The sequence below is a fragment of the Prosthecobacter sp. genome, from assembly GCF_044236155.1.
Lineage (GTDB): Bacteria > Verrucomicrobiota > Verrucomicrobiia > Verrucomicrobiales > Verrucomicrobiaceae > Prosthecobacter.
The window spans coordinates 1-57,671 of the sequence record NZ_JBIIHA010000029.1 but is presented as its reverse complement, the minus strand read 5'-3'; the positions used below and the strand labels follow the sequence as shown (position 1 = coordinate 57,671).

Sequence of the window (57,671 nt, the reverse complement as noted above, 5' to 3'; positions counted from 1 at the left end):
CAGGCGTCAAGAGGTCGGGAAACTTTGCCTCGATGTCCTGCAGCTCGCGCAGCAACATGTCGAACTCCTTGTCGGAGATGACCGGCTTCGCCTCGACGTAGTAAAGGCGGTTGTGACGGTGGAGTTCGGTGCTGAGAAAGGCGGCGCGGTTGGCGGCTTCTGCGTGGGTCATGGTTGCGACCTGATTAGCCGCAAAGGGGCGCAAGGAAATATAAAAATCGGTTCACTCCTTCATCGCCAACCACGGCGTGTCGCGCATGAGGTATTTCATCAGGAACGCGGCGCCGATCATGACCACGGCCTCGATAGCAAGAAAGGGCCAGAAATGACCGATGTGCCACATCCAGCTCGCCAGACCGCCGACGATGCCGGCGGCGGCCATGGTGCCGGCCATCATGAGGCAGCCGGTGGCGGTGTTTTTGACCTCCTCGGACGGTTTTGACAGCGGCAGCCACTGCTGGATGACACCGGTGACGAGTGAGAAGGCGGGCAGGAATAGCACCGCAGGCAGGCTGAGCGCCAGCGGCGCCAAGGAACGCTGCACGCTGCAAATGATGACCACCTGCAACAGCAGCACCGGGAAGGTCAGGCAGGCGAGTACGGCCTTGCGCGAGCCGTGAAACAGCGGCGTCCAGTGCGGCAGCGGCGCGGTGTGATAAAATGCGGAGGCGCGCCAGTGCTCGGAGCAGCCGAGAAACATCATCGCCTGCATGGGCACCATGCCGAGGAAGCAGGTGGCGAAGCCCTGGAGCATGATCGCAGCGTCTGCGGCCCCCTTTCCACCTCGGCCGCCGGTGAAAGTCATGAACAGCGGCATGATGATCAACGGGGCGATGCCAGGATAGAGCCGCAGTTTGACCTCGCGGTCACGCACGAGGTAGGCGGTGGTGAGCTTGAAGGCGTGGCGCTCCACGGGATCGCGCAGCCACCAGCTCAGGGGCGGGAGCTTCACGAGCGCGGCGAGCCAGCGGCCGCGGGGTTTTGAACTGCCTGCTTTTGGCGTGCCGGCCGACTCGTTGAGGTTCATGAGGCCCTGGCCGTAGGCGGAGCCGAGTTTTTCGAGTGCGAGCCAGCTCGTGATCGCGGTGACGAGGATGCCGAGCACCGCAGGCAGCCAGAGCGTGGCCGCATGGAATGAAGTGCCGCCGAGCAGGGCATCGAGCGCGCCAAACCACACGGGCGGCAGCGCCAGCATCCACCCGCCGGCGTTTTCGAGATGCTTGAAGGTGTCCAGCCCCATCATGCGCGGCATGATCTGACCACTGAGGATCATCAGGATGGCGAGCAGGGATTGCAGCGAGGCAAGCAGGTTGTCGAAACGCTCGCGGCCGAACCATTTGAGACAGAGGTTGTAAACGAGCACGATGCTGGCGGCGGAGAACAGCATCAGCAGCGACATGGAAAGCAGATGCGCGGGAATGAAGCGCCACGTCGCGCCCTTCGTCCACAAACCGGCGACCAATCCGGCCAGGTTCAGCGCCAGCGCGAGCAGGAGCGCGAACCCGGCGAGCACGGCGCACTTCGCGCGCAGCATCTGCTGCGGCGTGACAGGCCGGTGCAGCAGGATTTCCGCCTCCTCTTTCATGAAGAGCATCGTCCCGGCGTTCGAGGCCAGCGTGAGCGAGGCAAACATGAAGGTGAAGCCGTGCAACACGCTGGCGAAGATGAAGCTGTCCGCGTTGAGCGCAAAAGCGGCGGGCATGATGCCGACGAGCGCGTAGATGAGCAAGGTGACGCCGAGCCCGATCTGGCGCTTCGTTTTCTGCGCGCCCATCTGCTGCGCCACACGGCCGCGGAAGAGCAGCTTCCAGAACAGGGCATGCAGCACCTTGTCAGGCGGTGGAACGGCGGCGGCGCTCATGACAGAAGGTTTTTGGCAAAGGATTCAGCGCGCGCCTCCAGGCCGCTGAGGCCGGTCAAACGCGTGAAAAGCTGCTCCAGGGTATCCGCGCCATGCTCGCGCTGAAGATCCTCTGGAGCGCCTTCGACCAGGAGTTTGCCCTGCGCCATGATCGCCACGCGGTCGCACACGCGCTCGACGACATCGAGCACGTGGGAGCTGTAAACGATGGTCTTGCCCTCACGGGCGAGCGTTTCGAGCAGCGCCTTGAATCCAACAGCGGCGTTGGCGTCAAGACCGTCGAGCGGTTCGTCGAGCAGCACGACCTTCGGATTGTGCAGCAGGGCGGCGGTGATGACGACCTTCCGCCGCATACCTTTGGAATATGCGCCGAGCAGCTTCGAGGTGAGCGTCTCCTCATCCAGCTCGAAGAAGTCAAGAAACTGCCGGATGCGTGGCCGGGCCTCGTCCTCATGAATGCCGTAAAGCGCCCCAATCATGAGGAGGAACTCGAGCCCGGTCAGCGATTCATAGACCGCGCCCGAGTCCGGCACGAAGCCCATGAGGCGCTTGGCCTCCATCGGCTGCGTGACCACGTTCACCCCGCAGATCAGGGCGGTGCCGGCATCCGGCTGGAGCATGCCGGTGATCATTTTGAGGGTGGTGGTCTTCCCTGCCCCGTTCGGCCCCAGCAGGCCCACAATCATGCCCGGCGGGACTTCCAAAGTAAGGTGATCGACGGCGGTTTGGGCGCCAAAGCGCTTCGTGAGACCCTGGATGGAGATCATGCGGGCGGATGATTCCGTGGGCGGGCCTGAGTTGCAAGGCTGGCTTCAGGAAGGGAGCAACGGAGGCCGAATTTTAATAGAAGTTAAGTAAAACCTTGCCGAATCGAGTTAATTCAGTAAACTCAGTCCAATTTCCATAAAATGTCCTCCTTCCCTTCCCATTCAACGACGAGACTGCGTTTTGCGGTTTTGCTGGCCATTCTGCTGCTTGGCGCGCTGCATGCCACGAAAGCTCAACAGCCGGGGTTGGCCCCCACGGTCCCCGTTCCGGCAGGGCAGTCCAGTTCGAGCAGTTATGTTCCAGTCGGTGAAGGAGCGCAAATCACGGTCAACTTCCCCAGCGCCCCGATCCAGGCCATCATCCCGTTTTATACCCAACTAACGGGGAAAAAGCTCATCCTCGATTCCGCGCTGCAAGGGGAGCAGCTACGCATCATCTCACCGCAAAAACTCACCAAGAAGGACGCTATCGCCTTCATCGAGGCCACGCTGCTGCTCAACGGCTACGCCATCATCCACATCGACGCCACCACGGCCAAGCTCATCAACCACGCGGGCGGCAAGAGTCCAACCAACAACGGCCTGAAAGTCTATAATTCCGTGCGCGATCTGCCGCAGAACGAGGAAATCTGCCACTATGTGCTGCCGCTCCAGCACCTTTCGGCGGAGCAGGCGTCAAAGGCCTTCCAGCAGGTGATCAAGCTGAACACCTACGGCGCGATGACGGCTATCTCGAACGACTCGGCGCTCATCATCACGGAAAACAGCATCACCATCCGCAGCATCTGCGAGATAGCTCAGATCATCGACGTGCCGCCCGCCGAGATCGCCAATGAAATGATCAAACTCGAGCGCTCCGACGTGGAACTCGTGGCCGAGATCGTCACGGAAATTTTCGAGCAGGAGGAAAAGGCGCAATCGGGCGGCTCCGCGGCCCCTGTTCCTGCCGCCGTGCCGAATCCTGCCGCAAGGCCAGGAGTTCCTGCCGTGCCGGCTGCCGCCATGGCGGGTGCGAGCACCTCCTCGACCAATCCTGCCGCGTCCCGGGTGAAAATCTTCCCCTACCGCCGCACGAACGAACTGCTGGTCATCGGACGCCCCGTGGACATCACCTACATCCGTGGGTTGGTCGAAAAGCTCGACAAGCACGACGACGGCACCAATTTCCTCAAGCGCCGCCTCAAATACCTCGACGTGCTCGATTTCCTGCCCGTAGCCTACAACGCCCTGGCACGAGACACCGACATCCAGTCCAACGACGGTGGTGCGTCCGCCGGTGGCGGGCGTGGTGGCAGCCGTCGCACCGGCGCCAATTCAAACTCCCCCTCCACAGAAGCGCGCAACAGCAACCAGGGCGGCTTCAACTCCACGTTCGGTACGAACAACAACTTTGGCAACAGCACCGGCATGACCACCGGCTCGAATGCCAGCCGCAGCGTCCTGGACGCGCCCGAGGATGTCGGCGCGCCTGAATCCATGATCGTCGGCAAGACCCAGCTCATCGCCGATCCGCAATCGAACAGCCTCGTTGTCTCCGGCTCGCCAGAGCACATCGCCCGCATCGACCAGTTGCTACAGGAAATGGATGTGCGCCCGCAGCAGATCTACATCTCCGCTATCATCGGCCAGCTCACCCTTGGCAAGGACTACAACGTGGGCTTCGACTTCCTGAAGATGCTGGATGATTTCAGCATGAACCAGACCAGTGGCGGCACGACCTCGGCGGCCGGCACGGTTCAGTTTCCGGCGAACATGAACAACTTCTCCATCAATCAACTCAACTTCTACGGAACGCTGGGTTCCTTGAGCAAGTACATCAAGCTGGCGGACGGCAACCGCGACTTCAAGGTGCTCGCCACGCCGAGCGTGTATGCCAAAAACGCCGCAAAGTCCGTCATTTCCTCCGGTCAGCGTATCGCCGTGCCCGCGCAGATTCTCTCCAACGGCGGTTTCGCGGCCGGCGTGGCCAGCACAAGCGTCAGCGTCGAATATCGCGATGTCCTGCTCAAGCTGGAGGTCGTGCCTCTCATCAACTCGGACAACGAGGTCACGCTCAAAATCGCCCAGATCAACGACAACATCGTCGGCACACAGACCATCTCCAACAACACCGTTCCCACCATCGGCACGCAGGAACTCGTCACCGAGGTGGCCATCAAGGACGGGGCCACAGTCGTCCTCGGCGGCCTCATCACCGAACGCGTGACGAACGGTGAGCGCGGAGCCGTTCTCCTGCGCCGCATTCCCCTCATCAAGCACCTGTTTAGCACCACTAGCAGAGAGGCCGTGCGGGAGGAACTGCTCATCTTCATCCAACCGCACATCATCAAGTCCAGCGATCCCTTGGACGGCCCAAACCGCATCGAGGCCGGCCGTTCAGACCTTTTCCACGAATCCATGCAGTTCAGCAATCCGCCGCCGCTGGAGGACGTCCCACGGGCCCTGCCCTATCGGGAATGATCCAGCGACGGATAGGATCGGTAGAGGCAACTCTCCCGCCCGTCTCCATCCGCGGCAAGGGTTCACGACATGACTGTTAGATGCATCAACACCCCAGCGGGCCGTTGATAAATCTGGTCGAATGTTACTTCTTTGCCGCTTCGGCGCGATTTTGCACGTAGGTGCTGCGAGCAGAGAGGTATGGATCGACGGCGTCCTTGGTGGCGGCGTCGTAGTTCTCAAACTGGTCGGGCATCGAACGCAGGGTGTTCGCGGCGGGCGGGGCGATGTTCCAATCCCCGGTCTTGAAGTATAGATAGGGCCAGTTGACCGGATTCGCGGCATAATCACCCGCGAGGCCGACCGTGTCACGCACGCTGCTCGGGCCGAGCAAGGGCAGCACGATGTAAGGCCCGTGGCCGATGCCCCAGGTGGCAAAAGTCTGCGCCGTGTCCTCCGCCGGCACGTTGGCCAGGGACGGGATTTTTTCCGCAGGCTGGAAGATGCCTCCGACGCCGCCGATCGTGTTGACGAAGAATTTACCCGTCTCCTGGCCGGCACGCTTGAACTTGCCCTGCAAAGCGCAGTTCACGAAGCGCACGGGGTATTTCACGTTCTCAAACGCGTTGTCGATGCCTTTGCGCACCGGCTTCGGGAACAGGATCTGATAACCTTTGGAGATCGGCTTGAAGATGAAGGTGTATAGCTGGTCGTTCACCCAGAACATGCCGCGATTGACCGGCTCGAAAGGATCGGAAATCTCAGCGGTGGCGTATTCATCCTCCTCTTTTGGAGCCGCTGAGGCCGACTTGTCTGTCGCCTTCCCTTTTTCCACAGTTTTACCAACAGACGCCGTTTGCGTTGCAGCCGACTTTTGCATGGAAGTGCAGTCGGTCAGGAGCGGAGCCACAGCGAGCACCAGCAGGCGGATGAGAAGTGTGTTGGATTTCATAGAGGACGGGAGACGGATTGCGTAAGAGAGCTTATCACAGCATTTGCGCCACCTTTTTTAAACTGGGCGTCCAATTGACTGCGGTAATTGGCGATCAAGCTCACCCCTTCGATCACCACATCTGTGATTTTCCAGCCCTCCACCTGCTCCATCCGGTAGTTCACGCTGAACCGGCTCCCCTTGTAAACCGTGATCGTGGGCACATCCACGCGGCCGGCGGCGGGTGACACCGCCGTCTTGTAGTCGATGGCCGGATACTCGCCTGGAGTGAACTTGTTGCTGTAGGTGCGGATGATCAGCGTGGAAAAAAGCTGGGTGGCCTGCTGCTGCTGAGCGGGCGTGAACTGCCGCCAGCCGGGTCCTACCGCGCGCTTGGTCATCGTTTCAAAGCTGACATGCTTCCGCAATACCGGGCGCAGGCTCTCGGGCAGAGCGGCGCGATTGGCCGTTCGATCGGCGATGGCGAGCACTTCACTGACCGCTGATTTGAGGCGCGCCTGGGCTTCGGCGAGCTGTGCTGTGGCGCACAAAGGAGAAATGAACAAGGCTGCGATGAATAATGAGCGGAGGGTCATGGAACTGGAGCGGGAGCTTTTTCGTCTTTTCCTTCTTCTACACCACCAAAGGCCATTTTGCCTATCAGGGATTCAAGATCGACGGAGGATTCGGTCATGGTGATGAGATCGCCGGGAGCGAGGCTCGCCTCCTCGGCACCAGGGGCGAGCAGCACATACTTGTCACCAATAAGGCCTGTGGTTTTAATCGAGGCCATGGTGTCCGTCGGCAGTTTCAGACCGGACATCACCCGAAGGGTGGCAATCGCGCTGAAATCAGCGGGATCGACTCGGATCCCCTCCACGCGCCCGACCGACACTCCCGCCACAACGACGCTGCTGCCTGAATTCAAACCGCCCGCGTTCGTAAACCGCGCCTGAACGGTATAAGTGTCTCCGCCCAGCATCGAACCCGCTCCGAGCTTGATCGTCAAGTAAAGCACGGCAGCGAGGCCAAGCACCACAAAGGCGCCGACAAGGAGTTCCAGCTTTGATTGTTTCATGGGTATGCGGATGAGGTGGCTTCGCCCCGGCGGATAGAAGCAAGGGAACTGCCAAGAGCGGCGATACTATCACGGAAATCGCTCACGACACCATGATTGGAAGCAGAAAAATCCGCAGGAATGCCCTCGAAACACATCCGCCCCTTGTCCAGCAGCGCCACACGGTCGCTCGCCACCAGTGCCTCCGGCACATCATGCGTGACGACCACGGCGGTGAATCCAAACTGCCGCTGATACTTGGCGATCATCGCGAAAACGGCGTTGCGCCGCAGCGGATCGAGACCAGCGGTCGGCTCGTCAAAAAGCACCAGTTCCGGCCGCGTCACAATCGCCCTCGCCAGTGCGAGGCGCTTCTGCATGCCACCGGAAAGCTGGCCGGGATAACGATGGCAATGCGCGTCCAGTTCAAGCTGACGCAAGGCCTCCAGACTGCGCTCCATGATCTCCTTGTCGAAAAGATCCGTGGTTTGCTCCAGCGGCAGCGCCACGTTCTCCAAGGCAGTCAATGAGTCGAACAACGCATTGCTTTGAAACAAGAAACTGCAGCGCCGCCGGAAATCCGCGCGTGCCGCCGCATCCTCCGCGCCCAGCAGCCTCCCATCAAAGCGGATGCTCCCCGCGTCAGGCTGCAAAACATCCGCAAGACACTTGAGAAAGACGGATTTGCCCGCGCCGCTACGTCCAAGCACAGAAACGAGGCAGCCACGCGGCACCGAGAGGCTCGCACCCGAGAGCACGACATTGCCGTCGAAGCTTTTGTGCAGTCCTTCGACTTGAAGCAGCGGTTCTGGTGAAAGGACGGCCATTTCAGACGAGGAACGAGGTGATCACATAATCCGCCGCCAGCACGATGATGCAGGACTGAACCACAGCCCGCGTGGTCGAGGCGCTGACCGCCCGCGCACCGGTGGAGGAGCGGTTACGATGCGAGTTAAAGCCATGAAAAGAGCAGATCCCGATGGTCAGCAGGCCGAAAACCGCAGCCTTCGTGAAGCATTCCCGAACATCCTCGGCCTCCACGGCCCGCTCCACCGCCGACCAGTAAACGCCGGACTCCAGCCCTAGCAGCAGCGAGCCCGATAAAGCACCGCCGGCCAGCCCGACAGTGACAAACAATGCCGCCTGCAGCGGATAAACGATCAAGGCTGCGATCAAACGCGGGGCCACCAGATACGCATGACTGCTCACCCCCATGGTCTCCAGAGCGGCAATCTGCTCCGTATTGCGCTGGATGCCCAGCTCCGCCGCAAGTGCCGAACCCGCCTGACCCACCAGCATTAACGCCGCCAGCACCGGTCCCATCTCACGGATCAGGCTCAGCGACACCAGCGTGCCGAGCAAGCCTTCCGAGCCGAACTTGTTGAGCACATAATAACCCTGCAGGCCGAGAACGAGTCCTGTAAACATGCCCACGATCAAAATCACCGGCAGGCAGCGCACGCCCTGCTCAAATCCTGCACGCATTATTCTGCGAGTGATTTTGCGCGACCCCGCGGCCGCGCGAAACGACCGCCCCATGAACAAGGCAAAATCCCCCAGTGAGTGGACGATGTGGAGCGTGTGTCTTCCAACGATGCGCAGCATGCAGTGACACCCATCTTCATGCAGCCGCACACGCGATGCAACGACTCTGCGACACGCCGCCGCATTATTTCTCGCTCACCTCCCTCACAGGTCCGTCACCGGCAGCCACTTGCGCTCTGCCCAGCTTTGCAGGCCGAGTTCGGCGAGTTGCACGCCTTTGGCACCTTCGCGCAGCGTCCACGGGAAGGGGGTGTCGAGCACGACATGGCGGAGGAAGTCCTCCCACTGGATTTTGAAGGCGTTGTCGTAGGTCGTTGCATCGGGGACTTTCTGCCAGCCTTCGAAGAAGTTGATCGGCTGCTGGATGTCCGGGTTCCAGATCGGACGCGGCGTGACGCCTGCGCTTTGCACCCAGCAGTCGCGCAATCCGACGATGGCGCTGCCGTGCGTGCCATCGACCTGCATCGTGAGCAGATCATCGCGACGCACGCGGACGGTCCAGGAGCTGTTGAACTGGCAGATGACACCGCCTTCGCATTCAAAGGTCGCGTAGCAGGCATCGTCGCTGGTGCAGTCGTATCTTTTGCCGCGTTCATCGACACGTTGCGGGATGTGCGTGGCGCCCATGCAGCTCACGGCCTTCACTTTGCCAAACAGATTGTCGATCACGTAGCGCCAGTGGCAGAGCATATCGACGATGATGCCGCCGCCGTCTTCCTTGCGGTAATTCCATGACGGACGCTGCGCAGGCTGATCGGCATCGAGGCCGGTGAAGACCCAGTAGCCGAACTCGCCGCGCACACTCAAAATGCGGCCGAAGAAGCCTTGGTCCTTCAGCAGCTTGAACTTGCGGATGCCGCTCAGCCACAGCTTGTCCTGCACCACGCCGTTCTTTACGCCGGCGTCCTCGCACACTTTGGCGAGTCGCAGCGCCTCAGCGGTCTCCACCGCCGTCGGTTTCTCGCAGTAGATGGCCTTTTTCGCCTTCACGGCCTTCTCGATGAAGCCCGCACGTTGCAGCGTGCCGCTGGCGTCGAAAAAGATCTCGTCATCGGGGTTCGCGAGCGCCGCATCGACATCCGTGGTGAAGCGCGTCACGCCCGTGCGTGCAGCGAGGGCGGCGAGCTTGTCGTGATTGCGACCGGTGAGGATGGGATCGGGCATGATGACGAGGTCATCGCCCACCTTGAGGCCGCCTTGATCGCGGATCGCCTTGATGGAGCGGATGAGGTGCTGGTTGGTGCCCATGCGTCCAGTGACGCCGTTCATGATGATGCCGATTCTGCGTGTTTTCATAGGGGGTGTGTTGGTTTGGGTAAAAAAGAGGCTATTCCATAAACTTGAGCAGCAGCGGAAAGGCAGGCTCGGGCATTTTGCCGTGATCGAAGCCGTCGAGTTCGTGCAGTGTGGTCTGTTTGTGACCGGCGAGCTTCAGCATGCGCCAAAAGTAGGCGCACTCATCGTAGCGGCCCATGAGTTCCTTCTCGCGGTCGCCCGTGATGAGAAGGATGGGCGGCGCGTCTTTGCGGATGTGAAACAGCGGCGCGAAGTCGTCGATGATCGGCTGCGTTTCTTCAATGCCGCGTTCGTCGCGGATGGTGAAGTGCGTGATGACCTGAGGGCTCAGCGGGATGAGTCCGGCGATCCGATCTGCATCGACATCGTGCTTCGCGAGCCACTTCTTATCCAAGCCGCACATCAGTGAAAGATAGGCTCCGGCACTGTGTCCACTGACAAAGATGCGCTGCGGATCACCGCCGAAGTCCGCGATGTGTTTGAACGTCCACGCGATGGCTGCGGCGGCGTCTTCGATGAAGGCGGGCGATTTCACACCGGGGCTGAGCCGGTAGTTCACGGTGACGACGGCGATGCCTTGGTTGCGTAACGCGAGCGGGATCGAGCGCTCCCCTTGAGTCAAACCGCCACCGTGAAACCACACGACGGTCGAAAACGTCTTCTTCCCAGCCGGAGCATACACATCGAGCCTGCAACGCTGGTTTTGCGCGGCGCTGATGCCCTTTTCTTCTCGATAGAGCAGCTCGGTGGTGAGGTGGTAGCCGCCATCGATGACCCGCTTGCCGAGTTCGCGGCTCACGCTCGCGAGGATGGCCTCGGCCTCGGCGAATTTCGACGCAAACATCAGCGTGGCGGCTTCATCGAGCTTTTTGGCATCGCCGCCGCGTCTGCGGAGCTGGTAAAGCATGACCGGCAGGCGCAAATCCGCCGGATTGCCGCAGCGCGGCAGCTTTTCGAGATGGCGGAAGCCGTTGTTCCGAGTCGGTTCGATCATCGTGCCCTCGCCGTAATCGTTCCAAGTAGCGATCTGGATGAGCGGGGCCTTGCTTTGCAGAGCTTGATCGAGCGATTCAGTGAAAGTCAGACCACCACGCGAGGCGATGCTGCCGTAGCTGTCGTGCACGCCTGCTTGTTTGTAGATGTCTTTGAAGCCTGGGAACGCGGTGGCGATGAAAGGATCCTTCCGCGCATAGATAAGGCCGAGTTCCTTCTTCCACTGCTCTGGCGAAAGCGACTTTCCACCTGTGACTGGAGGCCAAGCGAAAGCACCATCGAGTCCGTTTCCCTTCGCGAGATGCGCGAGACCAAACACGAGCGGTTTGGACTTCAAATCGAACTTCCACTTCAAATGCTGCGGTCCGAACACGAGCAGCACCGGACGGCCATTCTGCCGCTCGTAGCTCGAATCCGCGAAAAAGTGCTCCTCGGCCCATTCGAGGTCTTTGGCGGCCTGTTTCACGTCATCGCCGTTTTTCAGCGACTTCACCGCTTGGTCCTCGTAGCACACCGCGAAGCTCAATCCGGCCTTTTTCAGCCACGGGATGAGTTTTTGCGTGTTGCGATGGTTCATCGCGTGGTCATTCATGACGCTCGTGCCATACCAGTCGATGACCACGCCATCTAGGCCCGCGATTTTCATCAGCAATGCCTGGCATTCGACTGCCTGATCGTCTCCCGAGTCATACGGGCCGATGAGCGGGTAGTCATAAGAGGCGATCTTCCGCTGGTCGTCCCACTTCTTCTGCTCCGGATCGAAGTGATTCATGGTCCAATGCCAGCCCCAGGCGCCGCTCACATCCTTCGTGGCATACCATGGCATGCAGTGAACCAGAAGGCGTTGCTCCGCCGCGAATGACGGATTCAGAGCCGAGCAAAGCGAGACAGCCAGCACCGCGAAGCGTGTGCTGCCCCGAAGGGGTGAGCGAAGCGAAACAATGGCGAATGTCGAAATCAGTAGAAGGAGGCGCATGATCATGGCTTCACTAGCGAGTTCAAATAGCGCTCAAGATTCGTGTAACCATCTTTTTGTGTGGCATTGCCGTCGGCGGGATCCTTGGCGTTGAGGCCGTGCTCTTTTCCCCAGGCGTCGGGCATGCCGTCGCGGTCGGTGTCGGCAGGTGCGGTGCCGGTTTCGATCTGCGGCCAGCCGCCGACTTCTTTTTGGCTGTCGATGCGGCGGTGCGTGCGGTCTTTCACACCTGCGATTACGCGTTGATCAGCCGCATCGCGCACTTTGTTGGCACCTGCTTGGGTCAGAACGAGTTCGTAGGCGGCTTCGGCGTTCTGCGTGACGGGGCGTTCGCTCTCGGGAACGACTTCTTCAGCTTGGGCGAACTTCTCCTTCGTCACCTCGCCGATGTATTTGCCGCCGCGCACACCCCATTTGACGGCTGCGTAGTTGTCGGTGCTCCATTCGGGTTTGGACTCGAAGACGTTGCCGCTAAGAAAACCGGTGGTGCCATCGGACTGCTCGACCTTTGGGGAGATTGGGAAAGGGTTGCGTTTGAAGTCGGTGTTCGGCCCTGGCCGCCAGTAGTTGGCGATGAGGTTGAAGCTCCCAGTGCCTAAGTTGCACGCGCCTTCCCAGTTGTAGATGACGTTGTTACGGAAGTCGAGATGACCGCCGAGTGTCGGATGGCGGTCACGACTGCTGAAAAGCAGGTTGTGATGGATGCTGATGCTGCCTTTGATCTTGCGGAAGGACATCAGCATCGCATGCGGCTCTTTTTTGTGATGGGTGCTGTCATTGAGAGCCTCGCCAAACAGGCACCACTGCATGGTGAAACGGTCCGCTGCATACACGTCCATGATGCCGTCGATGCCCCAGGTGGCGGTGACATGATCGAGGATCACATCGCGGCAAGTGCCTTCTTCCGGCCCGATGTTGATCACGTCCTCCGAGGTCTTTGTTTCATCGCCCAAACGGAAGCGCATGTAGCGCACGATGACATCCGAGCACTTGCGGAAGTCGATTCCGTGATCCCGCAGTGTGATTCCGCCGCCGGGGGCCGTGTGTCCGGCCAAAGTGAGTCCTTTCACGCCTTCGATGCGCAGTGACTTCTTCAACTCGATCGTGCCACCGACATCAAACACCACGGTGCGCGGCACATCGGCCTTCTTGGTCTTGATCGCATCCCGCAAACTGCCCTCGCCGCTGTCGTCGAGGTTCGTCACATGATACACATCACCACCACGACCACCTTTGGCAAAGCGACCATAGCCTTCGGCACCGGGAAAGGCGATGAGAGGCTCGGCAGCGTGAAGAGCCGAGAACTGGATCAACAGGAGAGCAAGGATCGGTTTCATGAGTAAAGCCGTGCGTAGCTGGCTGCGATCCGATCAAGGAACTCGCCCTGATCGCCGCTCCACCATTTGTGGGAGAAGATTTCGACCTCGCGGTGGCCGGTGAAGCCAGTGGCGTCCACCCAGTCGCTGATTTCGCGGAGATTGATGCAGCCTTCGCCCATCAGGCCGCGGTCGTTGAGGAGATCGGTGGTCGGCGTTTTCCAATCGCAGATGTGGAAGGCATGCAGACGACCTGTTTGGCCTGCGAGATCAATCTGCGACTTCAATTCCGGATCCCACCAGACGTGATACACATCCACCGCGATGCCGACCGACTTCGGCGAGCCAAGCGCATCGCAAATCTCATGCGCCTGGCGCATCGTGTTCACCGCGCTGCGATCATCGGCATACATCGGATGCAGCGGCTCGATGGCGAGTTTCACGCCCGCCGCCTCCGCCGCCGACAAACAGGCCGCGATACCGTCGGTGATCTGTTTGCGTGATTCGACGAGGTTTTGGCCTGGAACGGCTCCGCAGACCAAAACGATGAGCGGAGCGCCGATGGCGTGGGCTTGCTCGATGGCGAGGAGATTGTCGTCGATGGCCTTTTGGCGATCTGCAGCCGATTTGGCCGGGAAAAAGCCCCCACGGCACAAACTGACCACTTCCATACCTGAATCGGCTGTTTGGCGCTTCACAGCGGCCAGATCACGTCCTTCGAGAGCCTGCCGCCAGATGGTGATGCCGCTCACGCCGCGTTTCGGAAACTCAGCGAGGCATTGTTCGAGGCTCAGCGGCTTCGTGGTGATGGTGTGGACGCACAGTCGGCTCATGTTCCTGAATGCTGCCGCCATCCTGTGATAAGAAAAAGATTATTTTGCGATGCCTCGCATCGGAATTGCCTATGTTGGCTCATGGAACTCTACCAACTCGGCTACTTCCTGGAGATCGCCCGCCAACGCAGTTTCACCCGCGCGGCAGAGCGGTTGCACATGGCGCAGCCCGCATTGAGCCAGCAGATGAAAAATCTCGAAGCGGAACTGGGCACAGACTTGTTCATCCGCGGTCGCAAGGAAACGCAGCTCACGGCCGCAGGCAAAGCCTTCCAGCCGCGCGCCGAGGCACTGCTGCTCCAGGCCGAGGCCGCCAAGGCGATTGTCTCCGATGTGGCGCAGCTTCGCAGCGGGAGACTCGTCATCGCAGCGATTCCGAGCGTGAGCGCCTGCCTGCTACCGGCAGTGATTCAAAATTTTTCACAGCAGCATGACCGCGTGGAGTTGCAACTCATCGAGGACAATTCCGAGCGCGTGGCCGATTGCGTCGAATCCGGCCTCGCCGACATCGGGTTTCTTCAGCTTCCCGCCAGCAAGACGGCCTTTGTGACGCGAACGATCATCACCGAGCCCTTTGTGTTGCTCGCAGCCAGATCGCACGCCATCGCAAAGCAGAAAGACGTGCCGTTGAAGCAAGTCGCCGCCGAGTCCTTCATATTTTACAAAGGCCGCGCACGCGACACTGCTTTGGAAACCTGTCGCAAGGCAGGATTTGAACCCCGCGTCGCCTGCGAAAGCGGCGAACTCGAAACGGTGCGTGCTCTGGTGGCCGCCAGGCTCGGCATTGCCGTGGTGCCCCAACTCGCGGCCACTCACCTGCCCTCCACCATTCGCGCCCTCACGATTCGCGAACCGAAGATGCAGCGCCAGATCGCCGCTGTGTGGAAAAAAGGCGGTGAGCTTTCACCTGCAGCCCAGGCTTTGTTAAAACTGATGGCGTGACGTCCTACTCGCGAACGCGTTCCACATGAGCGCCGAGAGCGGCCAGCTTGTCGTCGAGATGCTCGTAGCCGCGGTCGATGTGGTAGAGGCGGTTCACGTCGGTCCTGCCCTCGGCTACGAGTCCGGCAAGCACGAGCGCGGCGGAAGCGCGCAGGTCGGAGGCCATGACCGGCGCGCCCTTCAGCGGCAAGCCGCCACGGATGCGGGCTGTGGCGCCTTGGAGGTCGATGTTCGCCCCCATGCGCTTCATTTCGGCGCAGTGCATGAAGCGCTGCGGGAAAATCGTCTCGGTGATCGTGCTGGTGTCGTTGATCACGCAGGCGAGAGCACAGAACTGCGCCTGCATGTCTGTCGGAAAGCCGGGATAGCAATGCGTGGTGAGATCGAAGCCTTTCGCGGCTGGATTGGGCCGCACGGTGATGCTGTCCTTGCCAATCTCGATCGGGAAGCCGCACCGCTTCATCGCATCGGTGATGGATTTCATGTGCTCGGGCATGACGCGCTTCAGCGTCACGCCGTCGCCCAGCATCGCGCCGGCCACAAGAAAGGTGCCGGCTTCAATGCGGTCGGGAATGACGGTATGTTCGGTGCCGTGGAGCTCCTTCACGCCTTCGATGACGATGCGGTTGGTGCCCGCACCTTCGATCTTCGCGCCCATCTTGATGAGGAAGTTCGCCAAATCCTCGACCTCAGGCTCTGCGGCCGCCCCTTCGATGATGGTCGTGCCTTTGGCGAGCACGGCGGCCATCATGACGTTGTCCGTGCCGAGCACCGTGGAGCCGTGTTTGCCCATGAGGTTCATCGGGCCGCCTTTGAAGCCCTTCTTGGCATTCACGTCGATGTCACCGCCTTCCACGGTAATTTGCGCTCCGAGTGCTTCGAGACCTTTGAGGTGCAAATCGACGGGACGATCCCCGATGACGCAGCCGCCGGGCAGCGAGACTTTGCATTTCTTCAAGCGGCCCGTCAGAGGCCCAAGAACGCAGATGGAGGCGCGCATTTTGCGCACGAGGTCGTAGGGGGCGACGGACTTGATCTTCTCCGCCTTCACCACGACGACGCCGGAAGCACGCTCCACCTCCGCGCCGAGTTCGCCAAGAATGCGCACCATGTAATTCGTGTCGCTCAGGTCTGGCACGCGACGGATGGTGCAAGTGTCCTTCGTGAGCAGCGTGGCAGCGAGGATCGGCAGCGAAGAGTTCTTTGAGCCGCTGATGTTGATGCGGCCTTTGAGCGGAGCGCCGCCGTGAACGATGAGTTTTTCCATGTTGCAGGCTTTGTGCTGCGGAATGGCGCAGTGGCAAGCGCTTCTTCGGGGCCGGTGCGGAGAATGGATGTTTAAAAAGTGTTTGCCAGGCATGATTACACCTGTAATCCTTAAAGGATCACATTTGTAATCCAAGCTCATGCCCGACGAAGACGACATCCCCGCCACGCCCCGTATTTCCGACGCCGAATGGACCGTCATGAAGGTCCTGTGGGAACGCGGCACCAGCACGCTCGGCGAGGTCGTGAAAGAACTCGAAGGCCGCCTGCACTGGAAACCGCGCACGGTGCAGTCGCTCATCCGCCGCCTCACGGAAAAGGGCGCTCTCGCCGTCGAAGCGGTGGGCCGCGAGTTCCGCTACACGCCCGCCGTCGATCAAAATCACTGCCAGCTCGAAGAAAGCCGCAGTTTCCTCGACCGCGTCTTCAACGGCCGCCTCACGCCTTTCGTCGTCGGCCTCATGGAACGCGAGGAAGTCTCGAAAGACGACCTCGCCGCTCTTCGTGAGGTGCTGGCCCAAGCCGAGAAGAAACTCAAAAAGTAGCCAGACTCGCTCCCACGGTCTTTCACCCCAACCCACCGCGCCATGACCACCGACACGCTTCTCCACTGGCTCCAGCGCACCTCCCTCGAAGCCAGCCTCCTCATCCTCGCCGTGCTCGGCCTGCGCCTAATGCTCGGCACGCGCCTTAGTCCCGCGTGGCGCATTGGCCTCTGGATGCTCGTCGGGGCGAAACTGATGTTTCCTGCCTTCATTCCGGCTGGGTTTGGTCTTGGGTCATGGATGCAAAAGGAGAGTGCCCCTGTCATCACTCAATCTTCCAGCACACCCGTCGTTTATGAATCTTCCGAGTATTCCGCGTCTTCCGTAGGCCCATCCGAATCAGTTCTGACTCGCTCCCCCGTCATCTCACAGAATACCGTCCAGCCTTCTCAGATCCTCCTCGCCGCTTGGCTGATCGGAGCTGCCATCATCCTTCTCGCCGCCATCCACCGCCAGCGCCGCTTTGACGCCTACCTCCGCCGTCGCCCCATCGCCCGCGATTCCTATCTATCTTCTATCCTCCATTCTCTATCCTCTCTGGCAGCCGTCTCCAGCCCCACGATCCGCCTCATGCCCGCAGGCACCACCCCCGCCCTCGTCGGCATCCGCCAGCCGCAGATCCTCCTCCCCGAAGACTGGCAGACCCGTTTTGATCAGCGCAGCCTCCGTCATGTCCTGCTCCATGAATTGCTGCATGTGAAGCAGAGCGACCTTCTCTGGAACTGGGCCGCCACGGCCGTGCAGGCGCTGCATTGGTTCAATCCGCTCGTCTGGTTCGTCGTGTCACGCTTTCAGGCCGATCGTGAGCTGCGCTGCGATGCCGGCGCGCTCGCCATTCTTTCACCCGCCGAGCGGCTCGACTACGGGCACACGCTGCTGCGAATTCAGGAAACCTTCTTTGCACCACCAGCCATTGCAGGGTTGGCTCCATGCGTGCGCCACCACCCCACCCTGCGCCAACGCATCCTCATGATCGCCACCCCGACCACCCGCCAGCCCGTCATCCAGGCCCTGCTCGTCCTCACGCTCAGCGTGCTGGTCGGCTACTCCTTCACCACCGCCCGCGCCGCCGAAAAAGAAGTCCCGCCGAAGGTCCGCGAAGGCTCCACCACTCAAAAACCGTCAACAGAGTCACCAAGGTCAACCGAGTCCCCCAAACCCGCCATGAAGGACGGCGAACGCGAAGGCGGCAAACCCTCCGCCGAACGCGACGGCCAGCGCAAACCCAACGCCGAACGCGATGGCGAAAAGAAACCCGGCATGCGCGATGGCGAGCGCCCCCGTACTGGCGAACGCGATGGCGAAAAACCCCGCACCGGCTCCCGCGACGGCGAAGGCATGAAAAAGCCCGGCGCAGAACGTGATGCGGGCACTCCTGCCCGCAAAGGCGATGGCGAAGGCCGCAAACCCTCCGCCGAATCCAGCCAAAAGCCCCGCAAAGGTGACGGCGACCGCGAAACCACCTCCTCTGGCGAAGTCCTCACCCTCAAAGTCATCGACGGCGGCGACACCGTCCTCATCGGCGACGAAAAAGTCCCCATGAACCGCCTCCGCGGCTTCCTCAGCACCTTCCTCCCCGACCACCCCGGCGCCCGCGTCGAAGTCACCGGCAACGACGACACCCCTCTCAAAGCCCTCCACAACACCATCGATGCCGTCCGCGACAACGGGAACAAGAACGTGGGCATCAAGGCGGAGTAAGTTTGCATCATCGACAACTCCCAGGGCAAAGTTTGCTGTGGGAGAAGCGTGCTCGCGAAAATGACGAATGAGTAATTCCGAATGACGAAGGAAGCCCCAATTCCCAAAGCATCAACCAACCCGCTTTCCATGTCCCCTTCGTCATTCAGCCTTCGTCATTCCTTCCTCATTCTGATTTCGTCCTTCGTCATTCCGCCGCTCGCCACGGCCGCGACACCCGCCGAAGTCTCCGCCGCCACCATCAAAGCGGTTTCGTTCTACCACTCGAAAGCGGCGGCCCACGGCGGCTACGTTTACCGCTACAGCGCCGACTTCACGCTCCGCGAAGCGGAAGGCATCCCCGGCCCTGACACGATCTGGATTCAGCCACCGGGCACGCCCGCGGTCGGGATGGCGATGCTGGATGCTTACGAGGCCACGAAGGACGAAAAGTGCCTCGCCGCCGCCGTCGAGGCCGCGCGATGCGTTTCGCGCACGCAGCTCGCTTCGGGTGGTTGGGACTACTCGGGCCATTTCGATGCCAAAGGCCGCGAATCAAAGAATTACTGCCGCAAGGCCGATGGAACGGCCATTCCACGCACGCAGACCGCCACGCGCGAGGCCGGCTGGCACATGTGGCGTCGGCAGGACAAGAAAAACTACGCCACCTACGACGACGATGTCTCGCAGGCCGCCACGCGCTTGCTCGTGCGCGTCGATCACGCGCTCGGTGGCAAGGACGCCGAAATCAAAGCCGCCGCCGACTTCGCGCTGCACACCCTCCTCATGACGCAGTATCCGGCCGGCGGTTGGAGCGCGAATTTCGACGACGCGCCCACCGCGCCGCCGCCCGTCGAAAAGTATCCCATCAAGCCCGCCAGCTATCCCGCCGACTGGCCGCGCAAGTGGCCGAAGGACTTCACCGGCTGCTACGTCCTCAACGACAACACCCACGCCACGCTCATGAGCACGCTTTTGCTAGCCTGGCAGATCCATGGCGATCAAAAGTATCTCGAAGCCGCCAAACGCGGTGGCGACTTCCTCCTGCTCGCGCAGATGCCCGATCCGCAGCCCGCCTGGGCGCAGCAATACAACGCCGACATGCAGCCCGTGTGGAGCCGTCAATTCGAGCCCACCGCCATCAGTGGTCGCGAAAGCCAGGCCGCCATGTGGGCCCTGCTGAAGCTCGCCGCGGCCACTGGCGACAAAAAATACCTCCCGCCCGTCGCCAAAGCCATCACCTACCTCCGCACCGTGCTCCTGCCCGGCAACAAGCTCGCCCGCTTCTACGAACTCAACACCAACAAGCCCCTCTATTTCGAGCGCGGCCCCGGCGGCAAAGGCTTCGAGCTCACCTACTCCGACAAACGTGCCTCCTCCAACTACGGCTGGGTCTGGGACAGCGAACTCGACGCCCTGCAAGCCGCCGGTAGCCAGATCGCCCGCGGCGAGCCCGTCACCTTCCCCCGCACCGAAAAAGAACGCTGGTCCTCCCCACCCACCGACGCCGACATCGCCACCATTTTAAAAGAACAAGCCCCCAACGGCTCCTGGCCCATCACCGAAGACGAACGCGGCGTCATGCGCGACGCGAACGGCAAAAAACAAAAACCCGCCGGTGGCGTCATCTACAGCCTCGACTTCACGCAGAACGTGAAAGCACTCAGCGCCTGGCTGAAAGCAAAAGGAGGCATCAAATGAAATCCCAATTCAATTGGCAACAGAATGAAGACAACAGAATAAGACCATTCTGCTGTCACCATTCTGTTGCCAACCTTCTGATTCTTTGTCTCGCCAGCTTTCTCTCTGTCCAAGCCGCCGAGAAATACGACAACCCCACGCCCTGGTCCTACCAGCGGCTTCAGCGTCCGGCGATTCCCACCACGAAAGACACCACTTGGCCCAAAGACGACCTCGACCGCTTTATCCTCGCTCGTTTGGAAAAAGAAAACCTCCGTCCCATCGGCGATGCCTCGCGTGCCACGCTCATTCGACGTGCGTCCTTCGATTTGCGTGGCCTTCCTCCCTCTCAAACCGAGATCGAAGCCTTTCTGCGCGATCCTTCGCCTGACGACGCCGCCTTCGCAAAGGTCGTGGACGCCTTCCTCCAATCCGAACGCTTCGGCGAGCGCTGGGCGCGGCACTGGCTCGATGTCGTGCGTTATGCGGACAGCGTCGGCCGCGTGTGGAATGCGCCGTTTCTGTATGCCGCTCGATACCGCGACTGGGTGATCGATTCCTTCAACGAAGACAAACCCTACAACCGCTTCGTCGCCGAGCAGATCGCGGGCGATTTGCTGCCTGCAAAGACCGTGCTTCAACGCCGTGATCAAATCGTCGGCACTGGCATGCTCGCGCTCGGCAGCATGAACGTGCAGGAGGGCGACTACGAGCAATACCTCCTCGATCAGGTCGATGACCAGATCGACGTCGTCGGACGCGCCTTCCTCGGCCTCACGCTCGCTTGCGCACGATGTCACGATCACAAAACCGAGCCCGTCACCATGCGCGACTACTATGCGCTAGCCGGCATCTTTTACAGCAGCCGCACCCTCAGCGGCACACCAAATCGCAACGAAGGCGTCAGCGGCGGTTACGTCAGCCCCGAGGCGCTTGTCGATCTGCCCACGGAGCTCGATGAAGCCGTCGGCCCGCCGCAAAAACTGCCCGCAGGCATTCACTCGATGGATGACCTGCGCGAGCTCGGCAATCCGAAGGAAACCATCCGCTACGACCACGATCCGCACTTCTGCATGGGCGTGATCGACGCCGAGATCAAAGACTGCGAAATCGCCATCGGCGGCGATCCGCATGATCGCGACACCGCGCCCGCTCGCGGCGAAATGAAGCTCCCCGCCTTGCCACCGATGCCCAAAGTGCCCGCGCAAAGTTCCGGCCGCCTCGAATTCGCCCAATGGCTCACGCAGCCCACGCATCCGCTCACCTCACGCGTCATGGTGAACCGCCTCTGGCAGCATCTTTTCGGCGAAGGCCTCGTGCGCACGCCCGATGACTTCGGCATCACCGGCGCCGACCCCACGCATCCCGAACTGCTCGACCATCTCGCCATTCGTTTCGTCGAAAACGGCTACAGCATGAAGAAGATGATCCGCGCCCTGATGCACAGTCGCACCTACCGTCTCGCCACCACCGGCAACCCCGAGCATCCCGATGCCGGCAACAAACTCCGCTGGCGACAAAACCCGAAGCGCCTCGAACTCGAACCGCTGCGCGACACGCTGCTGCAACTCGCCGGTCAACTCACATTCGACCGCCCCGAAGGCATCCAAGTCGCCGGAAGCGGTGGCAAAGGCCGTCACGGCATCACGCGCGGCCTGCTCGGCATTGAGGAGCCGTATCGCACGATCTATCTTCCCGTCGTCCGCGACAACATCCCCGAACTCTTCAGCACCTTCGACTTCCCCGGCCCCACCCAAATCAAAGGCCAGCGCGATGTGACGACCGTCGCCCCGCAGGCCTTGTTCTTCATGAACAACCCCTTCGTGGAGCAAATCGCCGCTCAAATCACCGAGAAGGCCGGAAAAGACACGAAAGCCACCTACCAGCTTCTTTTGGGCCGCGAACCCACTTCCGAAGAAATCACCGATGCACGCGATTTGGACGACCAAACCCTCGTGCAGGCCCTGTTGGGCACCGCGGAGTTTCGATATGTGTTCTAAAACCAATTCAACCATAGAGACACGGAGCACACAGAGGACTGAATCCTGAAAAAATCAGATCTCTGTGTGCTCTGTGACTCTGTGGTTCAAACACCAACATCTCCATGACCACCCGCCGCTCCATCCTCCAATCCACCAGAGCAGGCTTTGGCTGGCTGGCGATTTGCACTCTCATGGCTGTTGGCTTGGCCTGCGTGAATGACGCCGAGTACAAACAAAGCATGCTATGGATAAGCTTTGCGTGGCCGTTTCTCCCAGCAAGCACGCTTTGCGGCCTGTTATTGCTTGCGATCAAACAAACAACCCGGTGGAAATTCGTGCTGCTGCTCGCAGTCATCACGATCTCCGCGCCTTTCATCTATTTTTTATCTGGGCAAATCCATCATCAGTTGGTCATTGTGAAAGCGAAAGACTTCGTTTCAGAGGCAGTGCCGATTCTTGAGAAGCATTTTGAGCAATCCGGCCACTACCCGAGGACTTCAGCCGAGTTTCCTTCCATTTTGCATGTCCCAAAGTCTCTGACTTACCAAAACAGTGGTGATGGATACTACTTTGCGTGCCGAGGACGCACATCCATGCTCCTCGACACATGGGTGTATAATTCTCGGGACAAAGTATGGCATCACAGCACCGAATGAATCATATGATCACCCGCCGCTCCATCCTCCAATCCACCAGCGCTGGCTTTGGCTGGCTGGCGTTCAATGCACTGCACCAGCAGTATGCTCACGCTGCGGCACCGCCGAAGACGATCAATCCACTCGCCCCGAAGGCCCCACACTTCACCGCGAAGGCCAAACGCGTGATCTTCATGTTCATGCAGGGCGGACCGAGCCACTTGGACACGTTTGATTACAAACCGGAGCTGGTGAAGGCGCAGGAAGCCAAAACGGCGAAATACATGGGCACCGCGTTCGATTTCAAACCGCGCGGCAAGAGCGGTCTCATGATCTCGGACGCGTTCCCCGAGCTGTCAAAGCACGCGGACGACCTCTGCATCCTCAACGGCATGCAGACGCGCACGAACGCGCATCAGATGGCCACGGTGGCGCTGCACATCGGTAGCGAGACGTTTGTGCGGCCCTCGATGGGCGCGTGGATCGTTTACGGGCTCGGCAGCGAGGCGGAGGACCTGCCCGGCTTTGTCACGATCAATCCCGTGGCCGATACTGGCGGCGCGATGAACTACGGCAGCGCGTTTTTGCCTGCGAGCTTCCAGGGCACACGGCTCAGCACCACCGGCGGCGGCGTTCCCGATCTGTCGAATGGCCGACTCAGCGACGCGCAGCAGCGCAAGCAGATCGAATTCATCCAAAAAGCCAATCGCAGGCTCCTCGCGGGCGATCCGGGCAATCCCGAACTCGAAGGCATCATTCAAAGTTACAAGCTCGCCTACAAAATGCAGACCAGCGTGCCCGATGTGCTCGGTCTCGACAAGGAACCCGCGCACATTCGTGAACTCTACGGCCTCGACAACGGCGACACCGAGCGCTTTGGCACGCAATGCCTCATGGCGCGTCGTCTAGCGGAAAAAGGCGTTCGATTCATCCAGCTCACCAGCACCGGCTGGGACCACCATCAGCAGCTCCGCGAAGGCATCACGCGGCAAGCGGGCAGCATCGACAAACCCATCGCCGGCCTCATCGCCGACCTGAAGCAGCGCGACATGCTCAAAGACACGCTCATCCTCTGGGGCGGCGAATTCGGTCGTGGATCGAGCTACGACAACGAACTCTACAACGGTCGCGGACACAACGGCCGCGGCTACACCATGTGGATGGCCGGCGGCGGCGTGAAAGGCGGCTTCACCTACGGCAGCACCAACGAAATGGGCGACACTGCCGAAACCGGCATCATCACGACTCACGACCTCCACGCCACCGTGCTCCACCTCCTCGGCATCAACCACGAACGGCTGACGTATCGCTATTCAGGAAGGAATTTCCGGCTCACAGACGTGCACGGCGAAGTGGCGAAAGATATTTTGGCGTGATCAACCGAGCGCCCGTTTCAGCAAATTGGCCGTGATGCGCTGAACGCGTGCATCGGTGCCATGAGGGCGTGAGTAGTGGCTCCACACGGGCATGTGACCCGGTGGCTTGCTGAGGCCCTGCGCCCACCAGATCGTCGAGGCGTTGAAGATGAAGTTGTTCTTCGGACCATCGAAAATCACCGCCTGCCACTGCTGCGGTCGAGTTCCGCCCTGGAAGGCGGTGCCCGCGGCGACAATTTGCAAGCCGGGCAGGTCTGCCGGTGCATCGCCGTGATACTCCCAGCCGATCATGCCAGGAATGAGATGGCCCTGTTTCATGCCGGTGCCTGCAAAGACCCAGTGCTCGGGCTTCGTGCAGATCCAATCACCGCCGCCGTTCACGGGATCGATGTTGCGCACGCCAATGAGGTAGCCTTCATCCGGTCCGCGATGCGGAAAGGGGCCGACATCACGCTCCCGAGAAACGGCATACTTGTAGTCGCCGCCATACGGACCACCGCGGAAGATGCGGCGGTTCGGCACGCCATCGGCGTTTGGAGAGAACGGCGTCACCCAGCAGACGGAGTTGCCGGAAAGGAAGAGCAGATTGACGCCTGCATCACGCATCTTTGCCACGCTATCGTGCTGACGGATGTCCCAATACTCGTCGTGGCCGATGCTGATGAAGGCCTTGCACTTCAAACCGTGATCTGGCGTGATCATGTCGGCATTCGAGCAGTAGGTCACGTCGTAGCCTTCCTTCTCCAGCCAGTAGGCGGCGGGAAACTCGAAGCAGAGCCATTCGCCACTGCCCACGGACTGCGGGTTCGTGTAGATCTGCGCGTAGTTGGCGTAGGGCCGGTCGAAACTGACATCCGACCACGGGCCCTGATTGCCCTTCGGGTCGGTGTAGAGTGAGTAATTGTCCGGCCACCTGTTGTAGGCCTGCCAGGTGTTGTCACTGCACTGGAAGAGGATATCGGCCTTGCGGTCATCGGTGACGATGAAAACGATGTAGCTCTGCCAATACGGCTGGTCCTTCGAGGCGGGCAAAGTCGTCAACCGTCCGAGATACACACCACTCAGCCACTCGCTCGGAATCGTGAGCGAGGTCGATTTCTCCCAGCGACATTCGCGCAGGCGTTTCTCGCCAATGCCAGGCACGGGCTGCTCTTTGCCATCAAAGGGACCGAGTTCGGTCACCAAGCGAGCGCCTTTGCCGCCGTAGTATCCGGTGCGGAAGATCTCGATCTTGAAGCGGGACGCGGGCTTCGTGCTGACGAAGATGTCGAGCGTCTCGCCGGCCTTCACCGACTGCCGTGAGCAGTAGCCTTCAATCAGCGGAGAGCGAAAGCCGCTGCCATCGAGACGCATGCGGGTGAGCTGCCAGTCGTTTGAGCCGGGCTTGGCGTTTTCTTCGGTGATCAAGGACATGCGCAGAGTACGCACGCGTCTGCTGAATCTGATCAGTAGGTCGCGCGTCCACCTGACAAATCAAAGACTGCACCCGTGGTGAACGAGCAATCCTCGGAGGAAAGCCAAGCGACAAGCGCAGCGGCCTCCTCTTTCTTGCCAAAGCGGTTCATCGGGATCTTCGACAGCATGTAGTCGATGTGCTGCTGCGTGAGCTGCTTCAGGATGTCCGTCTCGATCACCGCCGGCGTGACCGCATTCACGATGATGTTGCTGGTGGCGAGTTCCTTACCGAGCGACTTGGTCAAAGCGACCACGCCTGCTTTCGAAGCGCTGTAGTGCGCGGCGTTCGGATTGCCTTCCTTGCCAGCGATGGAAGCGATGTTCACGATGCGGCCGTAACCGTTCTTGAGCATGTGCGGCACGACGGCATGACAGCAGTGGAAGGGGCCGTTCAGATTGATCGCCATGACGCGCTGCCACTCAGCGGGATCGGTTTCCCAGGTTTTTGCGTTGGTTCCCGCGATGCCTGCGTTGTTCACGAGAATGTCGATCTTGCCAAAAGCACCGATGGTCGAAGCCGCAGCGGCATCCACCGAGGTCATGCTGGTGATATCAACCGTCGCGGTGTGAACCTTGCCAAGCGCTGAAAGCTCGGACTTCGCAGCATCAAGCGCAGATGCATCCACATCCCAGAGGCACACGTGGGCCCCAGATTGCAGGAGCCGTTCAGCGATGGCGTAGCCGATTCCGCGTGCGCCACCCGTGATGATGGCAACTCTATCTTTGAGGTCGATTTGATTCATGGGCCGAATCAATCGTGCCTAGTCCTCCCAGACTTTCAGCAACTCCACCTCAAAGATGAGTGTTTCGTTTGGCCCGATGTCGATTCCGGAACCACGTTTGCCGTAAGCCAGCTCGGACGGGATGAAGAAACGGAACTTGGCCCCTTCCTTCATGAGTTGCACACCTTCCTGCCAGCCTTTGATGACTCGCTTCAGCGGAAACTCGGCCGGCTCGCGTCCGGCGAGGTAGGAACTGTCGAACTCGACGCCGTTGAGCAAGGTGCCTCGGTAGTTCACGACCACGGTGTCCTTCAGCTTCGGACTGGGACCGGCGCCCTCACGCAGGATCTCATACTGCAGGCCGCTGGCGGTTGTGGTGATGCCGGGTTTCTTGGCGTTTTCTTGCAGGAAGGCTTTGCCGTTTTCGAGAGCGGTTTTTGACATGATGGGGCTTGCTGTTTTCAGCGCAGGATTTGCCGGGCGCAACCGCAATTCACACATTGGTTTCACCGAAATCCAAGGCATGTTCCGAACGTATCATTTGCACCCCCAAACCCCTTTTCTTTCATGCTCCGCCGCCTCACATTCGCGTGCATTGCTTTGCCTTGCCTGATTTCTGCCGCCGAACGCGGTCAGGAAGACTACAACCAGCGCATCCTGCCGCTGCTGCAGAAATACTGCTACGACTGCCACGGTGACGGCACTGACAAGGGCGACTTCGCGCTCGATGAATATCCCGAGTACTCGAAATTGATCGCGGACAAGGTGATGTGGGACCATGCGCGTCAGCAACTCGTCACGCACGTCATGCCGCCGGAGAAAAAGGACAAGCCGTCCCTGCCCGAGCGCGATGAGATCGTCTCCTGGATCGACAGCACTGTGTTCTGGTTCGACCCGCAGAAGATCGACCCTGGCCACGTCACTTTCCGCCGCCTCAACCGCACGGAATACAACAACACCATCCGCGACCTGCTCATGGTGGACATGCGTCCGGCGAACGAGTTTCCGCCGGACGACACTGGTTACGGCTATGACAACATCGGCGATGTCCTCAGCGTCTCGCCGCTGCTCATGGAGAAGTACATTCGCGCCGCGAACGCCGTGGCGGAGCAGGCATTCGACACCTCCGAAGTCGAGCGCATCGACCTCGAACTCGGCGCGAAGAAATTCTGGAATCAGAAGGGTGAAACGAAGGAATGGGACGGCGTGCGCTGGTTTCACAGCAACGCCGAGGCAGCAACAAAGTTCACCGCGCCAGCGAGCGGCACTTATGTGCTTAAACTGCGCGTTTCCGCGACGCAGGCCGGTCCTGATGCAGCGAAACTGGCCCTGCATGTCGGTGACAAGGAATTGGGCGAGTTTGATGTGACAGCTCGTTATCACGGCGAGAAAGGTCCGTGGCAGACGATCAAAAAAGAAGTCCAGCTCAACGGCGGCGAGCAAAAAATCGTGGTGCGCTTCACCAATGACTTCAGCGACCCGCAAAATCCCGACCCCGACAGGCGCGACCGCAATCTCGCCATCGACAAGATCGAGATCGAAGGCCCCTTCGGACTGCTGCCGCCACGCGGCACACGCCTCGTGCAATGGCTGCTGGATGGCAAACCCGCCGGCCTTCCCGCAATGAAGCTCAGCGGAGAGGATTTCGAGCGTGGCGAAGGAGACTCCAATCGCGACACCGGGGCCATCCAACTCGCCAGCAGCGGCTATGTGAAGCATCCGGTCGAAATCACCAAAGCCGGCAAATATCGCCTCATTATTAAGGCAGGAGCGCAGCAAGCCGGCGGCGAGCCGGCGAAGTTCGACGTGCGTCTCGCGGGCAAGAACGCAGGCTCATTCTCCGTCACCGCCAAGAATCAAGCCCCGCAGTGGTTCAGGGCCGAGGCCGAGCTGCCTGAGGGGAAACACGAAATTCAGGTCTGGTTCCTGAACGACTTTTATGACGAGAAAACCCGCCAGGACCGCAACTTCTGGCTGCACCAGCTCACCATTGAAGGGCCGGTTGATCAGCCCGGTGGCGTCGCTGAAAGCGAAGTCCACGCGCTGGTGGACAAGCTCGGTGCGCGCCTGTTCCGCCGTCCCATGCGCGATGAGGAAAAGTCCAAATGGCATGCCTTCGCCGATCTCGGTCATAAAGAAGGGCTGCAGCCGCTCGACACGCTCAGCTATGTGCTGCGCGGCATGCTCGTCTCGCCCGGATTTATCTATCGCGGCTCGCCGCAGCCTGTTGGCGAGGTGAAAAACGGCGTGGCTCTCATCGACGAATACAGCCTCGCTTCCAGGCTCTCGTATTTTCTATGGTCGTCGCCGCCAGATGACCGTCTGCTGCAACTCGCCGCCAAAGGCGAGCTGCGCAAAAACTTCGCTGGCGAGTTCAAGCGCATGCTCGCCGACTGGCGCGGATACAGCCTCGGTGAAAATTTCGCGGGCCAGTGGCTGCAACTGCGGGACATGGATATCGTCTCGCCCGACACGCGGGCTTTCCCGGACTGGAAGGGAGGTCTGGGTTATCTCATGAAAAGAGAGTCGCAGATGCTCTTTGACCACATCCTGCATGAGAACCGTAGCGTCATTGAGTTTCTCAATGCCGACTACACCTTCGTGAACGACAAGCTCGCACGCTTTTATGGCATTCAAGGCGTGAAAGGAGACAAGTTCCAGAAGGTGTCGCTCCAAGGCACGCCGCGCGGCGGGATTCTCACGCATGGCAGCATCCTCACGCTCACGTCGAATCCCACCCGCACTTCGCCGGTAAAACGGGGCAAGTATCTGCTTGAGCAAATTCTCGGCACCCCGCCGCCACCCGCGCCCGGCGGAGTTCCTCCGCTGGATGAAAAAAAAGCCCGCTTCGGTAACCTCACCCTACGCCAGCAGTTCGCCGAGCATCGCAGCAACGCCTCCTGCGCCGGCTGCCACGCCTTCCTCGACCCCATGGGCTTCGCCTTCGAAAACTACGATGCCATCGGCCGCTGGCGGGATCAGGAGAAAAAACAGCCCATCGACGCCTCCGGCAGCCTCGTGCGCGGGCAGACCTTCCAAGACCTCGCAGATCTGCGCACCCTGCTCGTGCGTGACATGAGTGCCCAGTTCGTCAAGAATCTTGCTGAAAACCTCCTCACCTACGCGCTCGGCCGCGGCATCGAATACTCCGACAAACCCACGGTCGAGGAGATCGTGAAGCGCACCCGTGCCTCGGGCGACCGCTTCCAGGACCTCATCCTCGCCGTCTGTGAAAGCGTCCCGTTTCAGAAGATGCGCGTCACTCAGGATTCGGAGTGACCCTGGTTCTTTGCACTGACCAGGCATTTCATCATGGAACGGGGCGCAGCTCCGCGTTTACTCGCCTCACATGCATTCCATTCTCGTCATCGGCTGCGGCAGCATCGGCGAACGCCACCTTCGTTGTTTTCAAAAGACCGGGCGCAGCGAGGTCAGTGTTTGCGACGCCAATCCGAAATTGCTGGCCGATGTGGGCGCTCGATATGGCGCAAAGACGTGCTCAACCCTCAAAGAGGCCCTGGAGGAACGAAAATTCGACGGCCTGATCATCTGCACTCCCGCGCAGACACATCTCGCCATCGCTCGTGAGGGGGCACGGCACGGAGCGGCTTTGCTCATTGAAAAGCCGCTCTCTGTCTCACTCGACGAAGTGGACGAAACCCGCGCCGTCATCGCCCATGGCGGCCGGTTTACCGCCGTCGCTTATGTGTTTCACTGTTTTCCATGGGTGGCTGCCGCCCGGGAATTTTTGCACGGTGGAACCCTTGGAAAACCACTCCACGCCAGTGTCGTCGCCGGACAGCATTTTCCAACCTTCCGTCCGGCCTACCGCGAAATCTACTACACACGCCACGAAACAGGTGGCGGCGCCATCCAGGACGCTCTCACTCATCTGGTGAACGCCATGGAGTGGATGGTCGGACCGATGACCCGTGTGTTTTGCGACGCCGCGCATCAGCGGCTGGAAGGCGTAACCGTCGAGGACACGGTCAACATCAGCGGTCGGCATGGCGACGTACTCGCCAGCTACGCGATGACGCAGTTTCAAGCCGCCAACGAAGCCATCTTCGAGATTCACTGCGAACAAGGCAGCTTGAAGATCGAATCGCACGCCCAGCGCTGGGGTTCGATGATGCTCGGCGAGACGGACTGGACTTGGCACACCGCGCCGCCGCTGGAGCGCGATGATCTATTCATCGCTCAGGCGAACGCCTTTCTTGACGGCATGGAAGGCAAACCCACGCCTCTTTGCACCTTCGACGAGGCCGTGCAAACCTTGCGTTTCAATCGCGCCGCGCTCCAGTCCGCCGCCACGGGTCTCCCGATCACGATTCCATGAGCAACGCTGGCAAAGAACTACGTCTGGCGATGCTCGGCATGATCGAGGGCAACGGTCATCCCTATTCGTGGTCCGCCATCGTCAATGGCTTCGATCCCGCCGCGATGGCCGCGTGCCCGTATCCCGCAATTCTCGACTATCTCGGCAAACAACGGGTCGAAAACGTGCGCATTCCCGGCGCACGCGTCACCCACCTCTGGACCGATGATCCCGCAGACGCACCGAAAGTCGCCGCAGCCAGTTTGATCGAAAGCATCGTCGCCAAACCCGAAGACGTGATCGAACACGTCGATGCCGCGATCATTTCGACCGACGACGGCGATGACCATGTTCGCCGCGTGAAGCCGTTCATCGAAGCCGGTCTTCCCGTCTTTGTGGACAAGCCGATGGCCACCAACATTGCCGATCTGCGGCAGTTTGTGCAGTGGCACAAGTCAGGAGCCGTGATTCTTTCCACCAGTGGCATGCGCTACGCACCGGAGATGCGCTTGAGCGCCGAACAGCAGGCTCAAATCGGTGATTTGCGCTGGATCACCAGTTTCACCTGCAAAACATGGGAACGCTACGGCATCCACGCGCTCGAAGCGGTCGAGCCTTTGCTGGGTCCGGGATTTGTCAGTGTTCAAGCACACCATGATGCGGGTGGGGACGTCATGCACATCACGCATCGCAGCGGTGTCAGAATCACTATCGGCGCCATTCACGACGCCTACGGCAGCTTTGGTGCCGTGCATCTCTATGGTACGAAAGGCCAGATCCCTCTGCGCCTCACCGATACTTACAATGCCTTTCGCGGACAACTCATCGCTTTCATCGACATGGTGCCCACCGGCATACGCCCCCTGCCCTTTGACGAAACCGTCGAACTCATGGCAGTCATCATCGCTGGTCGTCGCAGCCGCGAGCAAAATGGCGCTCTCATTCAGATTACCGACATTCTTTCCGAAACCAACTCATGAAACTCCGACCATCCCGCATCCTTCGCGAACTCCGCGCCGGTCAAAACAGCACCGTCATCAAACTCAACATGGGTGATCCGCGCATCGTCGAGCTCGCCGGACTCGCCGGAGCCTCCGCCGTGTGGCTTTGCAACGAGCATGTGCCAAATGACTGGCTGAACCTCGAGCACCAGATCCGCGCCGCGAAGCTCTACGATATGGACACCATCGTCCGCGTTAACAAGGGCAGCTACAGCGACTACATCAAGCCCTTCGAGTGCGATGCCACCGGCATCATGGTCCCGCACGTGACCAGCGCTGATGAAGCCCGTAACGTGGTGGACATGGTGCGCTGCCGTCCCATCGGCAGCAAGGCGCTCGACGCCGGAAACATGGACGGTCTCTTCTGCCAGGTGCCCTTGGCGGACTACGCGCATCACTGCAACACAGAGAAATTCGTGATCCTTCAAATCGAAAGCCCCGAGGCACTCGAAGTTGTCGAAGAAATCGCCGCTGTGCCCGGCTTCGACATGCTGCTCTTCGGAGCGGGCGATTTCAGCCACCGCATCGGCAAGCTTGGCCAGGCCACTCATCCCGATGTCGTAGCCGCACGGAAAAGAGTCGCCGCCGCCGCTCTCAAGCACGGCAAGCATCCCGCCGTCGCCTCGCTCTTCGGTCAAAAAGACCAGCTCATCGAGGAAGGCACCCGCCTCTTCACCCTCGGCGCGGATGTGCTCGAACTCGGCAACGCCTTCAAGAAGCTCATCGGTGACTTTGGCGGCGGCGTGGCGACCACCGGCAGTGACTCAATCTACAAATCCAAATAGCATCATGAAGCCCGATCTATTTTCGCTTCAGGGCAAAACCATCCTGCTCACCGGCGGCGCGGGCCTTTACGGCCGTGGACTTGCCGCGATGCTGGCCGCCACTGGCGCGAATCTCATTCTCGCGGCGCGGGACATGGGCAAGCTCCAGTTCGTGGCGGATGAGGAAACCGCGAAGGGCCACCAGGTGTTCGCCGAATCGCTCGATCAGGGCGATGAAACCTCCGTAATCGCTTTGCATGATCGGATCAAAGCCAAGTTTGGCCCGCTACACGGCCTCGTGAACAACGCCGTGCTGCGTCCGATGAAAGGCGCGAATGGTTCGGCGGAGCAATTTGCCGAATCCATGCGGGTGAATGCCACGGGCGTCATGCTCATGCATCGTCACTTTGGCCAGACGATGGCCGAGGCGGGTCGCGGCAGCATCGTGAACATCGGCAGCATCCAGGGCATGATTGGCCCAAGCTACGAACTCTACACCGGCACGAACATGGGCGACATGCCGCCGGATTACTTCTTCCACAAAGGCGGCATGGAAAACCTCACCCGCTTCTACGCCGCGCTCTACGGCCCCCGGAACGTCCGCGTGAACAACCTGGCCCCCGGTGGCTTCTTTAATCATCAGCCCGAGCCCTTCCTGCAACGCTACTGCGAGCACACCATGCTCGGCCGCATGGCCGATGACACCGACTTGGGCGGCGTGGTCATTTTCCTCCTCAGCGATGCCTCCAAGTACATCACCGGCGTGAACCTCCCCGTCGATGGCGGCTACACGGCAAAGTGATCACTTCAACAGCTCCGCCACCGGGATACGGAAGAACTTGTCCGTCCGCGACTGCTTCTTGTCCTCCCCGCCGAGGCAGTAAACGAAGCCATCGTGCTTCACCAGCCCCACCATCGCCGCATACGGAAGCAGCCTGGCTCTCCGATAGTTGTCCGACTGCACATCATAGATGGCCGCCTCGGCGGTGAAATCATCCGTGTAGCCGCCAGCGAGGTAAATGTGCCGCTCGTCCAGCGCCACAGCCGTCAATCCACGATTCGCGGCCACCAGAGGCTTCACCTTGCGCCATGCGTTCTTCGCAGGAGAAAACGCAAAGGCCTCCGACGAATTCACCGCCGCCTTGGCAACCTCGTCATAGTTCATGCCGCCAAAGACAAACAGTTCGTCACCTGCGACTGCCGAGGCCGCCACAGCAAAGGGTTTGCCAGGATAATCGGCGAGACGCTCCGTCTTGCCAGACAGAACGACATGTGTCGTCCCCGTGACCCCGGCGATGTTCGCGGCATCATCAGTGCCGCCGACCACATAGAATTTTTTGCCCACCCTGCCCCCGGCGGACAAAACGATGCTGGCCGGAAGCTCTTGTTCCTTTGAAATCCCAAGGTTCGAGCCATCCAGCATGACCATATAGCGAACGGAACTGACACCATCACTACCACCGGCGATGACCATGCCCCGCTCATCTTGAAAACAGACTCCGTAGGCACGCCTCACCGCCCAGTCGGGCCTCGTCGCCCACTGCCCGACCTTAACATCGAACAGATGCACCGCCTTCAGCCAGTTCTTCTTCCCGCCTGCCCAATTCGTGCCACCAGCAACGACGATTTTGCCAGCCGCGACTCCGCAGACAAACCCGCCATTCGGCTCAGGCAGCGGTGGCAGTTTCTCCCATTGCGCGTGAACGGTGGAAACAAGGGCGAAGCTAAGAAACAGCCGTTTTGTCATCAGAATCAGTCGCTCGTTCATAGTGGTCGGTGTGTTCGGATCTCCAGCCGGGGCGGAGGCGCACGTCACTCTCGCCGCTGAGCTCTCCTGGGGCGCTGGCGGGTGCCGCGTCTTCTTTGCGCCGCATTTCCCACCAGCACTGGCCGCAGTGGTTGTGCTCATGGTCGATGACGAATCCAGCCTCCTTCATCAAGGGGCCGATCCAGCCCATGCAGTGGTCGCAGTAGTCACTGTATTGCTTGAGGCCGTTGCGGATCAAAAAGCCCTTCGACGGGCACTCGTGCATGTCGATGCGGAAGACGTCATCCGTGACCGTACGCTCATAGACCGCGCCTTCATCGGCCAGCGTCGGCCCCCAATACTCCTTCATGCCCTCAAAGCCCTTCGCACTGATCAACTCCGACGCGTGGAGCTGCGAATCCTGATGAATGGCCTCGTCCCAGTAGGCTCTCACCAACTCGTGACCGCCGAGACGGTTCAACCACTCGAAAGTCCACTCGTAATGCCCGCAGAAGTCGTAGCAGCCGATCATGATGCCGTGGCGATGTCCTCCAGGTTTTGCGGTTCGAAGGCCGCGTGACGCTTCACGAAGCGCTGCGTGCAGCTTCCATTGCCGCCGCACACACGCACCGCGAGGCCCGCCGGTTCCGCGATGGCCTCGCTGACAAAATAGCAGTGCTGGCAGAACTCCGGCACGATCTCCCGGCCATGCGCCCGCAGATGCGTGATGAGCGGACAGGTCTTCACCTCCAGCTGCAATTCATCAGGCGATTCATGCACTTCCACGTCCGCTCCAGGCTCCGCTTTGAAGAAAGCCCTCCAATACTCCACCACTCCAGCCATCCCCTTCTCTGTCCATCGCTCCGACACGGGCCGATAATACTCGCGACCGATGTCTTGCCAGTAACGCCTCAAGCCCTCCATGCCGTGCCGCTGTTTGATGAAGCGGAAGGTGGCGTTCGTCGCAAAATAGAAATCAGCGTGCCCGACCGGCTTCGTGTCGGTGTAAGGCAGCGGCGATGACAGGCTGTCCGTTGATGGCATGGGCGGGAGGTGTCCTTACAGTCGTGACCAATCGCATTGAACTTTCCGTCAAGCCCGCTCAATCCACTGGCTCCACAAACAAACCAGGAAACACGGTCGCAACGAAACGTTTAGTCACCCAATGACATCCTCGTCCCTGACTTTCTCCTGGCTCGACTACGCCATCTTCGGCGGCTATCTCGCGGCGTCCGTCGGAGTGGGCCTTTACTCGGCTCGCGGATCGAAATCGCTGGGCGACTACTTCCTGGCCGGACGCGGCATGAACAGCATCCTCGTCGCCATGTCGATCCTGGCGGCGCTGTTTTCCGGCATCAGCTACCTCGCAGGTCCGGCGGACGTGTACAAAAACGGCTTCGGCTTCGCCTACGTCGTGCTCGCGTTCTTCATCGCCACGCCCTTCACGGCGATCTGGATGATGCCTAAGTTCTACCAGTCGCGGTTCTTCACGGCGTATCAGTTTCTGGAGGAAAGGTTCGCGTTGCCGGTGCGCCTGCTCGCATCGGGCCTGTTCATCTTCCGCGTGGCCCTCTGGCTCGCTGCGGCTACTTACGCACCGGCGTTGGCTTTGGAAAAAGTCACCGGACTGCCGCTATGGATCACCATTCTCGCGTCCGGCACCCTCACAACGCTCTACACCGCGCTCGGCGGCATGCGGGCTGTCATCTGGACGGATGTGATGCAGCTCATCGTGCTTTTTGGCGGCCAGCTCATGATTGTCTTCGTGGCGCTCGGTAAAATTTCCGGCGGTCTCGGCGGCGTGTGGGACACCGCCGTCACGGACGGCCGCATGAACATCAGCTTTTCGTTCAGCATCGCCGAACGAGTGAACATTTATTCGCTACTGCTCGCCGGAGCCTTCCTGCACCTCGTGCAAATGGCCACCGATCAGGTCTCCGTGCAGCGTTACCTCAGCGCAGGCAGCTTGAAGGAGGCCCAGCGCTCGCTGTGGATCAAACTCTGGTTCGTGCTTCCCGTGCTCGTGCTCTTTTACGGCACCGGCCTCGTGCTCTACGCTTTCTACAAAACGCACGGTGATCCCCTCGCAGCCGGTTTGATCGCCAAAGAGGATCAAATCCTGCCCTACTTCGTCGTCACACAACTTCCCGCCGGTTTGCCCGGCCTGCTCATCGCGGCGATCTACGCCGCCAGCATGTCCACGATCTCAGCCGGACTCAACTCACTCGCCTCCGCCACCGTCGTCGATTTCAAACAGCGGCTCTCCATTGCTCCCGCAGGCACGGAGGCCCAGCAAGTCGGCAACGCACGCTGGATCACCGTCGGCTATGGCGTGCTCGTCATGGCGCTGGCTTTCGCGGTGTCCGTGATGCCGGGAAATCTCGTCGAGTCCGTCAACACCGTCATCGGCCTCATCGGTGGCCCGCTGCTCGGCCTCTTTTTCCTCGGCATGTTCACCACGCGTGCCAACACACGCGGGGCACTGCTCGGCTGCCTCGCCGGCTTCATCGCCCTGCTCGCCATCTACGTCTATCAAAACGGCTTCCTCACTGCCGAGAAACCCGCCCCCGTCGTGTCCTTCATCTGGTTCAGCCTCCTCGGCTGCGTGATAACCATGATCGTCGGCCTACTCACATCCGGCCGATCTGGCAGCTCGTCAGCCCGCCATCAATGACAATGATCTCGCCGGTGATGTAACTCGACGCCGGCGAGCACAGGAACGCCACCGCGCCCGCGACATCCTCCGGCGCACCGACACGGCGCAGCAGGATCTTCTTCTCGTAATGATCGAGGAGCGTGCGGTCCTTCGACTCCATCCACTGCGCTGTCAGCGGCGTCTTGATGAGGCCGGGCGCGACGCCATTCACGCGAATCCCATGATCCGCGAGCGATACCGCGAGCGACTTCGTGAGCATGACGAGCGCCCCTTTGCTCGCGTCATACGCGCACGAGTCCATCTCGCCCTGAAAGCCGTTTGTGGAAGACGTGATCACGATGCTGCCACCGCGCTGCTCGGCCACCAAACGCCTCGCAAAGGCCTGCGCCGTGAAAAACGCCGACGCGAGATTGAGCTGCATCGTCTTATCCCAACGCTCGCGAGTCATCTCAAGGAAAGGCAGATCAAAAAAGCTGCCCGCATTGCAGATCAGCGTGTCGAGAGTGGGTTCGCAGGCGAATGCAGCGTCCACCAGTCGTTGCGGGCCGTCATTCTGCATCAGGTCGGCCTGCACGTAGCTGGCGATGCCTTCGACAGAAGGCTGGAGGCCGTGAAACACCACCTTGGCTCCCGCTTCCTGCAAAGCCTTTCCCATCGCCAGACCGATGCCTTGCGAAGAGCCGGTCACGAGGGCGGCATGGCCTTCAAGAGAGAATGCTTTCATCGGCGAGCTTGAGGTATTTGAGCGTGTTCGTGCAGGTGATGCGCTGGACGGCTTCATCGCCAGCGGCGCGGAGGGCTTTCATCTCGGCCTCGTAGGTGCTGATGAGCTTCACCACCTTCCCGCTGATCTCGGCGGCGTAGCTGTAGAAGGGTGAGTCACTGCCCCAGATGAACTTGTCCGGATACGCTGCGGCGAGATCGGCGGTGACGCGGCCGGGATCGGTGTAATCGCTGTCGAAACGACGCTCGCGCGGTGCGATGTAAGGCAGATCATTGACAGCGCCGACGCAGTGGATGCAGTGCGCGGAGTTGTCGAACCACGCGTTCGGCAGCGCCTGGATGCGGTCGAGGCATTCCTTGTCGTAGCGGCAGGAATGCGCGGCGCAGAAGCGGATGTCGGGATTCGCCTCGGCGATGTCGATGATGTCATGCGCCTGGGCCCAAAGGTCGTCTTTCGCGACGCTGCTGTGGATGATGAACGGCACATCCCACTCGCGGGCGAGATCGAGGAAGACTTTTCCTTCATGCGCGAGGCATTTGATGAAGGACTGAATGATGGTGCTCTGGATCTTGATGCCGTGGAAACGGTATTCGCCGCGCAGTTTGACCAACTCCCTCGCTTGCGCGTCCGTGTTCCGCATCGGATCGACCATGACGAAGGGCAGGATGCGCTTTCCTCCCTCGGGAAAGAGCTTCTGGCACTCATCGAGCAGGCGTTTGTTTTCAAAAGCATACGGCACCATTTCAAGGCCGCCCTGACCGAAGCCGATCTCGCCGCTGCGGAACTTCGTCACGTCCATCGCCGCGTAGCTGACGAAGGGAAACGCAACCCAGTGCGTGATGCCGAGCGCTCCGCCCTCGTGCTGCATCTGCACGAGCTGCTGCGAGTAAGGGAAGTCGCCGTGCAGGTAAAACAACAGGTCGGCCCCGAGGTGATTGTGGCAGTCAATGAGCATGAGATCGAAATTTATATCTGGTGATTCACTAGAAAGACCGTGATCAGTTCATGGATTCACCTGCATCCACTTCACAGCCTCCATCCCGGATGCTAGTTCGCGGACCCGCACCTCCCACGTCCCCGGCGTCTCGTTGAGGGCCATGTCGAGCCGCAAAACGAGCGTTCCATTCTCGACCACATGGTAACCATCCAGCTCAGCAGGCGCTCCATCAGCATCGCGAATGCTGACACGTACCGGGATCGCTGCTGGCATTGGATTTCCACCCGAGGTATTCAAGGTCACGCGAGCTTCAGCAACGTTTCCGCGTGTGGCTGTCTCGGGCAGATCGAGGCCGATCTCGAGCAGCGGTGCTTTGGACAACAAAAGAACGCGCCCCTCAGCCGGCCCAAGTTTCAGTGAAATCGTGAGCCCACTGTCGTCTCGCTTTGGCAGCATGAAAGTTGACCTCGTGAGGTCATAAACGTTAACGCTATCTTTTCCGATGCCAAGAGTGGTTATGGACGGCAGCGGAGCCTCCTTCACCAATCCATGCTGCCCGACATAGGTTCCGGGCTCCCGCCTGTCGTTCATCACAAACACACAAGCGGCCTCCCCTGTCTGACTGGTGTGGAGGAGCACATCGGGATTGTCACAACTCACTGGCGACTCACAGCCAAACTCCTTGCATACCGATGCCAATCGCTCTGAAAGGGATTCATTGTCCCCACTGACAGATCCAGCCGCAGCTGATGGCTGTTCAACAACCGTTGCTGAAGTAATCACTTCAGCTCCACGCGACCGCGATGTGTCATCCATTTGCACCAGCGCATCGGCCTTCAAAGCAGGACACAGAACCTCATCCCCGATGACCTTGCCACCATTCTTCTGCCACTTTTGGACCGCATCCACCACGCTTCGCGTCAACACGTCGCAGTCGGTCAGTATCAGCACCTTTCGCCCGTCCAGTCCGCCCTTTAGCAAAGTCTCCTCATATATCAGATCGGTCTGGACATGTGCCCTCTGCAGCGCCTTCCAGGCCGCCAAACTTCTGGGCGAAGCACCGCGATACAGTCCACGCCCAGCAAAGATCTGCGATGAAAAGCTCTCAAGCAGGACCACCTCCGATCTCCAGATCTGGCGTCTGGCTAGCATCGGTCCGAGTGGAAAAAGCAGTTCCGCAGCCAAATCGCGGAGAGCTTCATAAGCCAGCGGGTGAGTTGAGCTTCGGGTCGATTTCATCTCGTCGAGATTCGCGGCTCTCAAGGCGGGCCAGTCAGTGAAAATGATGCCTTTGACAGGCCTGGACAGGGCCATCCAAACATTCTCCTTCAGCAGAGCTGGTGCCTGTGTGATCCGTCTGGCAAGCGAGACGCGATCTGAATGCAGGATGCTTTGCGCCTTGTCAGCCGCGGCTGGAGGGACCACCAGGCCACGGTCCCAGCCTAACGGAACAACCCCAAAAACCCCAGGCTGAGTTTCGTGGGCCGCACTCATGGCGAGCTGCTGATCCATGCAGAGTCCTGTCAGGCACGGCTCCCTTGTATCCATGCTGCCATCCGCGATGTATCTGACTGTAGAATGTGCTCCAGAGATTGCGGGTTGACTGACTGAATGATCCTGCAGCAGCCATGTGTCTGGCCGTGCCTGTTTACGTCGCTCATAAGCACGGTTCCAGGCGTCACCGAACCATTTCCATCCATTGCCCTCCGACCAGAACCAGCGGTAATAATTGAGAACCGGATGATCATCTGGAACCACTCGATCCGCCGGGAAGCCGGCAATCTTCCGCCAGTCAGGCATTTCCTCTTGAATCTCTGGCGGCACCTGCTGCTTGCTGAACTTGAAATAGGCATCGTTGTCAACTGGTGCAAATCCGGGCCTCGTTCTGGCACGCGACGGAGCCTTCAACCAGGTGCCGGTCCACGAAGTGAAATCGCGGTAGTAGATCGTGAACATGTTGCCTGCGGCACCGATGAAACCTGCGGCGTTCGGATTGGAACTGTCCAATATCGGGGGAACGTACGCCATGCCTTGGCGGCCAACGCGACGGAGTCCCCGACCCAACATCGCAGGTTCATGATCAAGCGCGGCGACAGCTTGCAGTCCAGAAGCGGTCCCGGCACTCAAGCGGGGTTGAACAATGGCTGGCCGCTGTTTGTTGGCAGTCCCCAGATAGGGAGCATCGTCGTTTGTGAGGCCGGTCCAGTGGGTGCACGCAAGAGCCTTCAAGCGCGGGAGATCAGTCACGTCAGCCCCCTCAATGATCACGGGCATCAGTTGCGGACGTCTTGCCGTGATTTGAAATTCCTTGAAGGCACTCACCCGGGCATGACCTTTGCCCATTACGACCTCCAGGACATAATCACCTGGCTTCACCAAGGTGTCCGGGCCAAACTCATTCACATTCGTTGCTCCAGGCTCCAGGTCTGGAAAGATGAACGTCTGCTCAATGCCGCATGCAATGAACGTCATGTTTGCTCCAATCAAAGGCTGCCGCTGCAGGTTGGTGCACGAGATTTTCATGGGCAATGCCCTCGCCCCGCGCTCCCACACGTTGCAGGCGCTGATGATTTCCAATGAGAAGGCCGCGAAACCGCGCTCCCCAATACACAGTCTCACCTCATCGAGATCGCCAGGGAAGCTCATGCCCCCATTAGAACTGTCCCCGATGCAAAGCGCCTGGGAGCCTGACTGTGTGGCCCCGCAGCGCTCGACAAAGACCTCGCCGGCCTTCTGCGAGTTGGCGAAGAAAGTCACCTTCCCGGCTCCATCATAGGTGAATGCGAGATGCACCCATTCTCCAACAGGCAACCAAACTGGAGCTGACGCGAAATCCTTGGCATACATCCCAAACCCCAGCCGCACATTCATCTGTCGCATTCCTCTTTCATTCGCAGGAAGGAGACTCCACTGAAAGTCCTCCATCCGGCCTGCTTGTTTGTCCAAAAGACACGCAGCCTTCGTCTCAATCGCTTCAGCGGCCTTCCGCACCCACATCTCCGCTGAAAAAGCGCCAACTGGGGAATGGCCGGCCATCGGTGTCGCCACCACAGCTGCATGGCGTGCCCCGTCATTCACTCCACAGCTCAATCCTCCGCCGAAGCGGCCGCCGCTCGTAGCGCTGGCGCCTTGAAGCACCAGACCACCTCCACGCCCCGACGCATCCGAGAGCGGCAGTTCATCAAACTTCCAGCATCCCATGACATGCATGCCTGTGGCATCGCCGTTGGAATAGCTTTTCTCCCAGGGATCCTGCAGTGTAAGGCCGGACGCATTGACAAAAGCCACCACCAGAAATGTGAAAAGAAGCCCCAAATTCGATTTCATGGCCGGGATAGGAGGAATCATAAGGCTCCGAGATTCTTGCTTGGCCCCGCAGTCAAGACCTCCACACGTTGATGCGGCACATAGCTTGCATTCAGCACAGGCAGTTGTTGATCAGGCAGAGGCGACGCTTTCTCCAGACATGGAGACCCGGGAGTCAGGCTGAAATCCTGCTGTAAAAAGCCCACAAAACCTGGCTCGGTTCCCTCGATCAGTTCTCCACTCACCTGGATGTCACCAGTGAAGTCATCAACACTTTTCACCCATCCCGTGTTGAGCCAGTTCTTTCCCAACTTCAGAATCCCCAGCTTGGCCATGAGTGACAGGTTCTTGCCCTTCGAGTCCACATACAGGATGTTGTTGTGGCACTCCACCGTCTCTTCTGGCGAGGAAAGTCGGAAAACCGCTATCGAACTCTTCCGCGTGGAAATCACTGTGTTCTGGTAGAAGTGAAGGACTCCTTTCCGATAGCCCCCCACTTTGCCACTGTCTCCACCGTAATGCACGATCTGGTTGTTTCCGTCTCCATCACGTTCAATCAGCACATTGCCATAGACCAGCGTGCGTCCATAGGCGGGTGAGCGGTTCAGTGCCGGATTCCCTGTCGCATCCACCAGATCGAGTTGTCGGTTTCCACCCTCAATCCAGTTGTTAGCCACGACCAAACCGGCCGACCGGTCCTTGAGATTGTTCCCGACACATCCGGCACGAAGCGGACCGAAATGATTGCCCTCAAACACCATTCCATCGCACTCGGTGTAAGCGTTATGCTCGGTGATGCTGGCTGGGTTGCCATTATCGTGGAGATGACAGCGTTCCACGCGCACATGCTTCGACTGAGCACTCACCATCAAGCCATTACCACTGTCGTGCAGTGTCAGATTCCTGAGCACCAGGTGCTCCGCCTTTTCCACGATGATGCTTGCCGCATCCTTGCTGTAAGGCGTCACTCCTTTCCGCCCGGTAAACACATGGGGCTGCCGTCCTCCCGAGATGTCCAGGTTCTCCACCACGATGTGGGCAGGCATGGTGTCCGCTGGAACATTCGCTCCTCCGATCTTCAGGACGCCTCGCTCCTGTCCCCAATAATTCAGAGCAGTCCGGGTCGTTGCATTCTGGCCTTGGATCACCGGAAGCTGGCCTTCGGGCCCGGCCACGCCAGAAACGGTGATTGGGCGTTCGGCGGTTCCACGACAGCACAGCACCCACTTCTCGCGATACGGCTCCGGCTGCCAGTAAATCCGCACCACATCACCTGCTTTCAGCGACTCCCAGGGAACGGCCCTAATCGTCGCATGCGCCTTGCCAGGACCGACCTCATAGACAGCCGCTTGGGCGCTGGCAACAAGGGCCAAAAGGCTGGCTCCGATCCAAAGTCGTGACTGCTTCGTTAGACTGCGCGTTGTCATGCTCATGATTCGTAAAATAGAGTCGATCGCATCCTTCTGTCTGCCATGGCAGTTTTCCAAACTAAAAGTGTGATTTGTTTCAAACGAGCCGCGCAAAGCCTTGTTGCGGTCCTTGAGCCGCTTCGAGTGGTGTCTGAGCGACGATGGCGAGCGATTCATCGAGCGCAGCGAGCATGCGGGCGACTTTTTCGTCATCGTGGCACCACGTCACGTAAAGCTGGCTCGACATCAAAAAGCCGCGTTGGAGCATGTGACGAATCATGAGCGGTTTCGCGGCTGGATTGGCAAACACGAGCGAGGGAGAACACGGCATGCTTCCGACCTTCAAACCGAGCGCGGGATGTCGCGAGGCCACTTCACGCAAACCGGCCTGCAATCGTTCGCCGAGGCTCCACACATGCTTTTGCACACCTTCACGCCTCATTTTGGCAATGCAGGCCAGCGAGGCCGCGGTGCCGACACCATCGGTCCAGTAGCTGCTGGAGATGAAACTGTGGTTGGAGGCTTCCATGACCTCATTTTTGCCCACGATGGCTCCGGCGGGGTAGCCGTTGCTCATCGCCTTCGCATACACGGCGAGGTCTGGCTCGATGCCGAGCACCGGCGCGGCACCGGGAAAGCCGAAACGCCAGCCGCTGGTGACTTCATCGAGCACAAACACGGCTCCGGCGGCATGGCAGGCATCGATCACGTTTTGCAGAAAGCCATCGCGTGGGAACTCGCTGCGCATCGGCTCCATCACCACGGCAGCCAGTTTGCCATCGAGCTTCTGCAACGCGGCTCGGAACGATGCGGGATCGTTGTAGCGAAACGGCACCGCCGTACCCGCCAGCTCGCGCGGCACGCCGAGAGGTTGCAAACCGGGTAGCAGATGCCCGTCGAGCGCGGCATCATCACTGAGGTTCGCGGCGAGATACCAATCGCTCCAACCATGGTAGCCGCAGAAGGCGATGCCGCTTTTGCCTGTCGCGGCTCGGGCGATGCGAACCGCGAGTCCCAGCGCCTCGCCACCGCCGCGGGCGTAGCGCACCTTGCTGGCCCAGGGATGCAGATCGAGAAGCTCATCGGCGAGCTTCACCTCATCCGGCGAGGCGAGCGTGGCATAGCTGCCGAGATTCACGCGACGCTTCACTGCCGCGTTCACCTCGTCATCCGCATGGCCGAGTAAAATGGCTCCGACGCCGCCGGTGAAGTCGGTGTAGCGTTTCCCATCGAGATCCCAGATGTCGGAGCCTTTCGCGCGGCTGAAATAGGAGGGCCAGGTTTGCGGATCGAAGAGGTGGGCGCGTTTGGAGAGAAGGCCCGTGCCGCAGGAGATTTTGGTTTTGGCTTCTTCCCAGAGTTGGGGGCCTGAACGAGTTGGAAAACTCGTTCTACATAGGCGCAGCGCGTTCTCGCGGAAGATGTCGTCCAAATCACCCTGCGTCATGCCGGTGTCTTCGCAGGCTTCGCGGAGGCAGAGGAGGGATTCGATGCCGACGGTCGTGTACTGGCCGAAGATGGTCAGTTTATCGCCGGTGATCTCGGGATGAATCCAGGTGAAGCCATCGCCTTGCGTGATGCAGGAGCCGCGCAGCTCGCTGACCATGTAATCGCTGCCCCAGAGCACGCGTTTGGGCCCCAGAATCTCAATCGCGGCTCGAAACGCCCCAGCTTGTGTCACGGCGGAGGTATCCACGACCACGTTGTCGAGATCGACGAGGTGATGCAGGCCTTCGCGAGCATGGCGGTAATTAAAAGACCTCGCCACATGCGCCAGGAAGAGCTTGCAGCGTGGATAGCGACGGCACAGACGACGAAGCGCCTCCATATTGCGCGGATCGGTGATGCCATCGGCGAGCATGATGTGCAGCATCATGATGCCATCGTGATCGTGGCAGGCCTCCCACATCCACTCCGGCGCGAAGGATTCGATCTGAGCCTCCTTCGTGTCCGGCACATCGGCATAAAGGCGATACGGCTTGATGCCGATGAACACGCCCGTGCTCATCAGCCGCCGCACTTCGGCGGGATCATCGGTCGGTGCCGCGAGCACAAGTGCCCGCGAGTTCGTGCTCACATCGATCTGCGACCGCACCCACGCGTTCTCGCCGACGCGATCATTTCCCGCGCTCGGATAGCCGAAGAACAGTCCCTCGACTTCGCGACCCGGCATCCACAGCTTCATCGCGGCCTGAAAGTCCGCCATGCCATAGCCGCGGTTCTCATCGAGAAACACGGGACGCTTTCCCTCCGCGAAATGGCGACTGTGAAACAGGTGGGTGTGCGCATCGAAGACCTTCGCGGGCACGAAGCCGTCGATGGCGCGGTGCAGCAGTTTGCGATCAGTGTCGTTGAGTTCGGTGACGAGCGTCAGGGACATGAGGATTAGTCGTCAGAAAGCACGACACGCTACTTTTCATCGCTTCCGGCTGGGTGGCCCATGCACATAGCAATATCCTGGCTTTGGGGTAGCACTTTGGTCACTTTCGAAGACACATGAACAGCATTGGGTGCGGAACTGATGTCGAAGCCGTCACGATGAGGCTCTGGATGATAAAGGATTTGAATATAGAACGTGGGATCAGGCATGGAGCCCCGCATGTTTAGAGTGGACGTCTTTGTTGCATGTGGAAGTTCCGCTCCCGACATAGTCGCAACTTTGGAGACTAAAAGAAGATTCCGAATCGGCTTCATGGTTTCGGAGCCTCCCAAAGCGCGACGCCCATGTGGTAGCGCTGGTGGTTCTCGCTGGCTTTGGAATACCAGGCGGTGACGAGTTTGCCATCGGCACGCTGCACGGTGCTGGGGTAGCCGCAGTCGGACTCGAGGGTGTTGGCGATGCGCACGGGCTCGGTCCAGGTCTTGCCTTCGTCGGCAGTGATCTTGGCGAGCACGCCGGTCTGGCCTTTGATGCGGCTGCCGTAAGCGAGCAGGATACGACCATCGGCGAGGCGGAGGAGATGGCCGTTGATCTCGTTTTTGGAGGTGACGCGATTCGGCTCGCCCCAGGTGACGCCGTCGTCTTCGGAAATGAAGAGGTCCATGCCGGTCTCGCGTGCGGCGGCCATCCAGCGTTTGCCACCGAGATGGAGGATGGTCGTTTCGTTGCTCTTCGGCCCGATGGTGCCGGTGCGGGTCCATGTTTTGCCATCGTCATCGCTGCGGAAGTGCCAGGAGCGATAACCCTTCGTTTTGGTGTTCTTCGTCGGATCGGTGAACTCGCCGCCGTAGCAGGAGACGTGCAAAGCGCCGTCCGCGCCTTGTTTGATGTCGCCGAAGGGAATGTAATGCGTCCAGCCAGAATCGGGCGCGGGGAACTCTTTGATTTGTGACCATGTTTTGCCGCCGTCGCTGCTGCGGCAGACCCAGTTGCTGAGGATGTCATCGCGGAAAACGGGCTGCTTGGGGCGTTGCGGCTGCTTCACATCCGTCCAGCCAGAGCAAAGCACGATGAGATCGCCATTCTTCGCGAGTCCGGCGGCCACGTTCATGCGGTTCGTGTGCGGCTCGTTCGGCGCGGGGATGCCGCGCAGCGTCCAAAACTGCCCATCGGGGCTGTTCCAGCATTCGGCGGCACCGGGCATCTGCCCGTGGCTCGGTTTGCCGAAGATGGTCGTGTTGATGCTGCCATCCGGCATCAGCGTGAGGTTCGGCCACGCGCATACGTTGTCGATGGCGATGAAACGCTGGATGTCCTGCGCGAGGAGCGTCGAGCAGATGGCGAAGAGGAGGAGAAGGTGTTTCATAGCGGGAGAAGTCAAAGAGTGGTCAAGAGGTCAAGAATGGCTCAAGGAGGTCGTCTTGACTGCTTTGACGATATCTTGACCTTTTTGACGCGGTTCAATCCGCGAACCGCCACGCATACAAATCTGCGTCCTTCATCGTCACACGCAGCGTGATGGTCTTGCCGATGAGTTTGGAGGTATCGAGCACGTTCGCTTCAAACTCATCGCCGTAGATTTCGGCAGACTTGGCGGCGACGGCACCAGCTTCATCGAGGGCTTCGATCACGAGCGAGCCCGTGGCGGAGGTGGCGGAGTTGAGGAGGAGTTTGGAGCCGGTGACTTTGAGCGGCTTGGTGGTGAAGCTGCCGCCTTTGGCATCGGCGTGCATCGACGCGAAGCCCTGCTTGCGCACGGTGAGGCGGCGGATGCGATGATCGGGATGGCGGTAGTGCTCAGAAATGTAAAGCGACCATTCGCCGTCACCGGGATCGTAGATGCCGCAGGCGGTCATGTTGCTGCGCTCGGTCCAGTTTTGAAGATCGGGTCCGGGGCGCACCCAGGCTTCGAGGAAGGGGCGATCCCAGTGTGTGCCATCGCGACTGCTCATGAAGACGGCATCGCTGACGCCTTTGCCACCGATGTGGCCTTTCACCTTCTCACGCGTGGTGGCGAAGCGTTTCGGGAAGGACAGAAACAGATGCGGCGCGGTCGGGCAGGGCGCGGTGGCGCTGGTGTAGAAGTGCGCGAAGGGCACGTCCTTCGCGTATTCATGCGCCACGCCGTCGCTCCAGCTCAGGAAGTCCGTGGAGGTCATGCTCTGGATGGCGCGGACCTTGTTCGTGAAGATGCGGCTGAAGCTCGCGTAGCGGTTCCGCGTCACGTCCCAGAAAGCGAGGTTTTGTGAGTCAAAAGCGCCTTTGGTGATCACCGGCGTGTCCTGCATCTTTTTCCAATGCACGCCGTCCGGCGAGGCGAAGGCATACAGGCCGCCCGGTGTCTCGCCCTGGTGCCAATTCTTGCCGGGCTGCTTCACGCCGCCGAGCGCCTTGTAGCGCTCGGCGGGCTTCGCGTTCGGATTCGCGTCGAGAAACGGCGCGAAGTTGTGCGACTCGACCCCGCGCCAGATGACGTTGTTGTCCTTCGTGCCGCCCGCCTCGATCAAACCGAGCTTTGGTCGCGTGAAATGAATGCCGTCCTCGCTTTCGACGAAGCAGGTGACCTGCTCGTCGCTGTGATCGCTGCCGCCCGCTGAGCCGCGGTAGTAGAGGCGCACCTTCTTGCCGTCCTGAATGGCGGAGAAGTAGCCGCAGGTCGGTCCCTCCCATGGTCTGTCCGTGGTCAGCACGATCTCGCGCCGCACCGGCTCGTGGAGCTTTAATGCGAGGCCGTCTTTGCTGGCGACGAGGTAGTCATCGACGAACAACTCCCAACGTGTGCCGAGATCGAGCGGCGTGGCGGCGGACATGATCTGCACGAGTAGGAAGAGAATCAGGATTGGTTTCATCACACCGCAAAACGACCGGCCGGCCTCGCATGCTTCTGGTTTTCTCAGCATACCAGCCTCACGGCTCAATGCAGCTTGCTCTCACGGGCGTGGCGCGACTGCCGGGCCGCAGCCCGACCAACCTCCGGCTTTGAGCGCACCCCTCCGCGCAGGTTGAGTGCCTCACGACTTGGCGTTCGGTGCCAATCGGCTTCGAGCGTTGTGGCGACGAGATCGCGATCCAAAGCGGCTTCATTGACCAAGAAGTCAAAAAGAGCCTGCGCCGTGACGTGCAGGGCGATTTGATGCGTGCGACCGAGTTTGGCGTGCAGCCAGTCGCTGAAGCGGAGGAACTCGGCGAAGGGTGAAGCGGAGTTTTGCCACAACAGCTTCAGCGTGCCGGTAAAGTGGCCGCTGTTGGCGACGATGTCCCAGTATCTCGCGAAGCGGCGCATGCGCTGCATCTGCTCAAACGGAATATCCCGCGTGGAAAGGATCTCGTAGGGCGGATGTGGCGCATAGATCATGCGATACTCGTCGTCGTGCCGGACGATGGGCGTGCCGCGCAGACGCTTGAGGATGCCGATCTGGATTTCCTGGGGCCCGAGACGCACGAGGCGGTCAAAGCCGCGTCCGAAGCTCTCGATGCCTTCGCCGGGGAGGCCGACGATGAGATCGGCGTGGATGTGGACGCCGGTTTCCTCGCGGAGGAAGCGGAAATTGTCCGCGAGGCGGTCGAGGTTCTGCCTCCGGCTGATGTTTTTCGAAGTGGCGTCATCAAAAGTCTGAATGCCGACCTCAAACTGCACCGCACCGGGTGGAAACTGCCGGATGAGCCCGCGGAGTTGCTCCGGCAGACGATCCGGGACCATTTCAAAGTGCAGGAACAGGCCCTCGCGCCAGCGGTCAAGGAAGAACTGCAAAATGGCCGTGCTGGTGGGCAGATGCAGATTGAACGTGCGGTCCACAAACTTGAACTGCGTGGCCCCGCGATCCATCAGCCGCTGCATCGAGCTCAAAAACGCCTCCAGCGGAAACGCCCGCACCGGAATGTCGAGCGATGACAGGCAAAACTCGCACGTGAACGGGCAGCCGCGCGAGGCCTCGACGTAGATGACGCGATTTTTAAGATCCTCGTCCGCGTAGAGCTCGTATGGCGAGGCAAGTTGAGCGAGAGCGGGCAACTCAGCGGCGATGATGTGAGGCAGACACTCCTTTCTGCCCTCTGAAACACCACAGGCAGGAGTGCCTGTGTCACTCAGCAGCACCCGGCACACCTCGGGAAATTTGATGTCCGCCTCACCCGTGATGACATAATCAGCGAGTGCGACGATCGCCTGTCCCTCCGTCTCATAAGACACCTCAGGGCCGCCGAGGATGACGATTAGTTCAGGACGGATGCGTTTGAGCAACGCGACGACTTCGGTGGTTTGCTCGACGTTCCAAATATAGACGCCAAAGCCGACGATGCGCGGTTCGCGGGCCAGAATGGCCTCCACGATCTCCAGTGGTTGCTGGTTGATGACGAACTCGGCCATGCAGGCGCGGTCACGCAACCCGCCGAGGTTCGCCATGAGATAGCGAAGGCCGAAGGAGGCGTGGATGTATTTGGCGTTGAGCGTGGCGAGGACGATGTCCGGCATGGGCACCATGCTGGCGCGTTTCCGATGGTGGAGCAAACCTCTACTTCTTCCCCTTGACTTTGCCCTTCTTGACGCTGCCCGCGCCTTCCATGAGATCGGGCAAGGGGAGGTAGTCCCAATCGAGGATCATCTTTTCGGCCAGCGCTGCGCGGAGTTCACGTTCGATGGTGGCGAGTTCGGGCTTGCCGCTGAGGTTGTTGAGTTCGCCGGGGTCAGCGTCGAGGTCGTAGAGCTCGTAAACGGGACGTGGGGACTTGAAGTAGGTCGTGCTAAGGCCGGGCGAGAGCTTGCCGGCGGCGTTGGCTTCCTGCATCTGCTTCCAAGCCTGGCCACCGGCGGAATCAACGGGTGAATACGGGAGCCAGGGCGTGCAGTTGTAGATGAACTTGTAGCGATCGCTGCGCACGGCACGCGCGAGGTCGTAGCCGGCATTCGTCATGTCCGCCTGCACGGGCGCGGAGCCGTGCGGGCCGCGTTCGACGAAGAGGTGCTTCCGCGGGGTGTGTTTTTCTCCTTTGAGCAAGGGCAGGAAGCTCACGCCGCTCATCTTGGCGCCCGGTTTGAGTCCGGCTGCGTCGAGTAGCGTCGGCGCGAGGTCTTCGCCGCTGATGAGTGAGCGTGAATCGCCGCCGGGCTTCACGACGCCGGGCCAGCGGACGAGGAAGGGCACGTTCGAGCCGGGATCGTAGAGCGAGCCTTTGCCGTGCGGCATCGCCATGCCGTTGTCGCCGCAGAAGATGATGATCGTGCGGTCCATGAGGTCGCGCTTCTTCAGCTCGGCGAGCACGGTGCCGACGGTGCGATCCACGCGATTCACCTCGGCGCAGTAGTCGGCGAGTTGCTCGCGCATGCCGGGCAGATCGGGTAAATGCGGTGGCAGGACGAGCGAAGCCGGATCGGGGCGGAATTCGGCGGGTGCATTCCAAGCGTGATGAGGATCGCTGAAGTTTGCCCACATGAAGAAGGGCTTGTCGGCGGGCTTCTTGTCGAGGAACGCGGCGAGCTGGCCCGCGACTTCGTTGTCAGAGCAGGTGTTGAGGAAGTCCACGCGGCTCGCGAAGGTCTTCAACTCGTGCTCTTTGAAGACCTGGGCGGCCGCCTCACCGATCTTGGTGGCTCCATCGAGATGAAAACTGCGCCCGCACACGCCGGCGTAGTAGCCACCTTTGTCGCGAAGCAGCTCAGGCAGCGTGATCTCATCGCGCGGTAGCGGCGCGGAGAAGCGTGTCATCCTCGCGGCAACCGGCGAGCGTCCCGTCATAAGGGTGGCCCGCGAGGGAACGCACTGCGGCGCACCGGTGAAGAAGCGATGAAACTTCATGCCCTCCGCTGCGAGTTGATCCACCACGGGCGTTTTGACATTCGGGCTGCCGTAAGTGCTCAGGAACGGGTAGCTGTGGTCGTCGCTGAGCAGGAAGAGGATGTTCGGACGCTGCTCCGCAGCGAATGACGAAACCAGAGCCGAGCAAAGCGAGACAGCCAGCATCGCGAAGCGGATGCTGCCCCGCAGGGGTGAGCGAAGCGAAGCAATGGCGAATGAGCAAAGGAGAGTGAGGAGATGCTTCATGTTGGGCGGTGAAACGCGGACACGGACTGGGGCTTTCGTCTTTCTCATGCCGGTGGCGTGGCGGTCGCGGCGGCGGTGTAGGCTTCTTTGAGCTTCGGGTCGGTTTGGGTGTGGGAGCCGCGATAGACGAGCAGCAGGCCGAGGCGGGAGTGCTCGGTGGTGTTCGGAGCAGAGTGATGAATCGTCTCGCACTGATGGATGGTGGCATCACCGGGCTCGAGAAGGGCGCAGAATTGGTCGCTCAGCGGCACAGTGGGCGTTTCGGCGAGGCCGATGCTGTTGCCACGAAAGCCGCTGGGCCGTGTGGGGAGCATGCCGGCGTTGTGGGAGCCTTTGACGAAGAAAACGGGGCCGTTGGCCTCGGTGACGGCATCGATGGCGATCCACACGGTGAGCATGTCCGGCGGCGTCTGGCAGAAGTAGGCGTTGTCTTGATGATAAGGCACGCCGGAGCCGATTCGCGCTGGTTTGTTGAAGGTCTCGACGGCGCACAAAACAGGCTCGCCATGCACAAGCGGCGCGATGAGAGCCTTGATGTCCTCGCGATGGCCGAGGGTTCGGAAGAACTCGTTGTGCTCCTCCAGTCGCCAGAGGTTGCGCACCGTTTTTTCGTCCTTTTCGAGCGTGCGGGCATTCAGCGGCTTGCTGGCGAGATCGTCGCGAATGTAGCGCTCCAGTTCGGCACGCACGGCGGCGACTTCTTCGGGGCTGAGGAAGCCGCGAAGCAGAATGACGCCGTCGCGTTCGTAGTCGGTGAGGTGGTTCATGCGGTGAGCTCTGACAATACAGCCTCATCCGCGAAATCGAGCGCGGCGAAGGCCTGATCGATGTGGGCGGGTGTGCGGCCGCCGATGAGTGTGCAAGCAATGCCCGGCTGATGCAGCGCCCACGCGAGCGCGAGATGCGCCTGTGAGTGGCCGGTGCGCTTCGCGGTGGCTTCAAGCCTCGCAAGACGCTTATACGCCGCGTCATGAAAATAGACCTGCTGATGCCCCGGAATGATCTCGAAGCGTGAACCGGCCTGAACGCCGTTTTGATGCTTCCCCGTCAAAAAACCGGCTCCAAGCGGGCTGTAGGTCACGATGGCGATTTCATGCGCCGCACAGTAATCACGCAAATCGTCGCTCACATCACTCACCGCGAGATTGTGGTTGTTTTGGATCACGCTGAAGCGCGGCTCGAGGTCACGAAGCTGATCGAGCGTGACATTGCTGGCTCCAAATCGGCTCACGGGCAGTTTTTCGAGCGCGGCACCGGCTTTCAGCGCGCTGTCATGCCATTGATGCAGGTAAAGCAGGTCGATGTGATCGACGCCGAGCCGTTGCAAGCTCGGTGTGACGTCGATGTGATCATATGGCGGGAGGATTTTGGTCGCGACAGTGATGTTCACCGGCTTTCGCGAGGCGAGCCACTTACCAAGGATGATTTCAGAAGCTCCGCCGCCGTAAGCCGCGGCGGTGTCGAAGTGGGTGATACCGCGTGCGAGCGCGTGGTCGAGCAAAGCGAAGGAGGCGGCCTCGTCAATTTCACGACCGAACGTGACACAGCCGAGGCCGATGCGGGAGGCTGGCAACATGGATGGATACCGCGTTACTTCACTTGTTGCCTCGCCAGCTCGGTGAGGAAAGCCTTCTCGCGGTCGGCGACATAGCGGTGGTAGCCTTCGGGATCGACGAAGGGGTTAGTTGCACCAGCGTCAATCGAGCGGGCATACTTGGCATTCATGCCGTAGTAGCCGCCATGAGCACCGAGGAAGAGATCGACGGGCTGCGCTTTGAGGGCGCGGAAGGTGCGCTCGTAGTCGGTGGCGATAGCAGGGTAATCCGTATTCCCGATGAGAATGTAGCCGGGGTTCACATTCGGACTGCCGATGATCACGGCGTTGAGTCCATCGACCTTCATGGTCCAGGTGGTGCAGCCGCGTGTGTGGCCGGGTGTGAGATGGGCGACAAGCGTGCTGCCGCCGAGCTTCACCTCATCACCATCTTTGAGCCGCCGATCCACCTTCGCGGGCGTGAATGCGAGGTAACTCGCCTTGAAACGTGATTTCCGCTCGCCGCCATTTTCCACCGCATCCGCATCCTGCTCCATGACGAAGTATTGAGCCTTAGTCTGCTTGATGACTTCAGCACTGCCAGCGCAGTGATCCGAGTGGGCATGGCTGATGAGCAGAATCTTCACGTCGGTGAACTTGAAGCCGAGCTTTTCAATGTTGGCCCGGATGAGCGGCACGGACTCTTCAAAGCTGCTGTTGATGAGGATGTGGCCCTCTGGCGTGGCGATGAGGTACGAGGCGAGGTCTTTGGAGCCGACGTAGTAGAGGTTCCCGGCGATCTTGTGCGGAGGAAAGGGCTCCATCCAAGCGGCGGGCTGTGCAGAGGAGACGGAGGACCAGCAGCAGGTGACGATGCAAACGAGGAGGCGTAGATTCATGAGAAGATCAGTATGTTTTGCCTTCGGGAATGGCGGGCGCACCGGCGACTTCGCCGAGGATGGCATCGAAGTCGGCGGAGCAGGCGGCGAAGTGGGCGCAGACGGCGCTGAATTCGGCGCCGTGGACGATGAATTGGGCACCGAGGTCGATGAGCGTTTTGGCATCGGCGGCGGTGCCGACGGGGCGGCCCCAGGCCTTGCCGTGCTTTTTGCAGGCGGCGGCGATTTGCTTCTGCACGTCCATCATGACGGGATCATTCACGCCGGGCGTGCAGCCGAGGCGCAGGGACATGTCGCCGGGGCCGAGAAAAAGGATGTCCACGCCGGGGACGGCGGCGATGGCTTCGGCGTTTTCGAGAGCCTGCGGGGTTTCGATTTGGACGGTGAGGAAGGTCTCGCGGTTCGCTTGATCGGTGTAGTCGGCGGGTTTGCCGATCCAGTAGTCGGCATCGCGTCCGCCGCCGCAGAAGCCGCGGTCGCCGAGGGGCGGGAATTTGGTCGCGCTGACAAGCGCACGGGCTTCATCGGCGGTGGCGACGTGCGGGATCATCAAACCGGCCGCGCCGTCTTCGAGGAGGCGGTAGAGGCCGTTTTTTTCCTTCGTGGGCGGACGCCACATGCAGTCGATGTCGGCGGCATGATGACGGCCGAGCATGGTTTCAATCTCGCGAGCCTCCCAGGCGCGGTGTTCGCCATCGAGCCAGATGCCGTCGTAGTGATAATGCGCCGCGACAGCGGGAAAGAAGGCGATGGGCGAGCCGGTGCAGCAGATGCGGGCGACTTTGCCAGCGCGGAGCTTGGCGAGGACTTTGGATTTACGCATGAGGATGGAGGCAGGAGTTTAGAGAGTGTCGAGACTGAGGCGGGGCGCTCTGCCGAGTTGCGGAAGCAAGCTGTGATTGTCCAGACCAAAGTGACGCTCGCTCTCGCTCATCTGTGGCTGTTTTTTGCGTGCGGTGGCGAGCTTTTCGGAGACGGCGGCCGCATCGGCGAGATGTGGAAACAAGGGGCCGAGCAGGGCTTTGAGCGCAGGATCGAGAAAAGCCGCGTCTGTCTGGAAGAGCGCGAGGCCGTCCACGCCTTCATCGTAGTTTCGGGCGATCCGTTCGAGAAAGCCGCGTGCGTTGGCCGTGACGCCTATTCCAGTGACGGTATTGGCACTGCCATGAATCTTGGCACCATGGGAGCGGGCCAGTTCGACGTAGGGACTGGCGGTGTCGGGATACTCGAAGTCCCAGATCCACAGCGGATCGAGAGCGATTTCATCCACGCAGCCTTCTTTGAGCCAGGTGCGGAGATCGAGGCCTTCCATGAGGTTCAGATCGAGCGTGGCCTCAGGGATGCGGACCATCACCGGCACCTTGCGCTTCGTGGTTTTTTCCAACTCGCGGAGCTTGGCGCGGAGATCGCGCATGAAGAGGTTCACGAATTCCGCGCGATGCTGCGCCCATTCGAGAAACTCGGGCGAGCCGGTGCGCATCTGGCGCGGATCGGCGTGACCTGCCTTCAGCCAAGGATCGAGGATCTGCGGATGATAGCGGGCGATGGGCGGCTGGCGGCAAAAGTCGAGGCACAGGCCATGCGCACCGATCTGCGCGACCTCCAGCAGCACGGCGATGCGCTCGGCGCGATACTCGGGAATGGCAAAACTGACCTTGGTGCCATCCACCTGCCCACCGCGATGCCGCTCCATCCACTCGGGATGCGCAGCGATGTATTGGGAGCGCAAACCGCCGCCGAGTGAGTCGCCATAGTGACGGTTCATGCCGAGCCGACCGTAGATGACCATGCCGTTTTTCTCGGCGAAGGCCAAAGCAGCGCGCAGCGAGCATTCTTGGCGAAATGAATCGCCGATCACCTTGGTCTCCGGTCGGGTATCGCCCGCATACATCGTGGAGGTGGGCAGGGCGCTGTGGTAGTCCAGCGTGCTGCGGCCGAGCGCCCACATGACATGGCGGATTCCGTGATCGAGATGCGCTCGCAGGCAGTCCGCAGAATCATGACCGCTCGTTTGCTGCTTCTCATAAAGCCACTGCCACAGCTCGGCGATGCCCCAGACCGTTTTTTTGTTCAGTTCGCCAGCAGGAAGCCATGCCGAGGCGAGAGTGCCTGCGGTGCTGGTGAGGAGATGGCGGCGGTTCATGGTATCAAAGGTTGCTTCCGACTGTTGCGCGTCACTTCGTCTTCACCCGCTCCCGCAGTTCCTCGGGCGTCCAAGGTGTTTTGCGATCGGTGGTTTCTTGGCGCACGGCTTTGATGGCTGAGGCTGGCACGGGGTTTTTCCATTTGTGCCAGCGTTCGCCGACGAAGTTGAGCACGCTGGCGATTTGCTCGTCATTATAGACTTGGGCCAACGGCAGCATGACGCCTTCGCCGTAGGTGATGCCTTCGATGGGGCCGGTTTGGCCGTGGAGGAGGATGCGGGCAAGGGTGGGGATGTCGCCGTTGTTTTTGAACCAGGATGATTGAGCGATGGCGGGTGCGAGGAGCTTGTCTCCTTGTTTCACGCCTAGGCCATCGGGACCGTGGCAGGCGGTGCAGAGCGTCTGGTAGATTTGCTGGCCTTGTTTGGCCGAGGTGCCCAGTTCGGCGAGTGAAGCGGTGGCCTTTTCCTTCTCGATGATGGCCGCGAGAAGTGGCTGCTTGCTGGCTTGGGCACTGAGTGCGGCGGGTATGGCGGCCTTGATGCTGCGATGCGCGAGATAGACCTGCGCGAGCACTTGCGGATCGGGATCGCTGATCAAAGCGGCGAGCGCGGCGGTGATGTCGGCATCATGTTTGGCGAACAAGTTCTCGCTGATCTGCACGGCGGCTCGGCGGACGCGTGGATGAGCATGTTTGAGATTTGCGAGCAGCACGTCCTTTGGCAGTGACTTGAGCCCATCGAGCGTCCACATCGCGTGAATGCGGGCGTTCGTGTCGCTGTGGTCGCGGGCGATGGTGATGAGCGTTGGTGCGATGCTGGAGTCTCGTTTGTTGACGAGCAGCATCTGCGCGGAGTCGCGCCACCAGCCGTTCGGGTGGGCGAGGTGGGCGGTGAGTTGCAAAGGCGTTTCATCGAGCATTCGGGGCTGCGGGCCGGGCTTTTTACCATCGGGCACGAGGCGGTAGATGCGGCCATGACGCACGACTTTGGTCATGCCCCATTTTTTGACGCGCTTATATCGATCGACCCATGCGGGAAGTGCGCTTTTGCGCCAGTCCGTGATGCTGGGATCCATTTCTGTGGGGAACCATTCTTTTTCCTGAATGATGCCGCGATACATGTCGGCGATGTAGAGGCATCCGTCGGGGCCGCTTTCTGTCCACACGGGACGGAAATAGGCGTCGGTGCTGCGGATGAACTCGCTTTGCGGATAGGCATTGTGCGCCACTGCGATGCCGCCGTTGCGCTCGAAGCGGCTGAGGCGGATGAAACGGCCCACAGGCTCGCAGGTGGTCATGTAGCCGTGAAACTCGGGCATGAGCGGGCTGCGCAAGACGGCCTGGCCGCAGCAGGAGGAAAAGTTTAAAAGGATGTGCTGCTTTTCGAAGTTGTAACCGCCGGAGGAGTCATCCCAAACTTTGCAGATGGAATAGGGTCTGCCGTAGTCATCGCCGTGCTCGCGCACTCGCAGCACGGGGTAGCCTGCGGGGAGCTGAAAGCCCTGTGCGGGGTTCG

General features: G+C 60.3%; 48 protein-coding genes (1 of these 48 running past the window's edge). 14 read left to right on the top strand and 34 right to left on the bottom strand.

Annotated features, from left to right (window positions below; genetic code table 11):
• The 3 genes in view from ligA to ACILSE_RS19590 are tightly spaced (at most 51 nt apart) and all read right to left on the bottom strand, a layout consistent with a single transcriptional unit that may run on beyond the window.
• A protein-coding gene (ligA, locus tag ACILSE_RS19600; protein WP_395719128.1) for an NAD-dependent DNA ligase LigA crosses the window boundary here: on the bottom strand, positions 1-172 show its 5' end (the start). Its footprint begins 1,820 nt before the window's first position; only the first 172 of its 1,992 coding nucleotides appear in the window; its start codon is at positions 170-172; its stop codon lies off the left edge, out of view.
• Positions 173-223: 51 nt separating this feature from the next.
• Complete coding sequence (locus tag ACILSE_RS19595; RefSeq protein ID WP_395719127.1) at positions 224-1,861, bottom strand: hypothetical protein; 1,638 nt, start codon at positions 1,859-1,861, stop codon at positions 224-226.
• On the bottom strand, positions 1,858-2,628 hold the full coding sequence (locus tag ACILSE_RS19590; protein WP_395719126.1) for an ABC transporter ATP-binding protein: 771 nt from the start codon (positions 2,626-2,628) through the stop codon (positions 1,858-1,860). The genes ACILSE_RS19595 and ACILSE_RS19590 overlap by 4 nt, the downstream gene beginning before the upstream one ends.
• A gap of 141 nt (positions 2,629-2,769) precedes the next feature.
• Between ACILSE_RS19590 and ACILSE_RS19585 the strand changes: the two genes are divergently transcribed.
• On the top strand, positions 2,770-5,088 hold the full coding sequence (locus ACILSE_RS19585) for a secretin N-terminal domain-containing protein (protein ID WP_395719125.1): 2,319 nt from the start codon (positions 2,770-2,772) through the stop codon (positions 5,086-5,088).
• 124 nt (positions 5,089-5,212) lie between these two features.
• On the opposite strand, the gene ACILSE_RS19580 is transcribed toward ACILSE_RS19585, so the two are convergent.
• From ACILSE_RS19580 to ACILSE_RS19540, 9 genes are all read right to left on the bottom strand, one after another.
• On the bottom strand, positions 5,213-6,019 hold the full coding sequence (locus ACILSE_RS19580; RefSeq protein WP_395719124.1) for a VacJ family lipoprotein: 807 nt from the start codon (positions 6,017-6,019) through the stop codon (positions 5,213-5,215).
• Positions 6,016-6,594 (bottom strand): phospholipid-binding protein MlaC, encoded by a 579-nt coding sequence (locus ACILSE_RS19575; RefSeq protein ID WP_395719123.1) that lies wholly within the window; start codon positions 6,592-6,594, stop codon positions 6,016-6,018. Before ACILSE_RS19575 ends, ACILSE_RS19580 begins: the two co-directional genes overlap by 4 nt.
• The gene (mlaD, locus tag ACILSE_RS19570; protein WP_395719122.1) at positions 6,591-7,076 is read right to left on the bottom strand and encodes an outer membrane lipid asymmetry maintenance protein MlaD; all 486 of its coding nucleotides are present in this window, start codon (positions 7,074-7,076) and stop codon (positions 6,591-6,593) included. Before mlaD ends, ACILSE_RS19575 begins: the two co-directional genes overlap by 4 nt.
• Positions 7,073-7,882 (bottom strand): ABC transporter ATP-binding protein, encoded by an 810-nt coding sequence (locus ACILSE_RS19565; RefSeq protein ID WP_395719121.1) that lies wholly within the window; start codon positions 7,880-7,882, stop codon positions 7,073-7,075. Before ACILSE_RS19565 ends, mlaD begins: the two co-directional genes overlap by 4 nt.
• Before the next feature lies 1 nt (position 7,883).
• On the bottom strand, positions 7,884-8,660 hold the full coding sequence (locus ACILSE_RS19560; RefSeq protein ID WP_395719120.1) for an MlaE family ABC transporter permease: 777 nt from the start codon (positions 8,658-8,660) through the stop codon (positions 7,884-7,886).
• 84 nt (positions 8,661-8,744) lie between these two features.
• A complete protein-coding gene (locus ACILSE_RS19555; RefSeq protein WP_395719119.1) occupies positions 8,745-9,896 on the bottom strand; it encodes a Gfo/Idh/MocA family protein in 1,152 nt (383 codons plus the stop codon).
• Between the two features lie 31 nt (positions 9,897-9,927).
• Positions 9,928-10,740, bottom strand: coding sequence for an alpha/beta hydrolase (locus ACILSE_RS19550; protein ID WP_395719132.1), 813 nt, complete (start codon positions 10,738-10,740; stop codon positions 9,928-9,930).
• A gap of 1,127 nt (positions 10,741-11,867) precedes the next feature.
• On the bottom strand, positions 11,868-13,202 hold the full coding sequence (locus ACILSE_RS19545) for a polysaccharide lyase family 1 protein (RefSeq protein WP_395719118.1): 1,335 nt from the start codon (positions 13,200-13,202) through the stop codon (positions 11,868-11,870).
• Positions 13,199-14,014, bottom strand: a complete 816-nt coding sequence (locus ACILSE_RS19540) for a sugar phosphate isomerase/epimerase family protein (protein ID WP_395719117.1) — start codon at positions 14,012-14,014, stop codon at positions 13,199-13,201. Before ACILSE_RS19540 ends, ACILSE_RS19545 begins: the two co-directional genes overlap by 4 nt.
• 81 nt (positions 14,015-14,095) lie before the next feature.
• On the opposite strand from ACILSE_RS19540, the gene ACILSE_RS19535 reads away from it, so the two are divergent.
• Complete coding sequence (locus ACILSE_RS19535) at positions 14,096-14,956, top strand: LysR family transcriptional regulator (protein WP_395719116.1); 861 nt, start codon at positions 14,096-14,098, stop codon at positions 14,954-14,956.
• Between the two features lie 4 nt (positions 14,957-14,960).
• Here ACILSE_RS19535 and murA read toward each other — a convergent pair whose 3' ends face one another.
• Positions 14,961-16,223, bottom strand: a complete 1,263-nt coding sequence (gene murA, locus ACILSE_RS19530; RefSeq protein ID WP_395719115.1) for a UDP-N-acetylglucosamine 1-carboxyvinyltransferase — start codon at positions 16,221-16,223, stop codon at positions 14,961-14,963.
• A gap of 139 nt (positions 16,224-16,362) precedes the next feature.
• Between murA and ACILSE_RS19525 the strand changes: the two genes are divergently transcribed.
• The 6 genes from ACILSE_RS19525 (at position 16,363) to ACILSE_RS19500 (ending at position 24,120) form a co-directional block, all read left to right on the top strand.
• Entirely contained in the window at positions 16,363-16,767 is a 405-nt protein-coding gene (locus ACILSE_RS19525; RefSeq protein ID WP_395719114.1) for a BlaI/MecI/CopY family transcriptional regulator, read from the top strand.
• A gap of 42 nt (positions 16,768-16,809) precedes the next feature.
• Positions 16,810-18,468 carry a M56 family metallopeptidase gene (locus tag ACILSE_RS19520; protein ID WP_395719113.1) on the top strand — a complete coding sequence of 553 codons (1,659 nt, stop codon included), beginning with the start codon at positions 16,810-16,812 and terminating at the stop codon, positions 18,466-18,468.
• Positions 18,469-18,597: 129 nt separating this feature from the next.
• A complete protein-coding gene (locus ACILSE_RS19515) occupies positions 18,598-20,148 on the top strand; it encodes a polysaccharide lyase (RefSeq protein WP_395719112.1) in 1,551 nt (516 codons plus the stop codon).
• A complete protein-coding gene (locus tag ACILSE_RS19510) occupies positions 20,145-22,127 on the top strand; it encodes a DUF1549 and DUF1553 domain-containing protein (RefSeq protein ID WP_395719111.1) in 1,983 nt (660 codons plus the stop codon). Before ACILSE_RS19515 ends, ACILSE_RS19510 begins: the two co-directional genes overlap by 4 nt.
• 104 nt (positions 22,128-22,231) lie before the next feature.
• The gene (locus ACILSE_RS19505; protein ID WP_395719110.1) at positions 22,232-22,765 is read left to right on the top strand and encodes a hypothetical protein; all 534 of its coding nucleotides are present in this window, start codon (positions 22,232-22,234) and stop codon (positions 22,763-22,765) included.
• Positions 22,766-22,770: 5 nt separating this feature from the next.
• Positions 22,771-24,120, top strand: coding sequence for a DUF1501 domain-containing protein (locus ACILSE_RS19500; RefSeq protein ID WP_395719109.1), 1,350 nt, complete (start codon positions 22,771-22,773; stop codon positions 24,118-24,120).
• On the opposite strand, the gene ACILSE_RS19495 is transcribed toward ACILSE_RS19500, so the two are convergent.
• From ACILSE_RS19495 to ACILSE_RS19485, 3 genes are read right to left on the bottom strand one after another with little or no spacing between them, the layout of a single operon-like run.
• Complete coding sequence (locus ACILSE_RS19495) at positions 24,121-25,533, bottom strand: N,N-dimethylformamidase beta subunit family domain-containing protein (protein ID WP_395719108.1); 1,413 nt, start codon at positions 25,531-25,533, stop codon at positions 24,121-24,123.
• A 32-nt stretch (positions 25,534-25,565) separates the two neighbouring features.
• A complete protein-coding gene (locus tag ACILSE_RS19490; protein ID WP_395719107.1) occupies positions 25,566-26,318 on the bottom strand; it encodes an SDR family NAD(P)-dependent oxidoreductase in 753 nt (250 codons plus the stop codon).
• An 18-nt stretch (positions 26,319-26,336) separates the two neighbouring features.
• On the bottom strand, positions 26,337-26,741 hold the full coding sequence (locus tag ACILSE_RS19485; RefSeq protein ID WP_395719106.1) for an FKBP-type peptidyl-prolyl cis-trans isomerase: 405 nt from the start codon (positions 26,739-26,741) through the stop codon (positions 26,337-26,339).
• 123 nt (positions 26,742-26,864) lie between these two features.
• Here ACILSE_RS19485 and ACILSE_RS19480 point away from each other — a divergent pair, with 123 nt between their 5' ends.
• From ACILSE_RS19480 to ACILSE_RS19460, 5 genes are all read left to right on the top strand, one after another.
• Complete coding sequence (locus ACILSE_RS19480) at positions 26,865-29,576, top strand: DUF1592 domain-containing protein (RefSeq protein ID WP_395719105.1); 2,712 nt, start codon at positions 26,865-26,867, stop codon at positions 29,574-29,576.
• Positions 29,577-29,646: 70 nt separating this feature from the next.
• Positions 29,647-30,636 carry a Gfo/Idh/MocA family protein gene (locus tag ACILSE_RS19475; protein ID WP_395719104.1) on the top strand — a complete coding sequence of 330 codons (990 nt, stop codon included), beginning with the start codon at positions 29,647-29,649 and terminating at the stop codon, positions 30,634-30,636.
• A complete protein-coding gene (locus tag ACILSE_RS19470; protein WP_395719103.1) occupies positions 30,633-31,595 on the top strand; it encodes a Gfo/Idh/MocA family protein in 963 nt (320 codons plus the stop codon). The genes ACILSE_RS19475 and ACILSE_RS19470 overlap by 4 nt, the downstream gene beginning before the upstream one ends.
• Entirely contained in the window at positions 31,592-32,401 is an 810-nt protein-coding gene (locus ACILSE_RS19465) for an HpcH/HpaI aldolase/citrate lyase family protein (protein ID WP_395719102.1), read from the top strand. The genes ACILSE_RS19470 and ACILSE_RS19465 overlap by 4 nt, the downstream gene beginning before the upstream one ends.
• A 4-nt stretch (positions 32,402-32,405) precedes the next feature.
• On the top strand, positions 32,406-33,182 hold the full coding sequence (locus ACILSE_RS19460; protein ID WP_395719101.1) for an SDR family oxidoreductase: 777 nt from the start codon (positions 32,406-32,408) through the stop codon (positions 33,180-33,182).
• On the opposite strand, the gene ACILSE_RS19455 is transcribed toward ACILSE_RS19460, so the two are convergent.
• The 3 genes from ACILSE_RS19455 to ACILSE_RS19445 are packed head-to-tail and all read right to left on the bottom strand — an operon-like array spanning position 33,183 to position 35,171.
• Positions 33,183-34,148, bottom strand: a complete 966-nt coding sequence (locus ACILSE_RS19455; RefSeq protein WP_395719100.1) for a Kelch repeat-containing protein — start codon at positions 34,146-34,148, stop codon at positions 33,183-33,185.
• Positions 34,105-34,659 (bottom strand): hypothetical protein, encoded by a 555-nt coding sequence (locus ACILSE_RS19450; protein WP_395719099.1) that lies wholly within the window; start codon positions 34,657-34,659, stop codon positions 34,105-34,107. The genes ACILSE_RS19455 and ACILSE_RS19450 overlap by 44 nt, the downstream gene beginning before the upstream one ends.
• A complete protein-coding gene (locus tag ACILSE_RS19445) occupies positions 34,656-35,171 on the bottom strand; it encodes a hypothetical protein (protein WP_395719098.1) in 516 nt (171 codons plus the stop codon). Before ACILSE_RS19445 ends, ACILSE_RS19450 begins: the two co-directional genes overlap by 4 nt.
• Before the next feature lie 121 nt (positions 35,172-35,292).
• Between ACILSE_RS19445 and ACILSE_RS19440 the strand changes: the two genes are divergently transcribed.
• On the top strand, positions 35,293-36,801 hold the full coding sequence (locus tag ACILSE_RS19440; RefSeq protein WP_395719097.1) for a sodium:solute symporter family transporter: 1,509 nt from the start codon (positions 35,293-35,295) through the stop codon (positions 36,799-36,801).
• Here ACILSE_RS19440 and ACILSE_RS19435 read toward each other — a convergent pair.
• The 15 genes from ACILSE_RS19435 to ACILSE_RS19365 all read right to left on the bottom strand — a co-directional run.
• Positions 36,758-37,507, bottom strand: coding sequence for an SDR family NAD(P)-dependent oxidoreductase (locus tag ACILSE_RS19435; RefSeq protein WP_395719096.1), 750 nt, complete (start codon positions 37,505-37,507; stop codon positions 36,758-36,760). The genes ACILSE_RS19440 and ACILSE_RS19435 overlap by 44 nt on opposite strands.
• Positions 37,488-38,462 (bottom strand): amidohydrolase family protein, encoded by a 975-nt coding sequence (locus ACILSE_RS19430; protein WP_395719095.1) that lies wholly within the window; start codon positions 38,460-38,462, stop codon positions 37,488-37,490. The genes ACILSE_RS19435 and ACILSE_RS19430 overlap by 20 nt, the downstream gene beginning before the upstream one ends.
• 48 nt (positions 38,463-38,510) lie before the next feature.
• Positions 38,511-41,771 (bottom strand): LamG-like jellyroll fold domain-containing protein, encoded by a 3,261-nt coding sequence (locus ACILSE_RS19425; RefSeq protein WP_395719094.1) that lies wholly within the window; start codon positions 41,769-41,771, stop codon positions 38,511-38,513.
• A gap of 17 nt (positions 41,772-41,788) precedes the next feature.
• Positions 41,789-43,336, bottom strand: coding sequence for a polysaccharide-degrading enzyme (locus ACILSE_RS19420; protein WP_395719093.1), 1,548 nt, complete (start codon positions 43,334-43,336; stop codon positions 41,789-41,791).
• A complete protein-coding gene (locus ACILSE_RS19415; protein WP_395719092.1) occupies positions 43,257-45,539 on the bottom strand; it encodes an aminotransferase class III-fold pyridoxal phosphate-dependent enzyme in 2,283 nt (760 codons plus the stop codon). Before ACILSE_RS19415 ends, ACILSE_RS19420 begins: the two co-directional genes overlap by 80 nt.
• A gap of 310 nt (positions 45,540-45,849) precedes the next feature.
• Positions 45,850-46,905, bottom strand: coding sequence for a sialidase family protein (locus ACILSE_RS19410; protein ID WP_395719091.1), 1,056 nt, complete (start codon positions 46,903-46,905; stop codon positions 45,850-45,852).
• Positions 46,906-46,999: 94 nt separating this feature from the next.
• On the bottom strand, positions 47,000-48,388 hold the full coding sequence (locus tag ACILSE_RS19405) for a hypothetical protein (RefSeq protein WP_395719090.1): 1,389 nt from the start codon (positions 48,386-48,388) through the stop codon (positions 47,000-47,002).
• Between the two features lie 65 nt (positions 48,389-48,453).
• A complete protein-coding gene (locus tag ACILSE_RS19400; RefSeq protein ID WP_395719089.1) occupies positions 48,454-50,010 on the bottom strand; it encodes a DUF4080 domain-containing protein in 1,557 nt (518 codons plus the stop codon).
• A 40-nt stretch (positions 50,011-50,050) separates the two neighbouring features.
• Complete coding sequence (locus tag ACILSE_RS19395; protein WP_395719088.1) at positions 50,051-51,577, bottom strand: sulfatase; 1,527 nt, start codon at positions 51,575-51,577, stop codon at positions 50,051-50,053.
• Positions 51,578-51,621: 44 nt separating this feature from the next.
• A complete protein-coding gene (locus ACILSE_RS19390) occupies positions 51,622-52,344 on the bottom strand; it encodes a phytanoyl-CoA dioxygenase family protein (RefSeq protein WP_395719087.1) in 723 nt (240 codons plus the stop codon).
• Complete coding sequence (locus tag ACILSE_RS19385) at positions 52,341-53,153, bottom strand: aldo/keto reductase (protein WP_395719086.1); 813 nt, start codon at positions 53,151-53,153, stop codon at positions 52,341-52,343. The genes ACILSE_RS19390 and ACILSE_RS19385 overlap by 4 nt, the downstream gene beginning before the upstream one ends.
• Before the next feature lie 14 nt (positions 53,154-53,167).
• Positions 53,168-54,010, bottom strand: coding sequence for a subclass B3 metallo-beta-lactamase (gene bla / locus ACILSE_RS19380; protein WP_395719085.1), 843 nt, complete (start codon positions 54,008-54,010; stop codon positions 53,168-53,170).
• A 7-nt stretch (positions 54,011-54,017) separates the two neighbouring features.
• Positions 54,018-54,833 (bottom strand): HpcH/HpaI aldolase/citrate lyase family protein, encoded by an 816-nt coding sequence (locus ACILSE_RS19375; protein WP_395719084.1) that lies wholly within the window; start codon positions 54,831-54,833, stop codon positions 54,018-54,020.
• An 18-nt stretch (positions 54,834-54,851) separates the two neighbouring features.
• Positions 54,852-56,153: a hypothetical protein gene (locus ACILSE_RS19370; protein WP_395719083.1), complete on the bottom strand. Its 1,302-nt coding sequence runs from the start codon at positions 56,151-56,153 to the stop codon at positions 54,852-54,854.
• Between the two features lie 31 nt (positions 56,154-56,184).
• Positions 56,185-57,671 (bottom strand): c-type cytochrome (locus tag ACILSE_RS19365; RefSeq protein WP_395719082.1); only part of this gene is annotated, 1,487 nt, incomplete at its 5' end.

Excerpts from the sequence above, each read along its gene's own strand:
- ACILSE_RS19475 (WP_395719104.1), top strand. The coding sequence starts at position 29,647 with ATGCATTCCATTCTCGTCATCGGCTGCGGCAGCATCGGCGAACGCCAC.
- ACILSE_RS19375 (WP_395719084.1), bottom strand. The coding sequence starts at position 54,833 with ATGCGTAAATCCAAAGTCCTCGCCAAGCTCCGCGCTGGCAAAGTCGCC.
- ACILSE_RS19575 (WP_395719123.1), bottom strand. The coding sequence starts at position 6,594 with ATGACCCTCCGCTCATTATTCATCGCAGCCTTGTTCATTTCTCCTTTG.
- ACILSE_RS19435 (WP_395719096.1), bottom strand. The coding sequence starts at position 37,507 with ATGAAAGCATTCTCTCTTGAAGGCCATGCCGCCCTCGTGACCGGCTCT.
- ACILSE_RS19420 (WP_395719093.1), bottom strand. The coding sequence starts at position 43,336 with ATGAATCGCTCGCCATCGTCGCTCAGACACCACTCGAAGCGGCTCAAG.
- ACILSE_RS19590 (WP_395719126.1), bottom strand. The coding sequence starts at position 2,628 with ATGATCTCCATCCAGGGTCTCACGAAGCGCTTTGGCGCCCAAACCGCC.
- ACILSE_RS19580 (WP_395719124.1), bottom strand. The coding sequence starts at position 6,019 with ATGAAATCCAACACACTTCTCATCCGCCTGCTGGTGCTCGCTGTGGCT.
- ACILSE_RS19470 (WP_395719103.1), top strand. The coding sequence starts at position 30,633 with ATGAGCAACGCTGGCAAAGAACTACGTCTGGCGATGCTCGGCATGATC.
- ACILSE_RS19545 (WP_395719118.1), bottom strand. The coding sequence starts at position 13,202 with ATGAAACCGATCCTTGCTCTCCTGTTGATCCAGTTCTCGGCTCTTCAC.
- ACILSE_RS19390 (WP_395719087.1), bottom strand. The coding sequence starts at position 52,344 with ATGAACCACCTCACCGACTACGAACGCGACGGCGTCATTCTGCTTCGC.
- ACILSE_RS19400 (WP_395719089.1), bottom strand. The coding sequence starts at position 50,010 with ATGCCGGACATCGTCCTCGCCACGCTCAACGCCAAATACATCCACGCC.
- ACILSE_RS19540 (WP_395719117.1), bottom strand. The coding sequence starts at position 14,014 with ATGAGCCGACTGTGCGTCCACACCATCACCACGAAGCCGCTGAGCCTC.
- ACILSE_RS19460 (WP_395719101.1), top strand. The coding sequence starts at position 32,406 with ATGAAGCCCGATCTATTTTCGCTTCAGGGCAAAACCATCCTGCTCACC.
- ACILSE_RS19505 (WP_395719110.1), top strand. The coding sequence starts at position 22,232 with ATGACCACCCGCCGCTCCATCCTCCAATCCACCAGAGCAGGCTTTGGC.
- ACILSE_RS19395 (WP_395719088.1), bottom strand. The coding sequence starts at position 51,577 with ATGAAGCATCTCCTCACTCTCCTTTGCTCATTCGCCATTGCTTCGCTT.
- ACILSE_RS19510 (WP_395719111.1), top strand. The coding sequence starts at position 20,145 with ATGAAATCCCAATTCAATTGGCAACAGAATGAAGACAACAGAATAAGA.
- ACILSE_RS19555 (WP_395719119.1), bottom strand. The coding sequence starts at position 9,896 with ATGAAAACACGCAGAATCGGCATCATCATGAACGGCGTCACTGGACGC.
- ACILSE_RS19585 (WP_395719125.1), top strand. The coding sequence starts at position 2,770 with ATGTCCTCCTTCCCTTCCCATTCAACGACGAGACTGCGTTTTGCGGTT.
- murA (WP_395719115.1), bottom strand. The coding sequence starts at position 16,223 with ATGGAAAAACTCATCGTTCACGGCGGCGCTCCGCTCAAAGGCCGCATC.
- ACILSE_RS19500 (WP_395719109.1), top strand. The coding sequence starts at position 22,771 with ATGATCACCCGCCGCTCCATCCTCCAATCCACCAGCGCTGGCTTTGGC.
- ACILSE_RS19595 (WP_395719127.1), bottom strand. The coding sequence starts at position 1,861 with ATGAGCGCCGCCGCCGTTCCACCGCCTGACAAGGTGCTGCATGCCCTG.
- ACILSE_RS19425 (WP_395719094.1), bottom strand. The coding sequence starts at position 41,771 with ATGAAATCGAATTTGGGGCTTCTTTTCACATTTCTGGTGGTGGCTTTT.
- ACILSE_RS19565 (WP_395719121.1), bottom strand. The coding sequence starts at position 7,882 with ATGGCCGTCCTTTCACCAGAACCGCTGCTTCAAGTCGAAGGACTGCAC.
- ACILSE_RS19535 (WP_395719116.1), top strand. The coding sequence starts at position 14,096 with ATGGAACTCTACCAACTCGGCTACTTCCTGGAGATCGCCCGCCAACGC.
- ACILSE_RS19550 (WP_395719132.1), bottom strand. The coding sequence starts at position 10,740 with ATGTTTGCGTCGAAATTCGCCGAGGCCGAGGCCATCCTCGCGAGCGTG.
- ACILSE_RS19370 (WP_395719083.1), bottom strand. The coding sequence starts at position 56,153 with ATGAACCGCCGCCATCTCCTCACCAGCACCGCAGGCACTCTCGCCTCG.
- ACILSE_RS19520 (WP_395719113.1), top strand. The coding sequence starts at position 16,810 with ATGACCACCGACACGCTTCTCCACTGGCTCCAGCGCACCTCCCTCGAA.
- ACILSE_RS19515 (WP_395719112.1), top strand. The coding sequence starts at position 18,598 with ATGTCCCCTTCGTCATTCAGCCTTCGTCATTCCTTCCTCATTCTGATT.
- ACILSE_RS19430 (WP_395719095.1), bottom strand. The coding sequence starts at position 38,462 with ATGCTCATTGACTGCCACAATCACCTCGGGGCCGACCTGTTGTTTTAC.
- ACILSE_RS19440 (WP_395719097.1), top strand. The coding sequence starts at position 35,293 with ATGACATCCTCGTCCCTGACTTTCTCCTGGCTCGACTACGCCATCTTC.
- ACILSE_RS19480 (WP_395719105.1), top strand. The coding sequence starts at position 26,865 with ATGCTCCGCCGCCTCACATTCGCGTGCATTGCTTTGCCTTGCCTGATT.
- ACILSE_RS19445 (WP_395719098.1), bottom strand. The coding sequence starts at position 35,171 with ATGCCATCAACGGACAGCCTGTCATCGCCGCTGCCTTACACCGACACG.
- ACILSE_RS19410 (WP_395719091.1), bottom strand. The coding sequence starts at position 46,905 with ATGAAACACCTTCTCCTCCTCTTCGCCATCTGCTCGACGCTCCTCGCG.
- ACILSE_RS19385 (WP_395719086.1), bottom strand. The coding sequence starts at position 53,153 with ATGTTGCCAGCCTCCCGCATCGGCCTCGGCTGTGTCACGTTCGGTCGT.
- ACILSE_RS19485 (WP_395719106.1), bottom strand. The coding sequence starts at position 26,741 with ATGTCAAAAACCGCTCTCGAAAACGGCAAAGCCTTCCTGCAAGAAAAC.
- ACILSE_RS19495 (WP_395719108.1), bottom strand. The coding sequence starts at position 25,533 with ATGTCCTTGATCACCGAAGAAAACGCCAAGCCCGGCTCAAACGACTGG.
- ACILSE_RS19560 (WP_395719120.1), bottom strand. The coding sequence starts at position 8,660 with ATGCTGCGCATCGTTGGAAGACACACGCTCCACATCGTCCACTCACTG.
- ACILSE_RS19405 (WP_395719090.1), bottom strand. The coding sequence starts at position 48,388 with ATGAAACCAATCCTGATTCTCTTCCTACTCGTGCAGATCATGTCCGCC.
- ACILSE_RS19525 (WP_395719114.1), top strand. The coding sequence starts at position 16,363 with ATGCCCGACGAAGACGACATCCCCGCCACGCCCCGTATTTCCGACGCC.
- bla (WP_395719085.1), bottom strand. The coding sequence starts at position 54,010 with ATGAATCTACGCCTCCTCGTTTGCATCGTCACCTGCTGCTGGTCCTCC.
- ACILSE_RS19465 (WP_395719102.1), top strand. The coding sequence starts at position 31,592 with ATGAAACTCCGACCATCCCGCATCCTTCGCGAACTCCGCGCCGGTCAA.
- ACILSE_RS19455 (WP_395719100.1), bottom strand. The coding sequence starts at position 34,148 with ATGAACGAGCGACTGATTCTGATGACAAAACGGCTGTTTCTTAGCTTC.
- ACILSE_RS19490 (WP_395719107.1), bottom strand. The coding sequence starts at position 26,318 with ATGAATCAAATCGACCTCAAAGATAGAGTTGCCATCATCACGGGTGGC.
- ACILSE_RS19415 (WP_395719092.1), bottom strand. The coding sequence starts at position 45,539 with ATGTCCCTGACGCTCGTCACCGAACTCAACGACACTGATCGCAAACTG.
- mlaD (WP_395719122.1), bottom strand. The coding sequence starts at position 7,076 with ATGAAACAATCAAAGCTGGAACTCCTTGTCGGCGCCTTTGTGGTGCTT.
- ACILSE_RS19450 (WP_395719099.1), bottom strand. The coding sequence starts at position 34,659 with ATGATCGGCTGCTACGACTTCTGCGGGCATTACGAGTGGACTTTCGAG.